The sequence below is a fragment of the Bizionia paragorgiae genome (assembly GCF_900107625.1).
Classification (GTDB): Bacteria; Bacteroidota; Bacteroidia; order Flavobacteriales; family Flavobacteriaceae; genus Bizionia; species Bizionia paragorgiae.
Genome location: NZ_FNQK01000008.1, coordinates 115,344 through 173,014, shown reverse-complemented (window position 1 = coordinate 173,014; position 57,671 = coordinate 115,344). Strand labels below are relative to the sequence as shown.

Genomic DNA, 57,671 nt, shown 5'->3' with positions numbered 1-57,671 from the left:
TATTGGTTTACATACCAAGAGTTAGGTGTTTCTTCTCCTAAGCGTTTTGAAACCGAATAGTAAGAACGCGGATCGTCTGGCTCTACAGCTGTCGGACAAACAACGACTTCTGCTCCTACTGCTTTTAGCATATCTACTTTTTCTTTAGATTGCTTATCGGCCATTACAAAAATACATTTATAACCTTTAACTATAGCGGCTAGGGCTAGACCCATTCCGGTATTTCCAGAAGTCCCTTCGATAATAGTTCCTCCGGGTTTTAAACGTCCATCGGCTTCAGCATCCTCGATCATTTGTAAAGCCATACGGTCTTTTACAGAGTTTCCAGGATTAAAAGTTTCGTATTTTGATAGTACCAAACACGGTAAGTCTTTGGTTAAAGCATTAATTTTAACTAACGGTGTATTACCTATAGTTTCAAGTATATTTTTTGCGTATTTCATAGTCTTTTTTTACTGCGGCAAAAGTAAAGAATTCTTAGCTGTTTTACTAAACATCGACTAATAAATGCGTTAGGGATGGAGCTATTGTTGGAGCTCTCCCGATTTGTTTCGGGAAGCGACTAGCGAGAGCCCGACCTTTAGGTAACGCCCAAAAACTACTATTCGAAGCGAATGGCCTTTACCGGAGATATTTTTGTTATAATATACGACGGAATTAACAACATGGCCATACAGAGCACAAAAGCCCCCAAGTTTAAGGCTAAAATATACCCCAAATTAAGATAAACCGGAACGGTAGACACGTAATATGATTCGGGATCTAATGGGAATAAATTAAAATATTTTTGCGCAAACAACAGGCTTAAACCAATTAAGTTCCCCCAGAATAAGCCTACAATAATTAAATAGGTGGCATTGTAAAGAAAGATTTTTCTTATACTCACATTACTGCTTCCCAAGGCTTTTAAAATCCCAATTACTTGGGTGCGCTCGAGAATTAAAACCAGTAGGGCTGTAATCATATTAATACCGGCTACGAGGATCATTATACCAATAATACCGTATATATTTTTATCGAAAATACTTATCCATTCGAAAATGGTATAAAAACGATCGGATACTTTTTCTGTTTTTAAGGTGGATGGAATAGCACGGTAAATTTCTTCGTCTTTGGCGTCTAATTGATTATAATCGTCTATAAAAACCTCGAAATTTCCAACCTCATCGTCTTCCCATTTGTTAAGACGTTGAAGGTGTTTGATATCGCCAACCACAAATAACTGGTCAAAATCTTTAAAACCGGAATTATAAATACCGACCACATTGTAACTAATAATACTTGGCGGTTTATTTTCGTCATCTTTTAAAAAGTAAGTACTTATTTTATCCCCGACACTTAAATGCAATCGGTCTGCCAAATAGCGAGACACTAATAAATCTTCATTTCTTTTGCCTGTAAAATCGGGTAATTCACCTTCTACTAAATACTCCTTAAAATAGGTCCAATCATAATCGGCACCCACGCCTTTAACCATTACATATTCGTAAGCATCTTCCTTACGGATAACACCCGATTTTGTAGCAACACCTTGTATATGCTTAATACCATTTACGGTAGAAAATTGAGGATAAAACTCTTGTTTCGTAGTAATAGGCCGGATGCTTTCTTGGGAGTTATTGGCATCGAAATTAGAAATAATAGTATGTCCGTTAAACGCAATTACTTTTTCTCTAATTTTCTGTTCCAAACCAATCCCTGTCGCAATGGCGATTAGCATAACAATAATACCTAAGGCAATGGCAACAATTCCAATTTTTATTATTGGTGCCGATATACTACTTTTATACGTTTTAGAGTCTATAAAACGTTTAGCTATAAAATATTCGAAATTCAAATTATTCTTATGAAATTAACTTTGTTCAAAAATACAGTTTTATTCTTTCTTTTTTTAGGGTTTTCTTGCGGAAGTGAATCTACTGCAAGCACTACCACTAAAAACAAGCCTATTACTAACACTAAACCTACACCCCCGACTCATACCCCCCCTCAACTTAGTGTTGGTGCGAATCAAACTGAAAGCTACCTCTCTTTATTAAACGGCAAGCGCGTGGCTATTGTTGCCAACCAAACTTCGGTTATTTTTAAAAACAAGACACAAACAGCTTACACACATATTGTAGACTCTTTACTTCAGCGTCATGTTGATGTAAAAAAAGTTTTTGCTCCAGAACACGGTTTTCGAGGTACTGCTGATGCTGGTGAGCTTGTAAAAGACGGTATAGACACAAAAACAGGCTTGCCTATCGTTTCCTTATATGGGAAAAACAAAAAACCTAGTGCCGAGCAATTAGAAGGAATTGATATGGTAATTTTTGACATTCAAGATGTAGGTGCTCGTTTTTACACTTATATCTCATCGTTACACTATGTCATGGAAGCCTGTGCCGAACACAATATTCCCGTACTTATATTAGACCGACCTAATCCTAACGGACATTATATTGACGGGCCAATTTTAGAACCTCAACACCAAAGTTTTGTGGGTATGCACCCTATTCCTGTGGTACACGGTCTTACTATTGGAGAATATTCAAAAATGATTAATGGTGAGCAGTGGTTAAACAACAATCTACAATGTGAGCTTACCGTAATCCCTGTGAAACATTACAAGCGTGACATGGCCTATAGTCTACCTATTAAACCTTCTCCAAACTTACCTAACGATAGTTCTATAAACCTTTACCCGAGTTTATGTTTCTTTGAGGGGACGAATGTAAGTGCTGGTCGTGGTACGGATTTACAATTTCAAATTTATGGCTCTCCTTATTTATCGAATACTAATTTTGAGTTTACGCCAAAACCTAATGAAGGCGCTAAATACCCTAAATATAAAAACCAATTGTGCTATGGCTTTAATTTAAGTTCAGAAAAGCCCTTGGAGGAATTAAATTTAAGCTACCTGATTAACGCTTACAACAACACGAAAGACAAGTCGGCATTTTTTATTAGCAATGGTTTTTTTACCAAGTTAGCGGGTACAAAAAAACTACAGGAACAAATTGAAGCAGGATTAACTGAGGCACAAATAAAAGCCACTTGGAAAAATGGCTTAGAGGCGTTTGAAAAATTAAGACAACAGTATTTTATCTATAATTAATCATATTTTTTTCCATTAGGTCTTAAGTTACGTTGGCGGTACTCTTCGCGAGTTTCCATTTCCTTCCCTGTACCTTTAAGACCTCTCCTTCCGGAAATGCTATATTTAATTTTTTCTTGAGCTTTTTGATCCTCTGTCGATTTCGTAGAAACCTGAGAAACGGACTGATTTGATTCTTTATCGGTCTTTGGTTCTACTTGAGTTTCAAACTCATGATCTTTCGAGTTTGAAGTTATCAATGCGCGCTTAGGTTTCCATTGATTTTGAAAAGGTTCTTCTTGAATTTCGGTTAGTCCTGAGGTTCTTGACTTACTAAAAGGCTCGATTCCTCTTATTTTTAAATCGGTATCCGAAAGACTTGACCGCAGAATACTTTTTTCTAAATCAAAATCTAAATCTGAAGAAATAGGTAATGGTAACAAACGATTAAACCCTAACACGACAATCTTAGGGCCATTATAAACGGCAACGGTATAGCGCCCTTCTCCAAAATGATATAACGGAATACGTACGGTATGAGATACCACATCTACACTCAAGGTTTCTTGATTTTTATGACTTAAGAAATTAACACGTAAAATTTGCTCCTTACTTTTAAGAATTAATGTGTCGCCATTGCGACTTAGTCTTTGCTCTAAGCCTAAATTATTATCATTAATATTTTTGTCTAGTTTGGTATAATCTCCGTTTTGAGAATACCCCACTACACTTAGCACGCAGGCCAAGACAATAAACAGTATTCTTTGATGTGTCTTCATGGTTAAGAAAAACAATTACTAATTATTAAGCGATAATAACAGGATACTCTAGTATAGCAACCTGCTATTTTAAAGTAAAATTACAGTGAATTGTAATAAACACACAATAAACTCGGCAAAGCACCTATAAAATTGATTAATGTATGTTAAACCACAAAAAAAGGAAGATTTAGGCTTAAAAGTAGACGCTATTTATAAAAGAATTACGACGTCACCAAAGAGACTAACAGACTAACAGCTAACGATTAACATCTTTTTATAAAGATGAATCGGGATGACGGTATTTATGAAAAGGTTGTTTTAGCAAATGTTTTAAACTTGCATTTTCCTCAGCATTTGGAAAGGTATCTACACCATACACAATAGACTCCCGATCGAGCGACCTATAGGTCCCAAAAAGGCGATCCCATATCGAAAAAATATTACCATAATTAGAATCTGTATATGGTAATTTATAGTGGTGATGTACTTTATGCATATCTGGAGAAACAAAAATATAACTTAGCACTCGGTCTAATGTTCTCGGCATTTTAATATTTGCATGGGTTACCTGTGTGGCAATAAGTGATAAGGATTGATACAAAAACACTATGGCGATGGGGGTTCCGATAATAAATACGCCAAGCAAAGTAAACCCAAAACGGATTACACTTTCTAAGGGGTGGTGTCTATTAGCTGTTGTTGTATCGACATTATGATCGGAATGGTGCACGAGGTGAATCATCCACAATGGTTTTACCTTGTGTTCTATATAATGCGCTAAATAAGCACCTATAAAATCTAAAAGCAACACACCTAACAGCACATAAAGCCCCAGTGGCATTTCTGGAAACCAATTAATCAATCCGAAATTATTTAGCGTTACCCAATCGGCTGTTTTTAATAATAAAAAAGCGAGAGCAAAATTGATAATAACTGTGGTTAATGTAAAAAACAGATTAGGCCAAGCATGTTTCCATTTTTTATAGTTAAATCGAAACAGTGGGAATGCACCTTCTAAAAGCCAAAATAGGGTGATACCTCCAACAAGCAGCAAGCTACGATGTGCAGTAGGTATGGTTTCAAAATAATTAATTAGGGATTCCATAATACGATTTATTATTTAAAGAATATTTCGGCTTTTTTTAAATCATTTGCAGATAGCTCTTTACCCAATGCTGTAGCTTCCTCACTATTATCATTATCTTTTTGCGCAATATACTTTAGTAGATTATAGAATTTCTTATTCGTTTCCACAACACCTTCATCAGCTATTTTTTCAAGTTGTTTTAAAGCTTTTTTGGAACGATCTAAGAGCAGATTTTTTTGAATGTCGTGTAATTCAATTTTCTGTTTAAACGCCTGTTTGCTTTTTAACTTACTCTTCTTTAATCCTTGCTCAGCTTCTTTAAAATAAGTATCTGAAACTTCCAAAAATTCGGTTCGTAAATGGGGTTCCAAAAACATGGCGTAATCTTGATATTTATTTGCTAATCTATATGTATTAGCAAAATTTTCTTTAGTGTGGTAGTTGATAAGATCTCGGGTTAAAAACGACGTATTTAGAGCATATTTGTTTAACAAGTCGACCACTTCACTCTTCCGTTTATAGCCCATTTGTTGATGGATCACCTTGCCATTCCCATCCATTATAAAAATATAAGGAATGCCTCTAACACCGTATTTTGCTGCTAAACTTTTATTATTATCCAAATCTATTTTTACAGGAATGTAATTACTCATTAAGGATCTGACATCCTCTTGATTCCAAGATTCTGAATCCATACGCTTACAGGGTCCGCACCAGGATGCCCAAAAATCAACTAAAACAAGTTTATTAGTTGCTAAAGCCATTTTTTTAGCATCTTCAAAAGAGCTAAGCCAATTGTCGGCTTTTATAGTCGATGACGAAAGAAAAACAATAAGTAATAGGATGAGTGATTTTTTCATGGGTAGTTTGTTGGTTATTCAATAAATATAATGATTTTCTGAATAAAATATCACTCAGCAATTAATCACACCCTAACTTTATCTAGCTTTTACAACTTAATCCGTTCCTTCATGGCTTCTACAATATTATAAGCTGCGGGACAAATCGCTACATTTTTAAGGGTAATATTAGAGATTTGCTGAAACTTTTTGCGATCGGTATGTGGAAATTCGCGACAAGCTTTTGGACGCACCTCATAGATAGAGCAATAATTATCAGCACCCAAAAATGTACAAGGCACCGACTGAAGCACGTAATCATTATCTTCATCGACACGTAAAAATTGTTCTATAAACTGCTGGGTTTTCATTTTAAAATGCTTAGCAATTCTATCCACATCTTTATCGGTAAACAAAGGACCTGTAGTTTTACAGCAGTTAGCACAGGTTAAACAATCGGTACGCTCAAACTCTTTCTCGTGGAGTTCCTGCATAATATAGTCCAATTGTTTAGGCGGCTTTTTTTTTAGCTTTGTAAAAAACGTTTTGTTTTCCTTATGCTTATCTTTGGCCAACTTTGGCAGATTATTTATTTCGTCTTGCATAGTACAAAAGTATAAAAGAGATCTCCGATTTTCACGGAAATAAAACACATTTTTAAAATGAAAGACCTTTTTGGCAACGCTTTATTAGATTATCAGAATAATAATTACACTGAAGATATTATTACCGCTACAAGTATTTCTGAAGAAGACACGTTACCCCTGCCCTATTTATTTCGCAGTTATGAAGACATGCCTCCTATTGAACAAAAAGCCTTAAGCTTGGCTAAAGGCCGCATTTTAGATGTTGGCGCTGGTGCTGGGAGTCATAGTTTATATTTACAAAACCAAGGTTTTAAAGTCAAGGCTATAGACACCTCTAAAGGAGCCGTTCGTGTATGCCAATTGCGAGGGGTTGAACAGGTTGAACATTTAGCTTTGTTAGAGGAGACAGAAACTTTCGATACTATTTTATTATTAATGAACGGTACTGGAATTTTTCAAACGTTTCAAAATATCCCTAGCTACCTAAAACATTTAAAAAGCCTCCTAAATCCTGGCGGACAGATTCTAATCGATTCTAGTGATATTACTTATATGTTTGAAGATGAAGATGGCGGTTTCTGGCAAGATTTACATAACGGCTATCACGGGGAAGTCGATTATTATTTAAGTTATAAAGATGAAGACGAAGTCCCTTTAAAATGGCTGTATCTCGATTTCCAATCGCTACATATAGCAGCAGCATCCTCTGGATTACACTGTGAAATGGTTTTCGAAGGTGAGCACTTTGATTATTTAGCGAAATTATGGATTTAAAACCGGCTTTTTAAAGCGAGTACCCTTGCTCTGAAAGTAACGTAACCATTTTATTAGATGTATTGTTGATCCATATTTTTGCTAATCGGCGTAATGATGCACTCATGTCACTTTGAGTCGCTTGGATTTTCTGACCTACCGCACTATTATAAAAAGCATCTAAGGTTTTGACCTCCTCTTTAGACAATGTTTTTTTTTGCAGCATATTTCTTCCGGCTTTAGAAGTATACAAGCCATTCATTTGCTCTATATCTTCAAGAGTAAAATACGTTTTATAAGCTTGAGACAACATTATTGCCAATCCGTTTTTCGCAAACTCTTTTTCTCTAGCCACACTTTCCCAAACATTATCGGGAATGGTATGAGAGGAAAACTCGGTTTTAATATCTTCAACCATAGCCTCCAAAACAGTGTCGTAATATGCCATAGTACCGTTACTTACTATACACTCTTTAACCGCAATAACATAGTCATCATCCTGAGCGTGAACTGAAGTTATTAAGGCAAGACTCAACATTAGGGCATATACTATTTTCATAACTATTTTTTATTTTATTGGCATGATAATGCAAGGCATTACTGTTTTATTCCGTTAATAAACGTTTTTACAACTTTAACCCATGGTATTCGCTGTTCGGGAATGGTCATTATATCGCTATCTAAGATAACAAAATCTGCCAACTTTCCGACTTCAATGCTCCCTTTTTCAAGTTCCTCAAAATTAGCATAGGCAGCCCAAATGGTCATCCCTTTTAAGGTTTCTTCTCGCGATAATGCATTTTCCATTTGAAAACCATTTTCAGGAAAATTATCCGTATCCTTTCTAGCCACTGCCGCATAAAAAGTTAATAAGGGATTTACCTGCTCTATAGGAAAGTCTGTTCCCAGTGCTATTTTCCCGCTAGCATCTAGCAAGTCTTTAAAGGCATAAGCTCCGCGAATACGATCGGGTCCTAAGCGATCTTCGGCCCAATACATATCGCTTGTCGCATGAGTAGGTTGCACCGAAGGGATGATATTCTCATTTTTAAAGTATTCAAAATCATTATCCGTAATAATTTGCGCATGCTCTACTCGCCATCGTTTATTAGATGAATTTTTCAGCGTTTTATTATAGGTATTCAATACAAACCGATTTGCAGAGTCTCCAATCGCATGCGTGTTCATCTGATAGTCTGCTGCCTCAATTTTCTTTGCTAATGCTTCAAATTCTGAAGTACCTATCACCATATTACCATAATGATTATGCTGGTCGCTATACGGTTGTTTTAAGGTCGCCCCACGAGATCCCAATGCGCCATCGGCATATACTTTTACTGACCGCACCTGTAGTCGCGATGTTTTAACAACCCCTTTATTTAGGTAATAGTCCAAGTTGCTTTTGGTATTACTCACCATAGCATACACACGCATTTGTAACTCTCCCGCTTGCTGTAAACTATCTATTAGTTCAATAACCGAACGATCTAAACCAGCATCAGAAACAGTGGTTAGCCCTAAGTCTGTGCAATATTTTTGCGCATCCAATAGCGCTTCAATTTGTTTTTGTTTGGTAGGTTTTGGAAAGGTAGCATATACCTTTTCCATGGGGTTATCGATTAACACACCGGTAAGCGCTCCATCCGTTATTAAAATCTCTCCGCCATTTGCGGGTGTATCTACTGTTATACCTGCTAAATCCAAGGCTACTTGATTACACAACATGGCATGACCGTCGATACGTGTTAACGCAACTGGTGTGTTTGGAAACAAGCTATCCAACTCTTTTTTAGTGGGGTACTCTTTGACGTTCCAATCGTTTTGATCCCATCCGCGACCAGATATATATTGCACATTATTTTCCTTTTGAAACCCTTTAACACGCTCTAGAACCTCAGCAAAACTTTTGGTACCCACCAAATTTACAGTTTGCAAATTCATACCTAAGCCGTAAAAATGACAATGCGCATCGATAAAACCAGGCACTATCGTTTGGTGGTTAGCATCAATAATCGCTTTAGAAGTATACTTGGATGTAATCGCTTCTGTAGATCCCACAGCTACAAACTTACCATCCGTAACCGCAAAAGCCTCTTGAGAATCGAAGGTATCATTAACCGTATAGACTTTGGCGTTTAGTACTATAGAATCGACTTCTATTTTATTTTTCTGACAAGATGAAAGTGCGAAAAGGGCAATAAGAAAGAGATAGTTTTTCATGGATAACGGACTATTTTATGATATAAAATATAATAATTCAGGTAAATATACGCATAAAAAAAGCCTCATATCGAGGCTTTTTTTATTTATGTAAGATTGTAGAAAGTCATTAAAAATCAAATTTATAAGTCGCTCCTGCCAATACTTGCAGTCCTTGAACCGGTGTGTTTTGCCATTTCTCATAAGCGCCCCCCACCAGATTATTACCTTTTGCAAACACCGATAAACGATCGTTTACATGATATCCAACGTGTGCGTTTAAATCAAAATAACTCTCTAAATCTACTACTTGAGATACCGATAAACTAGCATCTGTAAAGTTAGGCACACTAAACATATCTTTACGTTCGCCAACAAAAAACATATTAGCTCCTGCAAACCACTGCTCCGTGATTTGATAATCGGTTAAAATCGACACTTTAATTTCCGGTAAATTCCACGCTTCCGCTTCATTATCGGTATTATAAGCAAAATACTCTCCTTTAAGTCCCATGGTGAAATTGCGATTTAAATCGACATTCAATTCACCAGTAAAGCCAAACGTATTCACATTGTCGTACACTACACCAAAAGAGTTACCATAAGTATAATCTTCTTGCGATGCTGTAAGGTCATTATTAACGATTAGACCCTTGTTTCTTTCAGCTTTATAACTACCACTTACCACATAGCTCATTGTGTTTGTAAGCATCCCTTTCACCCCTAAAAAAGCATCATATTGCTTATCTGTTGGTGCAATAAAAAGTGTTGGAGATACAAACGGATTCAGGTTAGCATACTCATAGTATGAGTTCTGAACCAATCCCCCTTTAATTCCTCCAAAAGCAATTACAACATCATCAACAACACGGTAAGAGGCTTCTATATTTGGGTAAATATAGAATTTACTTTCACTAGCTTCAGTATTATTTAACAGTGTTGCCGTTACTCCAATATCCACAGTTAAATCATCTTGTTTTAACTGAAAGGTTGGTGTAAGTCCCACTAAAAAATTACTGTAATCAATAGAAGTATCGGTATAGTAGTTTCGCTCAAAGCTTCCGCTTAAATAATCAAAATTAATTACGGTTGAAATGAGTTCATCAGCTACTGGGAATGCGCCTCCTATTTTTGCTGTTAAACGGTTTTCACCCGACCCTCGATCATCTCCAAAGCGTCTAAAAAGCACAGAAACATCATCAACATAAGAATCTTCAAAACGGATATCTCCTGTAATATGAGCGTTCGTATAATTATGGGAAACGTCTAAAGAATCGGCAGTTGTTTGCGTGTATAAATCTTGCTGAATACCGTACCAGTTATAATTTTGAAATTGAAACCCTCCGCCAACGTTCCAGTTAAAATCACGTCCTCTATTGGCATAGTTTAGACGCAGTTTAGAATCCATAAAATTATCATCTAACAACACATCTTCGATACCACCACCAGAAGAATGGTGCCCCACATAAGCGCTAATATTTTCATCGCGACTTAGCTCATGGTTTAAATACACTTCACCTAGCAACGTGGTATAGGACCCTGCTCCTAAGGTCGCATAATTATTAAATAATTTTACACGCTTTGCCTTGTCAACCACTGCTGCTTTACCTTTAGCCGGTGTAAAGGTAGACGCCACTGGAAAAGAAAATATATTGTATTCTATTTCTTTTTTTGAGGTCGTCTCGTCGTCATCCAAAACGGGTGATTCTTTTACTTTAAAAGCATCAGAAATTGTTGGAGTATATGGTTTTACAACGTTAATTACGCCAGGGCGCAACGTATCTTGTTCGCGTTCTTGTGCAAATGCAAGCGTTGCCATTAAGGATAACGCGATGCTTAAAATTTGCTGTTTTTTACTAAACATATAATTGTGTTTATTTTTTTGTGATGATAATTGAGTTAACACGTCAGCTGTTTTTTTTAATCTTCAGGCTGAACGGAAGCATTTGTTTTCGCTTGCTCTGTTTTAATTTTGCTTAATTCCTCTTGTGCTTCGGCAACAACCTCCTTGTAGTCGGCGAAATTTTTAATCACACTTTCCAAGATGTAAGTCGCTTGAAAGGCATCGCCTAAAGCATTAAAGTTTTTAGCCATAATCACTAAGCCTTTTGCTCCGTAGTATTTGTAGCCAGAATAGTCTTTTGCTAAGCGCTGAATAACCACATTACTCGCTTCATGCTTTCCTGCTTTATTTTTAAAATACGCATTGTAGTATAGAGCTTCTGCAGCAGTTTCCCCTGTCGCTGTAAGCTCTACTTTCTCGTAGGCCTCTTTTGCTTTGGTTTCATTTCCTGTTTGCATTGCCGAGCGTGCAATAATAACCTGTGCATCACTCTTTACTTTATTATCAAGATTGGTATTACTCAGTACTTTTTCTGCATAATTTACAGCCTCGTTGTACTTTTTAAGCTGATAATTTGCTTGCATTAAATTAGACTGGGCAAACAAGCTGTTCTGAGGGAAATTAGCTTCTACATCCAATCGTTGCAAAACAGGGATCGCTTCACTCCATTTTTTAGTCTCCAAAATGATCTGAGACAAACGCAGTAAGGCTTCCTCTGTGAATTCACTTTGAGAGCTGTTAACCACATACTCAAAATGCGGCTTTGCCGTTTCTTTTAGATCCTTCTTAAAGTACAATTGCGCTAAATAAAAATGTGCTTGTTTAGCGTGAAGTCCTTGCGGAAATTGGTTGATATACACATTAAACTGCTTAATCGCATTATTAATATTGTTATCTAAGAACTGCTTTTCGGCGGCTTCGTAAGTTGCATTATCTAAATCGGCATCGGTAACCTCTACATAATCTAAGGTTTGTACCCACGCGGCATATTCATTTACCTGACCTAAATCGATGTAAATTAAACGCGCTGTAGATACTGCTTGATTCGCTTCTGGCGAATTAGGGAATGACCCAGCCACCTTTTTAAACTTTGTTAAGGCTTGCTGATTATTATTTCCATTATAATAGACTAAACCTTGACGCAATAAGGCTTTAGACACAAACGTGCTCGTTTTATAATCGGCAATTAGTCGGTCGTAAATAGCCAATGCTTTGTCTGTTTGATTATTTTTCACATAGGCATTACCTAGCGCGTACATGGCGTCATCTCGTAGTTTAGAATCTGTATATTTAGAAATAAATCGTACTAATTCTGTGATTTTTTTATCCTCTTCACCAATATAGCCGTAACTAATTGCTTGTTGAAAAAAGGCGTAATCCGCTTCTATTTTACCTACTTGGATTGCTTTTTCATAAGTCGCAATTGCTTTATTATATTGGCTTGATACGAAATAAGCATCCGCCAATCTTAAATAAGCATCGTTTAAACGCACATTGTCCTTACTTTTTGAATTCACAAATTGATTAAAGGTGTTTATCGCTTGCGGATAATTCTTCAATTTAAAATAGGTATAGGCTAAGTTATAATCTAAATTTTTAAACTCTTCCGTTGTTGATGCTGATGGCTGCTGCTGAAATTGTTTAAACCCAATTAAAGCATTGTCATAATTAGAAAGATTATACTCGGTTTCTGCTTTCCAAAAAGTAGCTCTCGCCGTAAACATTTCGTTTTGCTGCTCTCTTAAAGAAGCTTCAAATAAACCTTGTGCTTCCTGATAGTTATTTTCATTATACAATTCTAATCCTCTATAAAAAGCTACTTTCTGGTAGGCCACTTTATGTTCAAAACTGTTTTTTCCTTTTAATAAGATTAAGGCTTCTTTGTAGTTTTTTGATGTGATATACGAATCGATTAATAAGGTTTCGATTTCGGTCGTGTACTTAGATTTTGGATACGCTTCTAAATAAGAAGTTAATACTTGGGGTACGGATTGGTAAGGGTTACCTATTTCGTAACTGATTTTCGCGTAGTTTAACCAAGCATCCTCTTGAATTTTTAAATCATAATCCATTTGTGAAGCATTGCGAAAAGCGTTTAAAGCTTCCTGCTTTTTATCCACGCTAACATAACTTTCCCCTAAATGGTAGTAGGCATTTTGTGCAACGCTATTATCACCACCCACAATTTTATTAAATTCTGAAATGGCTTTATCATACTCCTTTTGTTTGTAGTACGCGTAACCGAGTTGGTAATAGTCGGTATTATTCCATTTTCCTTTTTTACCTCTGTATTCATTTAAATACGGAATAGCTTCGTCGTATTGTTCTAAATTAAAGTAGCTCTCACCAATAATTTTAGACAATTCTGAAACCTCATTGCGATCTCCTGATTTTAATTGGGCTTTTGCCAATTCAATAGCTTTTTCAAACTTCCCTAATTTAAAATTTAAATCGGCTTGATAATACGATAGCTTTTCTTTGTATTCTTCCTTATCGCTAACTTGATCAAAGTACGCATTCGCTTCATTATAATCGTCACCCTCATAGGCCATAAAACCAATATAGTACTTCGCTTGCGATCCATATTTTTGAGACGTTTGCACTTTGTTTAAATACTTCTTAGCGTCTTTATAATTTTTAGTTGTAAACGAGGCATAACCATTATTAAAGTAGTAGGTTTCACGATCGTTTCTGCCTAAGGCTCTCTCATCAACTTTAGCATACCATTTTTGAGCATGTGCATATTTCCCATTTTGAAAATAGTAATCCGCTACATCCACAAACGCCGTGTTACGCTTGGTGCTCGTAGGATAATCTTCAACAAACTCCTCGATTAATTTATCGGCATTCTGCTGATTTAGTCGCACAGCACAATTGGCAATATAAAAAGCACAGTCGGATTTTATATTTAACTCATCCGTATCCTTTTGAATACTATTAAAAACAGCTTGGGCTGCTAAGTATTGCTGGTTATTATATAATGTTAGGGCGCGTTGGTAATCGACCAAGTCGTTAGTATAGGCGGCAGACTCCTGGGCAGAAACCTGAATACTAAACCCGATGGCCAATAGGCTGTAGAAAATATGTTTTTTAGTCATTGACTATGTCGTTTTAAAATTTAATCTCAAAGATAATTATATCTTAAAATGTTAACGTTAGAATTTTGTTATAATTATATCTTTAATAACATAATCTTTCGCTTCCCATAGAATCTTTATCCCAAAGCAATACCATCCTGTTTAATTTAATCGTATACTTTTTATTGAAAATGACCGCTATATGTTTAACAGTATTAAGTATCAAATAATGGATTTACTTTTCATTTTTAAGCATTAATTGTTTACTTTGTGCTCTTAATTTACGCTGATTAAAGCACAGCTTTTTTCAGCCTAATCCATTAAATTGAAACTATGCCAAATCCAGTTCTAGAGTTTAAAGACGCTTCTATTTTTCAAGGTGACAGTCTTGTATTATCTGATGTTAACGTAAAAATTAACAAAGGTGATTTTGTGTACCTCATTGGTAAAACGGGCTCTGGGAAAAGTAGTTTTATGAAAACACTGTATGCCGATTTACCTTTAAAATCTGGTGAAGGACATATTGTAGATTTCGATTTAAAAACGCTTAAAGAAAAGGACATTCCGTTTTTGAGACGTAAATTAGGTGTTGTTTTTCAAGATTTTAAATTACTGACTGACCGCACGGTAAATGACAATTTACATTTTGTTTTAAAAGCGACGGGTTGGAAAGACAAGGCAGAAATGTCTAAAAAAATTGAAAGCGTACTCACCAAGGTCGGGATGAAAACTAGTGGCTTTAAATTCCCTCACGAATTGTCTGGTGGTGAGCAGCAACGTATCGCTATTGCCCGTGCCCTATTAAATGACCCAGAACTTATTTTAGCCGATGAGCCTACAGGTAATTTAGACCCTCAAACAAGTGTCGAAATTATGGAAGTACTTCAAGAGATTAATAAAAATGGAAATACTATTTTAATGGCCACTCACGACTATGCGCTGCTTTTAAAATACCCTAGTAAGACTTTAAAGTGCGATGAAAATCAAGTGTTTGAAGTCGTACAGCGAAAAGCTCAAGTGTAATTCAGCTGGTTTGTTACCTACGATTTTAGCAGCATCTTATGGGGATAAAGAAATCACCGTGTCTTTACCCAGATTAAGCACAGGCTTAAGCTTTTAATTTTCCTTTTTGTAAACATGTGGATTTTTACGAATCCCTTTTTTGAATACTTTTCGGATAAGCATTCGCAAGCTGGCATCGACATCTAAAATAAGATTGACGAAGGTTTGATTTGGACGCCCTCTAAATTTTGTAATATGAAAGCGATCGGATGTTTTTAATGGGTAATCACTAAAATAGTAATTAGAAATACAGCAGCGATTAGCATCGACCGTTACTTTGTTTACCGAATGCCATGACGTTTGATGTGTTGCCATGACTGCCAATCGGTTAAATTTACTCGCCACCACTACAGGTTCTTTTTTAGGTCCTTCAGGCCAAAGTTCTAAGTGACCACCATTCTCTAGTTTCCAATTTGGGGTAACGTAATACAACAAATTAAGCACACGCCATTTTTTACGTTCGGCATCATGGGAATTATCTAAATGGGGATTTAAAAAATTATCTTTAGCCATTAGCGATAAACCTCCTGCGTATAAGGAGTCGTCTGGATACAAGTTTTCGATATCACAAATCTCTCCTATAAGGCTTACAATTTTCGGATCTTGAAAGGCGTAAATTACCTGCTCTAAAAAAGGATCATGTTTATCCATTTGAGCTGAAACGTGTTTATACTCTTTCATAGATTTTAAAATACGCATTTCAGACGGTTCAGGAAAGCGTTTAAAACAGGCTTCGGCTAGTGCTTCAGGCAGAAGATCGTCGATATAAAAATAACCTATCTCCCCTTTCGACGCATTAAACTGCGCTGTTAACTCCTCCTTCTTATTAAGGATTTTGTTATAAATTAAGTCCGATATTTCTTGAATGTCCACTGCGAAACGCTTTAAATTCTACTCTGCAATTTAACATTTTATCTTGTAACTAAAGAGATAAAATAACCCCTATTTATATTCTAAAACACAGTTAAAATCAGTATTTTTATCACCTATACGAATCTATGCTATCCCTATTAATCCCGACATATAATTATAACATCTCCGAGCTTCTAACTAGCGTGCACAAGCAACTAGAGCTCGCCCATATTCCTTTCGAAATTATAGTGTTCGAGGATGGTAGCACATCGCCCAACCCCAGCTACACACATTTAAAGTATACTAAAGTAATAACTAGTAAAAATAATGTTGGTCGCGTTAAAGCCCGAAAGTTTTTAGCAGAACAAGCAACCTACAACTGGCTTTTATTTTTAGATGCCGATGTGATGCCTAAAAACCCCACGTTTATAACGGATTATCTCGCACAGCTTTCAAAGGGTTACGATGCTATTTTTGGCGGCTTTTATTATAAAAACACGCCTCCTAACGAGACACTTATGTTGCGTTGGAAATATGGAAAAACCAAAGAACAGGTTCCTGCTCGAATTAGAAATAAAACACCATATAAAATTATAATCTCAGCAAACTGCCTAATTAAAAAAGATCTTTTTTTAGAAATTAATAAGGCTATGAATCATAGTAAAGGCTATGGTTTTGACAATCTTTTTGCTGCGCTTTTAAAAGAAAATGACTGCAAGGTTTTACATATAGACAATGAAGTACATCATTTAGGAATTGAGAACAGTCTTAGGTATTTAAAGAAAAAAGAAGAAGCTGCATTAACACTTTTAAAACTAGAAAAAGGGGGACTAATAACAGCTCATGATAATGATTTACTAAACCTTTACACCACACTTAAAACCTATTACTTAACTGGTGTGGGGCGCTTATTTTTTAAAATCTTCGGGCCCGTTTTAAAAAAACAACTTACAGGTAAAAACCCTAATATTAATTTACTTCAGGTGTATCGGATTAGTTTTATGTGTTATCATAGTTAATCGGACAAAGGCCTACCTAATTTTATGTTCTAAAAACACCTCATAATCACGTATATAATCTGATTCGTCATAGACTTCGGATGCTAAAACCAAGCAAATTGCTCCCGAAGAGAAGTTTTCTAATTCCCTCCAAATACCAGGAACAATCAACAATCCTTTATTAGGTTTATTTAAGGTAATTGTACGTGTAGCTTGACCATCTTTTATAACCACATCAAAACTACCACTAATAGGAATAAGAAATTGTCTGAGGTTTTTATGCGCATGTCCCCCACGAAAAGCATCACTAGGCACATCATACAAATAATAAACACGCTCTATAGAAAAAGGCAATATCTCTTTCTCGATAACCGATAAATTACCTCTGCTGTTTTCATCTATTATTTTTGGAATCTCTATTATAGAAACGGAATGAACCGTGTTATTTTTCATATTCATATTTTGCATTTATCAACTATTTTCAATCAATTCACTCCATTGTTTAGCGGTGTTTTCTATTGAAAACTTTTCGACACTCTTTTTAGCGTTTTGTTTACATCTGGTGTATAATTCGTCATCTTGAACCATCCTATTTAAAGCTTTAGAAAAAGAGCTTACACTATTATTTTCGACTAGCAATCCGTTATACTCATCTACAATAATCTCTTTCGGACCAGACTTACAATCCACAGAAACAACAGGTGTCCCCAGTGCTAAAGACTCTAATAGCACCATAGGAAACCCTTCATAACGACTCGTTAAGCACACCATTTTTGCATTAACTACATACTGCAACGGGTTATTTACAAAAGGAACAAATCTAATATATTCATTTAAATTGTATTTAGAAACTAAATCCTTTAGATAGTCGGCATCTTTTCCAGATCCTAATATAACTAGGTGAACACCCTGATGTGCTAAAATAGAAGCTTTATAAGACGCTATGAGTAAGGTGAAGTTTTTAACACGATCGACTAACCTACCGTAAGCCAAAATATATGGTGGATGGGTGGTGTTAGTCTGCAGGGTAGCATCGATTTCCGGGAAGGCATTATAGATGTGTTCTACATTATTAAGATTATAGACTTTTTCTATTCGCTCTTTTATTTCTTTGGATACCGCAACTAGTTTAAAAGCGTTACGATAGAGCAGTTTTGACAAAAGTTGCGATGAAGGGAAATAGGTCTCTAAGTTATAACTCCCAACAATGTATATGACTTTATTGTTTTTATAAATAAAATTAGAAATAAGACATTGCTTAAATCCTGATGGTCGCGACCGACTGTCGATAATAATATCAAATGCGTGATCGCGGAGGTAATTTCTAAAAACACACCAGCGGTTCCAACGACCGCGAAGAGAATCGTCTTTATCTTTTAAGGCCCCCAAATTTAATAAGCTGCCTTTATAATCGTAATCAATATGATTTAAAACACTAATAATATGAACGTTGTAACCAAGATTAAACAGCATTTGCGATAAGGTTGCAGAAGCTTTCTGAGCACCGCCTTTCCCCAAGGAAGAAACAATGATGCAAATCTTTTTTTTATTACTACAATTCATTTATTTTTATTGAAGTTTCAACAAATATAGTGAATGAAAATCTTATTAATTGGAGAATATAATTCTTCGCATTATACATTAAAAGAAGGCTTAGAAGCTTTGGGACATTCTGCGGTAGTTGTTGGAAACGGCGATGGCTTTAAAAAAATTAAAGTAGACATTAAATTCAATTTGAGATTTAATTCTGGCATCTCCTTTTATATCAAACGTTTTATTTATAAACTCACAGGTCTTGATATTACCTCTTTAGATATTGAACGCCAATTTAACAAGCACAAAAAACACTTTACTAATTACGATGTCGTTCAGCTCATTAATGAAAGCCCGTTTAAAGCACAGCCTAAAACAGAACGCAAACTGCTAAAATTCGTTTTCGACAACAATAAAAATGTCTTTTTACTTTCTTGTGGTACCGATTATATAAGTGTTAAATATGCTGAAGAAAAAAAATTCAGGTATTCCATTTTAACCCCTTATTTTGAGAATAAAGGAACAAAAAAAATGTTTTGGCATGCCTTAATGTATACGACTGCTCCGTATAAAGCCATGCATCAATTTATATATAAAAATATTAAAGGGGTAATTGCATCGGACCTTGATTATGACATTCCGTTAAAGGGACACGATAAATATTTAGGGTTAATCCCCAACCCTATTCACACCGACAGACTTAAATTTAAACCACTAGATGTCTCTGGTAAGATTGTTATTTTTCATGGGATAAATGACAATAATTACTACAAAAAAGGGAATGATATTTTTGAAGACGCCTTAAGCATACTTCAACAAAAGTATAGCGATAGGATTAAAATAGTCACCGTAAGAAGTCTTCCTTATAAAGACTATATAAACGCATTTAACGACGCACATATTCTTCTAGATCAAGTGTATGCTTACGACCAAGGTTTTAATGCCTTAGAAGCCATGGCCAAAGGTAAAGTTGTTTTTACTGGTGCTGAAAAAGAGTGGTTAGAGCGTTACAATTTGGAAGAAGATACGGTAGCCATAAACGCATTACCTAATGCGGAGCATATTGCTTCTAAGTTAGAATGGCTTATTCTGAATCCTGAAAAAATTAAAGACATCTCAAAAAATGCTAGAGCATTTATAGAAAAAGAACACGATTATAAACAAATTGCTAAACAGTACCTAGACTACTGGACGGCAAACTTTTAATGTTTTGCTTTGGGAAATCTAAGTTCTAGCGATACTCTTGTAATATCTGTATTTTTATTAACGGCGGCACCATGAATTAAAAACGGTGTAAATAATAAGGCCTCGCCCTCCATCGGGTTGGGTCTAAGCATAGAAATAGGCCCCGACTTCGTTTCTAAAATACAAGGTACATAATACAGATTACCATTAATTTCGGCCCCTTTACTCTCTGTTCGTAATATTTCGTTTTCTGGAATTAGATGACTACCAGAAAACACCGGTAATGAAGAGCGTTCATTACAACCTTCGATAGGCACCCACACATTAATAATATCTTCCCAGTAGCTTAAATAACCATCGCGATGAGGCGGGTTAATATCTAGAGAATTGGGTCTGCTGATTCTAATTTGAATATGTGATTTCTGCAACTCTTCAATCCACGAGGTGAGATCGTAACCTAAAATAGCACCAAATCTTTGGGCCAACACTTCGATATCAAAATCTAAGTCTTTATTTTCTAAATTCTTAGTAATCTCTATCACCTTGCCATGTAATGCATTAGTAGTAACCACCTCATGGTATTTTGCTAAACAAAAGGTATCGGGATCACAAGGGATATTATTCGCCTGAATAGCCTTAATAATTTGATTGGTAGTTGCTTTTTTTAATCTAGAAAACTCATCGTTATAAAAGGCTTGAACCACTTTATACCCTTCTTTTTTCCAATCCATTTTAGAAATGATATTGTCATCTTCTTTAAACAACAACTCCTCCTCGCCCCAAAAAAAGTCTCCTTTAACATCGAATGCATACGACTCGTTGTCTAAAAATAATTTACATTGTTTTTGGTGTGAAGTAATCATTATCCTTTCTCGGTTTTTCTTTTATAAAGCTCGGTTCTCCTCCTGTTTTGTACCAAACAGCGCCGTGCTAAAAATAAGTAATATCACGCTATAATACATAACATAAGTGATAAAATAGGCAATCGTGGCACCTTTAACACCATAACGATCTATACAATAAAGACTTAAAAAATATAATAAACTCAGAGAGAAAATCTCTGTTAGAATATAATGCCAAAACATTTTCTTCGCTAAAAACTGAATGGAGATTACTAGAGATAACACTTTTACAAAATCGCCAAGGAGTTGCCATAAAAACAAATCGGTTACCGGCATAAAGTCTTTAGTAAATAGTATCTGAACTATAAAATCCCTTAAAAAATAAATCACAATTAACCCCAAAGCAAATAGAGGCATTATCGTTTTATAGAAGTGAAACACCTCTTTTCTAAACCCCTTATCGGTAGTAATTTCAGAAAACCTGGGCAACACATAAAGGGTTAAAAGCGACCCTATAAACATTAAATAATACTTTGAGATCCTAGTAATTGCCTCCCACATACCGGCATCTTCTAGACTTACCGTCTCTATAATATAGGTCCGAATACCAATAGCCACAAAGGGAATTAACAGCGCCGAAAACAAAGCCATTCCCGAATAGGAACTCAGTGTTTTAACCATCTTAAAACTGAATTGACTAAAATTAAAAGCGGTAGCTAGGCGACGTTGTTTAAATACAGTAATTAAAGTTATAAAAAACAGAACGGACTCTGCAATAACCACTGCAATTAAAGCACCTTGCAATTGCTTCTGCCAAATAAGCAGCATGGTGATTATTGCTCCAACCACTTGAGCCACACTATTAATTAGAATTAGTTTTTTAAACTGAGAGTAACCATTTAAAATGGCTAAAACGAACATATTTAAGGCATAGAACGGAAGCGCTACAGCAAATATTTTTATTATATACGTAAAATCATAATAGTCTTTAAAAATATAATGACTTAGTGCCTCGGCATTAAAAAAGCAAACCAATGATACGATACAAGTAGAAATAAGTCCTAAATAATAGGTTGTGGATAGGACTTTTGAAAGTTCTGAACTATTCTTTTTAAATTCAGAAACGTATTTTATCACCCCATTATACAGTCCTAAAACCGAAAAGCTTTGAGCGGCGGTGACAAAATTCCTCAAGTTTCCCACCAATGCTAATCCTTCGGCCCCCACAAAAACTGCAATAAATTTAGAAGTTAAAAAGCCTGCGATAATGCGTAGCAATACAGCGATAGAATTAAGCGAGGCTACCTTAATTAACACATTATCTCTAAAATAATTTATTAGTGTTTTCAATTAGTAAGCGTTTACAAGGTCAATAATTTTATCGACATCAGCCGCATCCATTACGGGGCTTATAGGTAAACTCACACAGCGTTCGTGAATCTTTTCGGTAATAGGTAAATCTAAATGACTGAATGTTTTTAAAGCCTGCTGCTGGTGTGGTGGTATAGGATAATGCACGCCGGTTTCTACGCCGTTATCATTTAAATAGCGGACAAACTTCTTTCGTTCTTCGACCAACACCACAAACAAATGAAAAACATGATCTTTAGCCCCATCGTAGTAAGGTAGAGTGACCTTAGGGTTTGCAATACCTTGTAAATAGTGTTTTGCCACTTGGCGTCTTGCTGAATTATCGGCATCTAAAGCCTTGAGCTTAATCGATAAAAAACGGGCTTGAATCTCGTCTAATCGCGCGTTTACACCAATACGATCATTTACATATTTAGACGAGGTTCCATAATTTCTTAATTGTTTAATCACTTGTGCTAGCGCCTCATTATTCGTAGTAATAGCACCTGCATCTCCTAGGGCCCCTAAATTTTTACTGGGATAGAAACTAAACGCTGCGGCATCTCCTAAATTCCCCGCTTTAACCCCTAGATCATCTTCGGCACCATGGGCTTGAGCCGCGTCTTCAATACACAATAAACTATGCGTCTTACACAGATAGTCAATCGCTTTCATATTGCACAACTGCCCATACAAGTGCACCACTAAAACAGCCTTGGTTTTAGTAGTAATATGCTCCTCCATAGCGAGAGGTTCTATATTATAAGTCGAACTATTAGGCTCCACAAACACAGGCTTTAAACCCGAATTTACTAGCGCTATAATAGAGGCTATATAAGTGTTTGCGGGTACTAAGACCTCATCGCCTTTTTTTAGAACACCCAATTCTAAATACCCCTTAAAAATGAGAGACAAGGCGTCCAAACCATTACTTACTCCAATAGCATATTTTGTTCCGCAGTACACTAAAAAATCGGCTTCAAACTGCGTGACTCCCTTGCCTAAAATATAGTGACCTGAATCTAGAAAGTCCTTAAACTCATCTTGAAATGGCGTGTCGAATCGTGCGTTGATTTTATGTAAGTCTAAAAATTTAATCATAATAACACAGCATCTAAAAGCGTGTATTTGTTTGTTTGTATGCTATAAAAATCTTGGGTAACTGTTCTCGCCCCAAAGCCTTCTTTCCAATAAAGTAATCCCGAATTTATATTTTTACCTGCATTTTCATTCGAAATCCCAAAATCGAAATACTTTTTATCTTTAAAAACCGTATCAATAAGGTAGCTGTGTAAAAAGTCTAGGCTTCCCAAAGTATTATTTTCATTATTCCCCGATATGTATTGGGAGTGTGCCACGTGTTCCGTTTCAAAAATGGTTGTCCCTGCCACCAATCGGTTTTTATAATACACATTAAACTGCCGGATATTTTTCGGGAACCGCGATTTAAGTAATTGGATTTCCTCTAAGCTATGAACCGGTTTAGTCTTATATTTTTGCTGTAAATTCACTTCCAATAGCGACTTCCAAAAGCCTTCCATTTGGGTTTCTTCTTTTACTACGAGTCCGTTTTTAACCCCTCGTTTTGTCCCCTCTTTTCTATCTTTAGATCGCTTTACCACTTCAGAAAGCGGGATAACCGATAAGACATCGCGGCGTTCAAGTTTCGCCTGGAGAATAAACATAAGGTACTTAAGCTCATCGTTAGGGAAGCTCGCATAAATATCAGGCAATACTTTTAAGCCTAAAGTAGTAATTTTCGACTCGGAGAGGTGTTTTAAAACCGCTCTAAAAATAGCGAGCACATGATTAAATTTCACATTGGTCCCGAATAACAAACCACCATAGGTTAAGCCTTGATGGGAGATTACGGTATTACCGACAGCGTTCATAGGAAAAACAGCCACTAATTTATCGTTTCTAAAAATCAATAATGAGGCCTCCTTAAAACGGTCGCTATGGTACTCCATAAAATCGCGATGAAACAAGAACGTACTGTTCTTAGCTTCAGCAATAAAGCTATTCCAAAGAGCTTTGTGTTCGGCTTGGTATGTGTGTACTGAAAAAATGACGTTTAGAAATTTAGCTTTAAAGGTTGAAAGTACTAATTAAATTAGAATTAATGGAGTTAATCTAATTAGAAAGTTTTTGATAACTCACATTTCCGTTTGTATCAATACACTCATAATAATGCGTGCTCCCATCTTCATGTAAAGGCAAATAACTAGAATCGGGTTCTAAGTCGTCTAAAAAGGCTTGATTATCTGTCAATCCATAAAAGACTGTTTTAAAAAGGTTTACAGTACTTTTAAAGCTTAGCTGCTCCGGATCCATTTCTTTTGGATATTTAATACTTAATAAGGTACTAAAAGCAGATTGAGCTTCTTGATTGGTTAGCCTGCGTTTAACAGCTTCCATAGTATATTCCAAACCGACAAAACCTCCATGATCGGCAACTAGTATTACCAATGCATTTTCGTCATAAGCATTTATCCTTGTTATTAAATCCTCTAACCACACATTAGCCTGTTCTAATTTATCCAAATAACGCTTTCGCTCTCCTTCCACACCACGTGAAGCACTTTGCTTGTAAATAACATGTCCAGGAATGGTCTTTTCGATAAAGAAAAAATTGTGCTTTTTTGGTAAAGTATCTAACACCTGTTTAAAGTCTGATACGATATCAATTCCTTTAATCACGCCATTTTTATATAAGGAAACACTCGCTTTTGGCACATTGCAATACGTATAAGCTAAAGGGATACGATCGAAAAGAAAATAAGAATTATCGGTAAACAAATACGAATTGTAACCGTTATTCTGTAATATTTTAAGCACCGTGTTTTGCTCTCCAACAATAACATCTGTGGCATTATGCGTTTTTAAAGTCCTTTTATTTGTATTGCTATAATAATGATGCTTCATTCCAAAAAGTGATGCGTTGGAAGTTAAAGTCGAGTAGTAATTGCTTCTAAAATTAGAGTAATTTATAAAGTTATTTTTATCGAGAAAAGACTCAAAGGCCGAATTGTCATAATTATAAAACCCTTTGTTTATAACATCTTTACCCACATAACCATCGGGTTGAATAACAAAAATATTAGGTTTATGTTTTAGTTTAGCATTTAGAATGGCATCTGAACTTTGCAACCAACCTGCATTATTTTGAGTCATAGCGAAATGCAGTTTCGGAATTAAGGTCAACAGACTTATTAGAGCCAATAGGCATTGTAACACTATTATTTTTTTAAGATGCTTGTAGAGTACAAACCCTAATCCTCCCGAAACAATAAGCGCTGTCAACATTTCTTTTTTATTAAAATGAAATATTAAAACACCCAACAACGCTGTAAATAGCGATAAACTAAGTACGGATAAGTTGTACTTTTCTAAGGCACTTAACGGTCTAAAACGCATTAAAAGCGTACTAAGCCCTATAATAATTTGAGGCAAAATAAAACAAAGAAATACTAAAAATAGAACTTGCTCCCAAGACCCCACCATGTAAACATTACTACTGTAATAATGCAAAAACGGGTAAAGCCCTAAAGCGAAAGCCGTAAGCTTAGGAAACTGCGCTGTAGAACTGAGGACGTTTTTTATATGTTGAATCATTTATTTGATACTTAGCAATGTATAAAAGCTATTTCACTTTAAATAAATACATTACGCGTTCCGACTTTTCAATGGATTGCTTTTCGATTAACTCAAAATACAAAGAAAAAGCCGATTCAAAATTAACTTGGTTATAAAAATCAAAATAGGATTCAAACTCGCCTTTAGATTTTAATAGTCGTTGTACCCATGAATCTTCACGTTTAGGAAATTCAATAATTAAATAATTAGAGAAAGCCCTAAAAAATTTAGCCGACGCACTAAAGGGAACATTTCCAGATAATGACATATGATGTATAACTGCTAAGGCCAAGGTAACATCCGGATGAAAAGCCGACACACGCTCGATAAATGATTGGCGCTCCTGATTATTAAAACCAATTGTTGCCGAAGGATTTAAAACATCCAAAACAAAAGGTGTGATAAAGCGCTCTTTATTCTGCTTGATTTGTTTATAGTTATAGTCAACAGCATTATTATCTATATCACACACCAAAGCTTGCTGCAAGGGCGCTGTAATACGTCTAACAAACGTGCCATCGTTACCCCCAACATCAATTACAGTTTTGGTATTAAGCGTGTTAATCCATTTATTAATGATAGCCGACTTTAGCTGAAAAGCGGTATCAGAATAATTGGTTTTCTCGTAATACTTCCCCCATTCAGAAGCTTCTTTAAGCTCTAGCTTTTTAATGTAGCTATAAAGGCTTTCAATAATATTTAGCTGCCCTTTTTTAGACAGGCTAGCCACTTTTGTTTCCCCCTTATAATCGGTGCTATGTTTCTCTTCAAATTTAGCTAGTAAGTGAATATTAGAATATAAAAAGGGGTTGAGTTTAGTTTTAAAAGGCAATAAGGACGCGATGGTTTTCACCGGAATACCATCAATAAAATTGCTAGATAACTTCAACATTTCAGAACCGTGAAAATGAGCTAATACCAACGGCCCTAGAAAATGAGTTATAAACTGTTTATAAGCGCGCCACGGCGTATTTTCTTGATAAAACTCAAAGGACAAGGTGTCAATAAAAATTGCTTTACCATTATGAAACACAATATTAAAAGCAGAGGCATCTTTTAAAGAAAACCCGTTTTCTAAACAAAATTTCTGTAGTTTTAAAGTGAGTAATGCCGCTTCTTTATACTGATTAAAACACCACTCATAAGGGTAAGTAATAAAGGGAATAAACTCTGGCTGTATAATAATTTCATCGTCTGAAGCAGACAACTCTTCATGCTTTACTAAAAGTTCGTTTTTAAAAAGTGTATTAAAAAATCCTGAAGATTTTAAACGGTAATAGTGCTCAAAATAAATCGGATTAATAACGCGCTTAATAACCCCGTTATCAGTAAACACATACCCCGAAGGATCCCTAAAAGAAGATGAATGAATGGCTTTAGTGGTCACTGTCTGTTTTATTTTCGCTCTTCGAATCGTTAACATTAATATCGTCAAACAACTCCTGGTCATCGTGTTTTATTAACCCTAAAAGCGTTTTTATTTTATACATCACGTTTTTAGAAAACAAGATTACACCTGCAACAGCAGCTATAATAGCTTGTAGAATCATAGCTCCCAACCCGGGATCGAAATAAAGGCTGTACATAGTAGTCTCTTTTTTTTTGTAAATATAGAAAATCTTGGCAGACTTTATCTCAAAGAAGACGAAGAAGGCAAGTCGCGTAATGACTTTAATCGCTAAGGCTTTAAATGTTTAGTTTTTAGCTGGGTCCGAAGATGGGCGTTTTAAAACAGCAAAGTAAAAATTCACTAAAAATATAGCCCCATTAGCAATTATAATTGGTAGCCCTACACGAAGCGATGGTATTAGAAACCCATAGAGAACAAAAAGGAAACACCCCATCATATTTACTAGTCGAAGTTTTACAACATCTTTCATAGTAAATGATAGTAACACCATAAAAGAGGCCAAGTAACCAATATATTCAGCACCTGTAATTCCAAATAGTTCCATAAGCTCTCAAATTAAGTTTATTTCTATGTTAGCACATAACATCAATTCAATATATAAAAAAAGAGGAACTCTACAGTAGAGTTCCTCTTTTTAAATCTATTACAGAATCTGTAAATTAAACAATCTTGTTACGTTTACGATCTGTTTCCTTTAACCAAATTTTACGAATACGTAAGTGGTTTGGTGTTACTTCAACATACTCATCCTTTTGGATGTATTCTAAAGCTTCCTCTAAAGAGAATTTAATTGCTGGTACAATTTTCGCTTTATCATCTGCTCCCGAAGAACGTACATTACTCTGTTTTTTAGCTTTTGTAATATTTACAGTCATATCATCTTGACGCGAATTCTCACCAATAACCTGACCTTCGTAAATACTTTCTCCTGGCTCTACAAAGAACTTACCTCTATCTTGTAATTTATCGATAGAATAAGGAATCGCTGTTCCGTTTTCCATAGACACTAAAGATCCTGAAATACGTCCAGGAATACTTCCTTTTAAAGGTTGGTATTCTTTGTAACGGTGTGCCATAATAGCCTCACCCGCTGTTGCTGTTAGCAATTGGTTACGTAAACCAATAATACCACGAGATGGAATTAAGAATTCGCATACCATACGATCTCCTTTAGCCTCCATACTTAGCATTTCACCACGACGCATGGTTACAAACTCTACCGCTTTACCAGATACATTTTCTGGAAGGTCGATAGTTAATTCCTCGATAGGCTCACATTTAACCCCATCAATTTCTTTTATAATTACTTGTGGTTGCCCAATTTGTAATTCGTAGCCTTCACGACGCATGGTTTCGATTAATACCGATAAGTGTAATACCCCACGGCCAAACACCATAAATTTATCGGCACTACCTGTTTCACCAAGTCTAAGTGCTAAGTTTTTCTCTAATTCTTTTTCTAGACGCTCTTTAATATGTCTAGACGTTACATACTTTCCGTCTTTTCCAAAGAAAGGCGAATCGTTAATAGTAAACAACATACTCATTGTAGGCTCATCGATAGCAATCGATTTTAAACCTTCTGGGTTTTCAAAATCAGCAACTGTATCCCCAATTTCAAATCCTTCAATTCCTACAATAGCACAGATATCTCCTGTTTGAACACTTTGTACTTTTTTACGACCTAATCCTTCAAAAACAAAAAGTTCTTTAATTTTAGTTTTCGTAACAGTACCATCGCGTTTAACTAATGATATTTGTTGTCCTTCTTCTAATTTCCCACGTTGTAATCTACCAATCGCAATACGACCTGTAAAAGAAGAGAAATCTAAAGATGTAATTAATAATTGTGTTGTTCCTTCATCAAATTTTGGAGTTGGTACATGCTCAACAACCATATCTAATAACGGCTCAATATTGTCAGTTTCATTTCTCCAGTCTGTACTCATCCAGTTGTTTTTCGCTGAACCGTAAACTGCAGGAAAATCTAACTGCCACTCTTCTGCTCCTAATTCGAACATTAAGTCAAACACTTTTTCATGTACCTCATCAGGAGTACAGTTTTCCTTATCTACCTTGTTAATAACCACACAAGGTTTTAATCCTAAGTCAATTGCTTTTTGTAGTACAAAACGCGTTTGAGGCATTGGACCTTCAAAAGCATCTACTAATAATACTACACCATCGGCCATATTTAAAACACGTTCAACTTCACCACCAAAATCGGCGTGACCAGGAGTATCGATAATATTAATTTTTGTATCCTTATAAATAACAGATACGTTTTTAGAAGTAATAGTAATACCACGCTCACGCTCGATATCGTTATTATCAAGTATTAAATCTCCCGTATTTTCGTTCTCACGAAACAGTTGACAATGGTACATAATCTTGTCTACCACTGTTGTTTTTCCGTGATCTACGTGTGCAATAATTGCGATGTTTTTAATTTTAGCCATATATTGGTGCCTTTTTTTTAAGGCTGCAAAGTTAATTATAAAAAATGGATAATTAATACAATTTTTTTTTTAATAGCATTCCCTCTTTTTTTATCAAAAAAAAGGACCGCGCTTTTCGCTATATCTTTTTAATGCTTAATGACTTATCGCATAAAAAAGGATGCCGCTACTATCGCTAATGCGCCCTCAAAAGAGACTCCTTTTTCAATCGGAAAAAAAGTTTTCTATACCATAACAAATACTATCTTTGTAATATTATAAAAATATTCATATGACACTTCAACATATTCCTAAAATAAAACATACCGATAGCAATAATTTCTTTTTATTATGTGGTCCTTGCGCCATAGAAGGTGAAGATATGGCTTTCCGAATTGCCGAGCGTGTATTAAACATTACCAATACATTAAAAATCCCTTTTATCTTTAAAGGCAGCTTTAAAAAAGCCAACCGAAGCCGTATTGATAGCTTTACCGGAATTGGAGATGAAAAGGCTTTAGAAATACTTAAAAAAGTTTCTGAAAAGTTCGACGTCCCGACCGTTACCGATATTCACGAGGTTAGCGATGCTGCATTTGCCGCTCAGTATGTCGATGTATTACAAATCCCTGCCTTTTTAGTTCGCCAAACAGATTTAGTAGTGGCTGCAGCAAAAACAGGTAAAGTAGTTAATCTTAAAAAAGGACAGTTTATGAGTCCGGAAGCCATGAAACACGCCGTACAAAAAGTAAAAGATGCCGGTAATGAAAAAGCATGGATTACCGATCGTGGGACCATGTTTGGCTACCAAGATATGATTGTCGATTTTAGAGGCATACCAACCATGAGACACTATGCACCTACCGTTTTAGATGTTACCCACTCACTTCAGCAACCTAATCAAAGTGCTGGTGTTACCGGTGGTAGACCAGATATGATAGAAACGATTGCACGTGCCGGTATTGTAAATAATGTGGACGGACTCTTTATAGAAACACATTTTGATCCTGCAAATGCTAAAAGTGATGGGGCTAATATGTTACACTTAGATAACTTAGAACCTTTATTAACGAATTTAGTTGCAATAAGAAAAACCATAAATACGTTTTAAACCCCTTTTCTATTATGAATAAGTCTCTGGTTTACCTACTCACCTGCTCCCTATTAGTTTTCCTATTTAACTGCAAGGACGCAAGCAAAGATCCATCCAAAAACGCGATGCCTTCAGAATCATCAGTAAGTACAACTGGAGGTTCTTTAAAGAGCAGTACCGCGCCTATTTCAACCTTTTTTATAGGGTTTGGATCAGATAGTATTTGGACCTTAGAACTTTCTAATGAGTTTATAACATTCACTTCTGAAGACAGTCGTTTTAAGCATTTCAAAATTAAAACACCAGAAGTCACTAGAGTTGCCGATGCCAATATTAAACATTATAAAGGCGATACACCCTTAGGCGAAGTTGTAATTACCATAGCTCAAGAAGACAGCGAAAACGAACAGGAACAACCGCAGTATAAAACAACCTTGGTATTTAACAAAACGAAAACTGAGGCATCAAAAACCTTTGAAGGTTTTGGGAACTATATTTTAGATTACAGATTAAACGGCACTTGGGTATTAGAATCCATAAAAAATGAACCGGTATCGGTTGCCAATTTCAACAAAAAACTGCCGACGTTAATTATCAACGCCGAAGAAAAAACCTATTCTGGATTTAGTGGATGCAATGGTCTAGGCGGTAATTTGTTTACCGAAAACGATCTTATACGTTTTAACCATGGTATTAGCACACTTATGGCCTGCCCTGACAATAAGGAAAATGAATACCGTAAGCAACTACAAAAAACAACACAGTATAACATCTCCGAAACACATTTGGAGTTTTCAAATCCTAACGGACCAACAGTGCGTTATAAAAAGGGCTAGTGATTTTTTAGAGAACTTCTCATGCTGCTCTCACTATGAAATCTTGAAAATGTAATTATTTAATACCTCCATATTTAATCACATCTTTGTTTGTTTTAATTCTTTTAAAACGAGTGTACGCGCTTCGTTTAAAATATCTATTAGCACTTCATTCTTTATCTTTTCTAGGGAGGTATAACGAAGAGACATCATTTTTTTTCGGTTTTCTGTGATATGATACTCTTTATGACTTTGTAATTGAGTTCCTAGTACAAAGCCCAAATCCACATACTTCTTTTTTAAATTGAGATTAAAATAGCAAAGCGCTTTCTTTTTATACTAATAAAAAGGCAGTTTCCATTTATACTTCATTTCCGCTTCCGGAAGCGTCGTCGCCACCAACAGTTGTAAGTGTAATAATATAGACCGATAAGGTTCTGAAGCTTCAATTAAATACGTTTCCGCGGGATTCATAAACTTGCAAATGATTAATAAGAAGGCATAAAATAATAATTTAAAACAATTTACTTGTGTGACTCATAAAAAACACTTTACTTTGTTTTTCAAAGTACTTTTAATATGAAGCAAAAAGATTATTTAAAAGATATAAGCGAAATCAAAAATTTAATGAATAAGTCTTCGCGATTTATTTCGCTTAGTGGTTTGTCTGGCATTCTCGCTGGTATCTACGCTTTAATTGGTGCCGCAATTGCCTATTACTTGGTCGACACCTACAGTTCCGGAACGCTTTTATTAGACGGTTGGATTTTTAGAACCGTAATGTTAGTCTTGTTTCTGGTTGCCCTTTTTAGTATTATTACAGGTATACTACTCACCACAAAGAAGGCTAAAAAAAATGGAGAACAAATATGGGACAGCTCTTCGAAACGTTTAATATCCAACTTTTTAATTCCTTTAGTTGCCGGAGGTATATACATTTTAATTATATTAACTCAAGGTAAATATGGGCAAACAGGAGGATTAATGCTTATTTTTTATGGATTAGCCTTAGTTAGCGCATCGAAGTATAGTATTGGTGACATAAAATACTTGGGGTTTATTGAAATAACTTTAGGTCTTATTGCAGCACTGTTTCCTGGTTATGGATTTTGGTTATGGGTTATAGGATTTGGTATCATGCACATCATTTACGGAACTATTATGCACTTTAAATACGATATTAAATGAAAAAAGCACTTAAAATAGGCGTACTTGTTATGGTTTTAGTTTATATCAGCGGACTCGGATATACCTACTACTCTAACAATAAATTTGATCAACAATTTGAGTTTTACGACAGTGACAAAAATGGTGTTATAGACGGTGATGAGATTACTCGAGAATCAAAATTATTCTTGAACCAAACGGCCAGTAGAAAAACAACAAATCAAGCTGTAATCATACTTATTCCAATTGCTGTTTTTTTCGGTGTTGTGTCTTTCGGTATGACCATACTTTTTAGTAAAATGAAGAACATTAATGATAATGAAATTCATTACGGCCAATAAATAGGATGTAAGAGAATTATAGAAAGGGCAGAGTGAATATATGAGCATAATTACAAACATAAATAAACTATTCGATCACAGAATTAGATTGGGCATCATGTCTATTTTAATGGTGAATGAGTACGCAGATTTTAATATGCTTAAAGAGCTTTTAGGAGCTACCGATGGAAATTTGGCGAGCCATACCAAAGCTTTAGAAAAAGCGGAATACATAAAGGTTGAAAAGCAATTTATCGGTAAAAAACCGAACACTAGATATAGCACTACCGCTTTAGGTAAAGCTGAATTTAACAAGCATATAAACGCTTTAGAAAAACTAATACATATTAAATAATATTTTTTTATTCACACACTTTGAATTTCAAAGTACTTTAAAACTTTAATTTATGAACTATTCAAACGACAATAACGGTACTTCTTCGTCTGCAATACCACAAAAAACATCAAGTAAATTTGGGCAATGGTTAAAAACATCTCTAACGGCCCGCTTAGTCATGGTAGGTTTTTTAACCTTGGTTTTATTAATCCCCCTATCTTACATAAATAGTTTAATTCGTGAACGCGCCGCGCGGCAGACAAATGTTATACATGAAATAAACTCCAAATGGGGAGAGCATGTTATGGTTTATGGACCACTATTAAAGCTTCCCTATAAAAGCTATTCTGAGAAAAGAACGTATAATGAAAAAACAAAAACGCATACTACCGAAATTGAAACCAAACTAAAACACGCCTACATTTTTCCAGAAACTTTAGATGTTCAAGCAGATGTAGCTTCAAAAACACTAAAACGAGGTAATTACGAGTCGGTAGTTTATAGTGCTAACTTAGATTTTAATGGCTTTTTTTCATCACCAAATCTAGAATTAAAAGGCATAAAACAAGAGGACATCCTGTGGGATAAAGCTACATTTATCGTCAAAACAAGCAACTTAAAAGGAATAAAAGGAGCAATAAAAATTAATGTAGCTGCGACAGATTATGCATTTGAAACCAATTACAATACTTTCGACCGCGGTACTAATCATGACTTGGATATACTAGAATCTTCATTTTTAAATACAGCAGATTTACCCATAGCTAGCGACAATACTATGTCATATAGTTTTAAAATGGCTTACAACGGAAGTGAAGGTCTACAAATTATACCCATAGGAAAAACAACAACATTAGGCATGACCTCTAATTGGGCAAACCCAAGTTTTAACGGTGAATTCTTACCTAATGACCAAACCAAAACAATCACCAAGGATGGTTTTAGTGCCGACTGGAAGGTAACACATTTAAACCGCGCCTTTTCTCAGCAACATATAGACCTTATCCCTGCTCTAGATCAGTATGCTTTTGGAACAAAATTCCTTATTATGGTTAATGAGTTTCAGCAAAGTGAACGCTCGGCAAAATATGGATTCCTTGTTATAGGTCTTACTTTTTTATTGTTTTTCTTAATCCAAACCTTAAGCAAAATTAACATCCATCCTTTTCAATATTTAATGATTGGTATAGCCTTAACCATGTTTTACACCTTATTAATATCTATAAGTGAACACAGTAATTTTTTAAAAGCATATATTATTGCAGGAGGATCGGTGATAACCCTTATAACCTTATATTCAAAATCAGTTTTAAAAAACCGGAAATTCCCTTTATTTATCGGCGCCTCACTAACCGCTTTGTACAGTTTTATCTTTGTGATTATTCAATTAGAGAACTATGCGTTATTGGTAGGGAGTATAGGACTTTTTACAATATTAGCTATCGTTATGTTCGTTTCTAGAAAAATAGATTGGAATAACGGATAGTATCATCTTCTTAATACATGTGCGGTCTACACCTCAACCCTTAAAGATCGTGCACATTAGGTTTCCAGTATTATAAATCAACATTCTTGCACTATCAGTACATATTTAGTACAAATTACAATTCCGTTAAATGCCTATTAAAACCGTATTACCAGATTAACCAACTTACTCTTAACACATTATGCGTTAACCACATTTCATCTATTTACTAGTAAACCTCATTATCTATGAAACTCCGATTCCACTTATTATTTTTCAGCGTATTTATAGCGTTATTTATTATCGAGCTGCTCATTGCTATCTTGCTGAAATCAGGATTTATCAGGCACACTTTTGGTGATTTCTTAGTAGTAATTATGTTGTTTTATGGCATAAAAAGCATCACTACATTTAAAACACTACCTATAGCCATCACTGTTTTATCAATTGCCTTTACAATCGAAATTCTTCAGCTTTTTAATGTCTTGACTATTTTAGGACTTCAAGACAACCATCTAGAAGTACTTGTATTAGGAAGCCACTTTAGCTACCAAGATTTACTTGCCTACACCTTAGGCATTGCTACCGCATTACTTATAGACAATAAAATATTAAGAAAATGAAAACATATAGTTCCCTAATTATTAACCGCCAAAAAGTAAGTCCGCTATTAATTTCATCAACTCTATGTTGTATACTACTACTCTCGTTTAGGATTAAATACACAAACACCTCTTACTTTTTATTTTTAGTTTGGAATCTATTTTTAGCAGGCATTCCTTTTCTATTGTCGACTTATTTATTGAGTATCTCTAATATATCAAAAACTAAAGTTGCTTTTACAAGCATACTTTGGCTCCTCTTTTTACCCAATGCCCCTTATATTGTAACCGACCTCTATCACTTAAGACTGAGTGCTGCGCATTTGGTCTGGTTAGACGCTTTAGTTATTTTTAGTTTTGCTGGTGTAGGGGTCTTGTTATTTTATATTTCCCTATGTGATATGTACAGTGTTTGGTGTAAATTAATAACTAAACAATTCGCAGTATCCCTAATATACTGCACGTGTTTTTTATCTGGCTTTGGCATTTATCTAGGCCGTTTCTTACGGTATAATTCTTGGGAAATACTAAGTAATCCAATCCCACTACTCCAAGACTGTTTAGCTTTCTTTTTAGCCCCAAAAACACATTCCGATTTTTGGGCATTTACATTAGTCACAGGATGTGTTTTAAGCGTCGGGTTTTACGCCTTTAAAAAGATAATGATCACCACAAAATAAAAACAAAAAACCACGTGAATGATCACGTGGTTTTTTGTTTTATACTAGTATCAGACTAGACTTTACCGTCTACATAATCTTGCAAATACGCAAAGCGGCGGGTTAATTTCCCATCTGCAGTGGTTATACGTGCACGTTTTAAAATGCCGCGCTCGTCATCATTAAAAAAGGCAGGAATAACATGTTCTAAAAACAGTTCTCCAAAACCTTCACTGGCATCTTTAGGCAATTCGCAAGGTAAATTATCTACCGCCATCACTGTTATGGCATTCTTAGCATTGTAAGCCACTTCTTTTTCTGTTATTGGATCGTAGCCATAAAAAGGATCTGCAATGGTCGATGGGCGAATGGTACATGCCACGGGACCATCGATATCACAAGAAATATCAGCTACCAAATTAATACGAAAATCTGGGTGTCTTGCATCTTCACGGGTGAATAAATACGGAGAGCCATCACCATAAAAATGGCCTGCAATAAACATATCGGTTTCTTTAGCGTAAGGCATGAAGTTACTGACATACCCTGAAGGATCTTTATAAAATTCATACTTCTCTCCTACCTTACCATCGGCGCGTTTGTTGTATTCCATAACATCGGCCATACAATAAACAGGCTCTGAAAACTGAGAGGTTAGATACAAAGCATCACTAACTTGTTTAATTTTTAAATGATCTAAAATTTCACGAGCCCCTTTAGCCACTTTTCCTGTTCCTGAAAGTGCAATTTTAATATTTGGAAGGGTAATTTTATCTAATTCTGCTTTTACGGCATCAAGATCTTTAAGTGTTTCTACTTTTGGTAGATTAAACAGCTTATCTCTTAAACCCAAAGCTCTAAACCCGTTATAAGCACCGACAAGTCCTGCATAACGACCAAAACCAATTAATCGTGATCCTGTTTGTCTTACAATGGTTTCATGATCGTATAACTCTATATTTTTTTCTAAAATAGCTTTTAAAAGCTTGCGGTTATACGGTTGCTTTTTTATGGTATGACTAAAGAAAAAGTATTTTTTATTAGGAATTAGTGCTTCGACAGGAACTTCTTTAACACCAAATAAAATATCGGCATCTGTAATATCTTCGGTAACTGAAAACCCTAATGTTTTATAGTCGTTATCTGGAAAAACACGAATATCTGAAGCTTCGACAACCACTTCGGCTTCCGGATATTTATTATTTAAAATAGCTAATGCTTGAGGGGAAAACACCACCCGACGATCTGGCGGGTTTTTACGCTCTTTAATAATAGCAAACTTCATAGGCTGTTCTTGGTTTTTATAGTTATACCTGGTTTAAGGCCTTGCTAAAATACTGTTAAAAATAATTGTTGCCAACAAATATTTTTATTTAACAGGGTATATCACTTCGCCCTAGCTGGATAAACACGGTGCTAATCTGTAACCGCGTTACAACATGAACAAACACTAAACAATTGATATTAAGACCTATATCATCTTAAGAATTCTAATTCTCATGACAAACAGCTTGTTTATGGGACGATAACTCCCTTAAAACAGGAGTTAAAAAGGTTTCATTAATATTTTTATAAAAGGGCACGGTTTTGGTGTTAACTATATAAATTTTATTAATTTTGTATTCCTTGAAACAGGTTATCGTGTTTCTAGGTGAAGCGCGTTAGGGATTGCAGCGACATCCTTTTGCTTTTTAGCAAAAGATACAGCGAAAAGCCCGACACTACAAAGCGACAGCGCCGTAGGGAAACGCACTAAAAAAATTATCTTTAATTGGGGTCGACTGGTTTTGACAGCGAGATTAATTAAACGGTAAGCACGTCGTGTAATGATTTTGAAACACGTAAAAGGCTAAGTCAACTTTTTAAACGGCGAGAATAACTACGCTTTAGCTGCCTAATCCGAATTATAGTAGGATTAAGCCTCGGTACACAAGGTGTACAAGCTTTATGTCTCCGGAAAGCCTTGATTGACGGCGTTCCATTTTGAGGCATCGTAAATGTCAAGATAGATTAGGTGGCGCTTTGACGCCTAATTGAAACTAAAGAAGATAAGTTGTAAGTAGGTTGTCTTTAACCAGCTTACAATCGAAAACCTAAGAAAAGAATAAACGTGTAGAAAGCTCTTTGGTTACTTGTTTGGACGAGAGTTCGATTCTCTCCGACTCCACTATCAAAAAACCCTTTTAACTAACTAGTTATCAGGGTTTTACTTTTTACAAGTGCTATATAGGCGTCAACCTTGTTCACTTCTTTTGAGAAAACTATTCTCATATAAAATCAAATTTTGTTTTATTTAAAAACAGCTTGTTTGTCCTTTTTACAATGTATTTTTTTCCACACCATACTCTATTGAATAGTCTTCTTAAAATCTACACGTATTTTCTACCGATAAAATAATACAGTATCAAAGGCAAATTCAAAAAGCAATTAAGCCTATTGTCCAAACTATTTTTTGATTAGAGCTTAACTTAGTTGATTTATTAATTTCCATAACCCTAAGGATTAAAAAAACAACAGTGAAAACCACTCCAATTAATAAAAGTAAATTAGCACTATTAACGTGGTTGTTAATCATTAGTAGCATTCCTGTAATGAAAAAATTAATGAACCAATAACACTAGTATGGATGAATGAATTGTTTTTCATGTCTCAAAGATTACTTTATAAATTTAATTAATGTTGGGTAGGGCGCCTCTATCTTGTTTTTCTTCAAATTAATGACAGAAACAATAGGTATGATTATATTTAAAAGATATAAGCCGATAAACACATAACCTAAGAAACTAAAATTATCAAAATGCATAATTTTCAATAACGCATAGCCAATTACAATTGTAAAGGTTACGAATGTTCATACAATTTGAAAATTTAAAACATTCGCCCCCATTTTTTTTAATCCAATAACCTTATCCTTTTTGGTTACCCATAAAATTAAGGGTATGATAATATTCCCTATTGGAATAGCTAAAAAGGAAAGAACAGAAAGGTGAAAAAGTACCAAATAAGAATTATCACTCTGTTTACCATAATCCAGAATATCTTCGGCATTGATTTGTAATGCTTCACAAATTAAATGCAGTGTTTTTCCACGAGGTTCATTTTGATTATTTTCTATTCTTTGAAGGGTTCTCAGATTAATGGTTGCTAAATCTGCTAATTCTTCTTGCGAAAATCCTTTTTTCTTTCGTGCTTCTTTAATTTTTTTTCCTAATTCGTTCATAGTCTATCGTAATTAATTATGACACAAGTTTACGGCTTAAAACCTATAATTGATAGCGGTTTAATGACGACATTTTTATGACATTTGCGTCCAAACCTTGATTTTACTAGTTTAAATTGAGCACTCTACTAATTACTCAATTTAAATTTAAGGCACTATTAACAAAATAGAAAATAAATTACGAAAAATAAGTGGACTCATTTAAACATCATACAGATAAAGTAATTTGTAAATGTCAATGAAATTAAACCGCGCCATTGAACATTTTTAATTAAAGCAACAAATACGGATTTAATTCATTCTTTTTAGGTGCGTAAAGTCTTTTAATTCGGTGCCATCATAACGGTATAAGAGTCCATATCGTCCTCCAAACCAAACATTGCCGTCTTTATCGCCTGCGATAAACCGTAATTCGACAAGTTTTTGATCCTTATCAAAAGGAACTACAGAAAAGGCCTCTCCATCAAACCAGGTCACAGTACTTTCTCTAAAACTACCTATCCATAACGTCCCTGATTGGTCTTGATAGAAACAGGACACCATATTATTATTTAGTCCGTCGGTTTCATCATAAAACTTAAAACCACCATCTTTATAAAGCATAAGACCATTGTCGAGGGTACCAAACCAAAGGGTTCCATCGCGGTCGTTAAAACTTGAAAAAACCATGTCATCGGTAAGGCCATCTTTTAATGAATAGTTTGTAAAGCCATTACCGTCATAACGTGTAATCCCTCCGTGAGTTTGTGAGGTCAGCCATGTATTACCAAAATCATCCTCAACTATACTTTGAATCACATTGTTATACACCTTGTCATCTGGGTGAATACGCCCCTTAAATCGCAGGTATGAGGTGAACGTTTCCCCGTCAAAATAGTAAGCTCCACTTGCTAGGGTTCCTAACCAGAAGCCGCCTTTACTATCCTGAATTAACGAAAGTACTTCTTGAGTTGTTCTACTTCGCAACCCGGTTATTGGGGACACTTTAAGCGCATCTTCCTGTGGTAGCGGTATTGTGGCAAAGGTTTCACCATTAAATCGGCACAAGCCTTTGGAAGTAGCAAACCATAAAACACCAGCTTTATCTTCGATAACCGCATTAACTTTATTAGAGCAAAGCCCATCTTGTGTTGTGAAGTTTACAAACGAAGAGCCATCGTATTTATAAACACCTTCGGTTAAAGTAGTAAACCACATGTCTCCATTTTTATCTAATAACCCATTGGTTACAACGTCCCTATCGTCACGATGTACTTGATTTGTTGTTTTGTTAGCCTCAAAAACCGTAGGCAATCCTGACTCCTTTTGACCATTACAAGAAGACATAAATATAAGAATGAATAATAACACAATACTCTTTAGCTGGGTAATCATAGGCTTGGCGTTGTCAGCTAACACACCATAAGTGTCCTAAAGCTGAATTAAAAGATTACGCACGTTGCGTTTCTATTCATAGCTTAAGGTAACATTTTTTTATAAAAACCGTTTTTGCAACAGTATAAGAGGATACCAACTAAAATGAAATTTACACTCTTATAATGCGTCCTCTATTCAAAAAAAGACACTTGATTATTACACCTATTTGTAAGCAGTGTAAATCACTACCAAACCGTCAGAAAAATTATCTATTTTAAAGTAAAACCATCTGCATTAAAAGACGTGATAAAAGCTGTCGTTAGCCCTAAAGAATCGCCGTTTTGGTTCGCATACCGAACACCAATACAATGGCCGTTAGACGCGTATCGCGAATGGTCATTTACAGAATTAGCACTTGCACCCCCTGCGATTACTTGTTGTGCGATACTGCCATCATCCTCTTGAGCATACCCCTGCATATAACCAAAATAGTTTGGAATTCCCGTATTATTATTACCCGTACCATTGTCGCTATTTAAATTATAGTCTTCAACATTAGCATAGGCTTTAAACGCTATGCTTTGAGGTTTAAAAGGCAACCCTGAAATCGTACTGTTCCCAGAAGCTGTTATTCTAAATTTTCCCATATAAACACGCTTTTCGGTTGTTGCCATTTGCAACCATGAACTACCATCCCAATAATAAAAACCAGCCGGTTGTAAACCGCCGGTTGCATCATTATAAACCAGTGTGCTGACTTCAATACCAGCTCCTGAAGGAATGCTAACCGTTATATTATCATTCACTCCTGTAAGTGCTACTCGAGGAATTAACAAACCAGAGTTTTCTGAATCAATATCTAGTGCAGCCTGAGGATTTAATGTGCCAACTCCTACTTGCGCGATTAACAAATTAGAAAAGACACTAAAAAACAAATAGAAATAAGAACGTTTTCATCGTGATTAAGGGATTAGGTTATTGGTTTTAGATGTTTTATTAATCTGTTATAACATCAAATAGTACATACAAAGCCTTCGGAATACCATAGGAAAACTCATATTATTTCTTATAATCCGCAAAGCACTACTCCCCTAATTCAACAAATAAAACCGAGTTATAAGTTCATTAATTTTGTGTTTATTCTGAGTAACTCATTAAAAACAAGACTTATTCCGATTTTTCTAATTGCCCTACTTTTTCGGAATTAGGATCAATCTCTAGACTTACTTTTATAAATAAATTACCCCCTTTAGTTTTGTAGGTTGTGCCGCTTTTTAGATTACCGTTTATCTCTTCAGGCTTCAGTTTATGGATTGCTCCTGTTATCGGGTCTATTATAATTCCGATTAGTCCGCCAATAGAAATATTACCAAGATACCAAGCATTAAATTTTCGCTCTAATTTAGTTTCGTAGGTTTTATAGCCATCAAGTTTTAAAGTTAATTGATAGTCTTGATTTCTTTTAAGGTTTTTCTGAACAGGGGCGTTTCCTATTTCAATTTCGTTGATAAATACTGTTGCAGCACTCGGTTCTGAAGTTATTTCAACATTTTGTCTTGACCCCGAAACAATTGTTGCACAGCTTGAAAGAAATAAAACTGATACTAATAGAAATGATTTGATAATAATTTTCATGGATTGGTTTTTATAGTTTAGTCTAATTGTAGTTTGTATTGAGGTAAAGCGGACACCTCGCCGTTGTACTTATAAAGCTCTATACGCAATCGATAACAACTGCTCCATAAATCTGGCTTCTTTTTATCTACAACCTTTACAATATTAGCTCCGTTTTCCCTAGCTTCATCCCTTGCCTGAGCCATTAAACTATTAAAACTACAATCTGTAGAAAATCCTGAATCTTGAAATCGCAACTCTCCAACCTTTACAGTATTTTCCGGTAGGGTGTGTTCGATATCTAAAAGTGCTATTTTATCATCTACAGTTAATTCCGGCTGTCGGTTGGTAAAATTTGAAGTGATTTTCGGACTACAACTTGTAATCCCTATTACTGTTATTATAAACAATAATCTCGTAAAGTTTTTCATAGGTTAGTGGGTTGGTAAATAATTCCACCTATGATAAAGTCGCTAGGTCGATAAGCGGGCAATTTAGGAAATAAATAACACAAGTAGGTAGAAATAGTATTATTTAATCGACCTCAATCACGCGCTATCGTTTGGGTCGATAGATACTTACCTAATGTTTACAAATACACTTTACAAGCACAACTAGCTAACTTTGGTAAGTGATAAAACTCGTTAGCTCGAATAATTCATATCAAAACCAATCACAGCCCCTTTAAGCTTAGTCCCAAACCCCACTGTATCAAACACCGTGATAAATAGTGAACGGCATATAAAATCAATAAATTAGCTTATTTTTTTAGCAATTGTTTTTACCTTGTGGTTTTATCACATTAAATAAGAATAAGTGACTTCATTTTCCGAGTTACTCACCGTATAAAAGAACATAAGTAGTAATTAACAACCATCTACAACACATCAGATTAAAGTTTATATTACCCCATACCAACCACCATGAATAAAACAACCTCATCTTCTATTATTTACCTGTTTTCATTATTTTTCGCGCTTAGTTTTTTAAGCTGTGAATCAAAACAGGTTAAAGAAATAAATATTGGGTATATCGGTCCCCTATCAGTTAGAGCTACAGACTTAGGAATTGATCCATCAAACGCAATGCAAATGGCGGTAGACGAATACAACGCCAATCGCTTAGAGAGTGAGCCTAAAGTCAACCTCTTTATTGAAGACGGAAAATGGAATCCCGAGAATGCTGTTCGGGCATACAACAACTTACGCGATACGCATAAAATCAACGTTCTTTTTGTAAGTAATACCGATGCTACGGTAAGCGTTCAAGACCTCATTCTACAAGACCACGTTATTCTTGTAAACCCTTTAAATAATGACGAGCTGCTCTCCTCTTTAAATAAAAACACATTTAAAATTGCTAAATCCACAGAACAGGCCAACGGACTTATTGCTGGACGTATTAAAGAACTAGGGCTTAAAAAAGTAGCTTTGTTTCAATATCCTAATGATTATATGACTCGGGCGAGTAACGAAGTAAAAAATCGGTTAGACAGCTATGAGATTGCGTCCAAAACCATTCCAATTGCGGTAGACCAAACCTCTTTTACTGAGCATTTAACTCAACTCAAAGCAGAACAATATGATGCCTATGCGTTTTTTGGTTACAAAGAGTTGGGTTTTGCAATGAAAGAAGCTAGAGACTTAGATATTACGGCTCCATTTTTCGGATCTACAGTTCTATTAGATCCTGCATTTTACAAGAATTCTGAAGGCGCAATTCAAGGCACTGAATTTCCTTTCTTTACTCCTACCGATGGCAATTATATTTTAGCTCATGAATTCCTAACGCGATTTGAAAACACATTTTCTAAAAAGCCGGCTTCGTACTGGCCAACTATGCAAGCTTACGATGCGATGAATCTTATTCTAAGTAAAGTAAAAACAATTAACGCTAAAAAGGATAAGGATACCGCCTTTGATGATTGGTTAAGAGAAGCGCTTTACAGTGTAAATTACTACCAGGGTATTTGTGGTAATATTGCCATTAATAAAAACGGAGCCTCAAAAGGCATTTACTTTTCTCTCTACCAATACGGCACGCAAGACGACCCTGTTGTAAAAACAAAAAGATAAAATACTGACCTATGAAAATAAGCCATAAATTAATCCTTGCTTTTGGAGTCTTAATTCTTGTGTTATTAGTAGAGATTGTGTTAAACCAAGTTATTTCTAACCGAGCGACACAAACCTACCAAACACTACAGTCTGAAATTAACCCTGCAGTAACGATCTTAAATAAATACGAAGGTATTAATAAGGAGTTAAACCTTTTAATTAGCAATAGAGTTAATGGTGATGATAGAATTAGTTCTATTAACAGAATAAAGGGGATTGTAGAAGTTGAACTTACATATATCGTTACAGAACTAACAACACTTCATGACGCGCTTGCCGAAGACCACGCCAACCGAAATCACCTAGCAACACTTATTGCTAATACAGACGACTTAATACATACGACCATAAAATTTAAGGACTTACTAAATATAAAAGAACAAGAGAATAAAACGGATTTAGCGAGAGGTTTATACAATACTGATTTTTCCAATTTAACCTATTCGATAGATAAAAGCATTAAGCAACTCGATATTAACTATAATCGTGCATTTGAATCTTATAATAATGAACTCGCAGATAATTTAAAGTCTGTCTCCAGAATAATACTTTTTACAGGAGCTTTTGGAGTGATTTTAGCTATTATTATCACGTTTCAAATTACATTTTCTATTTCTAGATCCATCCATAAATTAAAGGTGGCCGCTTTAAAAATGAGTAAGGGTAATTTAGATGAACGCATAAAAGTAAAAGGTCAAAACGAGTTAGCAGAATTAGGAAGCGCTTTTAATAAAATGGCCAATGCGCTTAAAAAAAGCTTTACAGCTCAAGAAAAACAAATTGAAGAAATACAGTCCGTAAACAAAGAGTTAGAACAATTTGTATACGTGGCTTCTCATGATTTACAAGAGCCACTAAGAACAATGACAAGTTACATTAATCTTATTAGTGAATTGTATATCGATCAACTCGATAATAATGCACTAAAATACATGACTCATGTGGAGGATGCTTCTGCAAGAATGAAAACCTTAATTAAAGACTTACTAGATTATTCTAAAATTGGAAAAGAAAAAACGGTTACAACGGTAGATTTAAATGCAATTATAAATGAAATCCTATTAGATCATGAGCTCATTATTAAAGACAGTAATGCAACTGTGGTTTTCGATCCCTTACCAACCCTTAACGGGTTGCAAATGGAATTAAAACAACTGTTTCAGAATCTAATTAATAACGGTTTAAAATTTAGAAAAGAAGGTACCGATCCCTATATAGAAATTACTGTTGAAGAACAATCAGATTTTTGGCTCTTTAAAGTTAAAGACAATGGGATTGGTATGGATGAAAAGTATTTTGAACGCGTCTTTGTTATTTTCCAAAGACTACACAACAGAAATGATTATCAAGGTACAGGTATCGGACTCTCGATATGCAAGAAAATTGTAGACATGCATAAAGGAGAAATCTGGATAGAGTCAGAATTAAATAAAGGCTGTACTTTTTATTTTACTATATTTAAAAAATTAAAAACAATATGAAAAAATTCAATACTATTTTACTTATTGATGACGATCAGGCGACCAACGAGTATCATGAAATAATTATTAACCTTGCTGGAGTTGCTAATAATATCCACTCGGTAACTAGTGGACAAGAAGGTTTAGATTATCTCACGTCTAAAGGGAACTATAACGGACAAGAAGATTCTTACCCACAGCCTGATTTAATTTTTCTGGACATTAATATGCCTGCTATGAATGGTTTTGAATTTATGATAGAATACGACAAGCTAGACGCTTCACAAAAAGGTAGACATATTGTGGTTATGCTTACCTCATCACTAAACCCTGACGATAAAGCGCGTGCTGCGGATAATAACAATATTAAAGATTTTATGGACAAGCCTTTATCTAAAGCTATGGTTTTAGAATTAAGAGAAAAGTTTCTGCCTTAAATAAATTTCATTTATAAATTAAGCCTAATTTGAAATACCATAATCGCTCACCGTTTAGTACGGTGTTGACTGTTTATATTATCTTAAATTAGGCTTTATTATTCTTAGTCCCACCGAACTGTTCCGAGGTCATTAGGTGTCACAACAACCTCCATCCATTTACATTTATCCCAATGCTTATTTATCTCTAAATTTCATATTCCAAGATAGAGAGATGGAATAGATCCAAAAATAAGAACCTGGATCGAAGCTAATTTCTTGATGAGACACCCCAGCTTGAACACCCCATGAGTGCTTGTTGTTTGACGATGCAAAATAATAGCCTAAATTAAATTTTTGAGATTTCAGGTTGACAATAGCATTCTCATTACCATCAAAGCTAAACCTATATATTTCAGGAGAAAACCCCATCCCCACAGCAGCACTAAAATACGTATTCGCAGTAGACCTGTACTTGCGGTAATTAAGTGTTCCTGAGACGCTAGTTTTAGGTTCTCCTGGTGTAACGTACGATCGCAACGACCAATAACTATTACCTGTATACCAACCTACAGACCCCGTATAAATAGTGGTATAGGAGCTATACTTAAGTGTTCTAAAACCTAAAGAGGCTTCTAAACTGTAGGGTAGTGATTTATAAAGCTCCCCACCAAACCTCACTTTTGGAAATAAAAAGGAGTTAGACACCCCCACATTAACATAGGCATACAAGCCTTTGGTGATTTTAGGATACATATCTACCTCAAATTGTGCACCTGTAGACTCAAAACGACTATTGATGTTTACTTTTCCATGAATACTACCGTATTTTGTTTGTCTTGCGTATTTTAATAAATAGTACTGCATAGGATCGAACACTTCAGAATATAAGTCTACAGAAGACTTGACGCCAATAACATTTACGCTTAATTTATCGATTAAAGCAGCTCTAAAACGCAGTGCTTTTTCATGCTCTGGCTCTATAACCAACAATTCATTAAGCGTTGCTAATGCCACTTCAGTTTCTTTTAAATCGTCTTCTGCACTCGCTTTTAAATACAGTAAGTCAGCATTCTTAGGGAAAAGTGACAACGCCTTGGCAGACATATCTAAAGCGCTTTGTGGAGAATCACTACGCAACGTGTTAGTAATAGCCAACTCCCAGTCGTTTTGTCTATCGGGACTCGCATTTAAAATGTATTCAAATTCTTTTTTCGCTTTGTCATAATCGCCATCCCAAGAATATGTATTAGCTAAAAACGATCGAATATCGTGGTAATTAGGATACTTGGTTAATATAAGTCGCAGACTGTCTTGCGCCTGTTTTCTTTGATCGTTAAATGCCAATGCTCTTGCGTTTTCGAAAGCCGTATCAGGGTCTCCTGTAAACACCTCTTTTTGCCCAAAAGAATGATAACTAGTTAATATAATAATGATAAATAAGAATGTTCTCATAATAGTATGCGGTTTATGGCAAGCTGTTTTTTAAAGTTTTAAATCTCGTAGAATCCGGATAGGTTTGAATAAGACTATCTAATATAATAGCTGACTTTTGAATATTGTTGATACGCTGATACGCCTTTGCCATTTTAAGGGCTATCTCTGGATTTTTAAGCTCGTTTTTTAAGGCCTGCTTAAAAACAGATTCTGATTTTTGATCTTGATCAGACCACCAATACAAATCTAAAAGCGCCAAATAGACATTATCGGCAAATGGAGATCTATTTCGAGCATCTTTTAATATGCGCTCCGCTTTGGTATAATCCCCTTGCCATGCCTGCATACGCCCTTTTAAGGTTCGTACTTCCGAGTAATTAGGTAATTCATTTAAAATATAATCACAGAGCAATACAGCCGTATCATATTCTTTTTCGAAAGCTAGATCTCGGGCCGTAACAAAAAGTTCATCGAAATTTTTCCCTTCGGCATGCTTAGTAATTATAGCTAATTGTTCTGAAGTAAAGGCAACCGGAGCTTCCGAATACACATTAAGTGCTTCTGGATAAATTTTATTTTGCTGTGTCACATATGCATTTAGCCTTTTAAACGCTCTAAGTGAATCTGTTATTGTTTTATTCAGAGCGTCATCATCTACTTTAGACGTTTGAAATCGCTCGTTAATGGAATACAATTCATCACCAGACAACAAATACTCCTTATAAATAACATCACTTATATCCCCTTTATAGCGCATTAAAGGAATTGTATTTACGTTTCTAAAAGCCTTAACAGTATCCAATCCTTTACCTAACCAAGCCGTTTCATTTATTGGGTTAATCTTATAGTTACTTACTAGGTAGCTCAGTACACTAGGAGCAACATCCCAATGTGAGGACACCGATTTAAACTGCATAGGCTTTTTTAACATGGGACTATAGATTAAAAAAGGGACATGATACCTGCAAAGCTTATCTTTCATGGCGATAGGAATCAAGCGGTGATCCCCCGTGATCATAAAAATAGTATTCTTATAATCAGGTCGCTTTGAATAGGCTTCCATATACTCTTTAAGGCTCGCATCCATATACAAGAGGCTTCCAAAAATATCGCGATGACTTAGCAGTTTGGATTTTAAAGCTTCCGTTTTCTGAGACGCTTTAACTAGGTCATCTACCTCTGACATATACCGCTCTTTGCTTGGGTACTCAAAAGGCTCGTGATTTGTTAATGTCATTACAATATCTAATCGCGGCTGCTTTTCTAAACTTTGTGTTTGAAGGGTTTTCTTAAAGATTTCTCCGTCTGGGTAGCCCCAAGAAAATCCGCCATCATTAGCTTTTGTTTTACTAAATTCTGACCCGTATTTACTTTCGTCGATAAGGTTATCGATACCATTATACTCTAGAAAGTTAATTTTCCTGTCAAAACTAGAAGCGTCTCCAGAATAGAAGGACGTGTAATAGCCATTAGCTTTCAAAATGTTTATTAATGACAAATGAGATGGCGTATCTTTTAGTTCTAAAAACCCCGTCTCTCCAAAAGGCAAGGATCCAAATAAGGAAGGTAAAAGACCAAAAGAGCGCCCTGTGGTACTCACAAAATTCTCCCAGTATAACGACTTACTAATCAATTCATCTAAATAAGGAGTAAAACCACCGTATTGGTTATTTGCAACAAACTCACTACCTAAACCTTCTACAACAATCACAACAATATTAGGTTTCTCCTCATTACTATTTAGAAATGGAGATAACACATCGGGGCTATTAAAAGGTTTTAATAAAGGGTAATCTGTTCTTTCCTCAAAATTTAAGGCACTAATTTCACTAGCATTTCTTTGGAATTTTAAGATATCGCTGACAAAAAACGCTGTTTTGTTTTGAAATGAATCTGACGTTGCTTCTGGCACTGAAAAACCTAGGATTCCAAAACCGACAAAAAGTACCAATGTGGTGCCTGCTACAATACGCCAGTCGGCATAGGCGTTAAGCAGATAACGGAATACCAAAAGTAAAGCAGGGAAAACAATAAAGGGCAGAAAGTAAACCAGTGAAATCGACTCAGAACTCCCTACTGTATTAACAGCATCATCAAACGAATAACCTAAAATATCAGCTCCTAAAAATAGTAAAGTTGTAAGACTGTATTTTACTAAAGCAAACTGTATTATAATGCCTAAAGAAAATAGAATGAGTACAACTACATTTGCTAACTTTTTGCGCCATAGCACTATAATTAAAAATAGAGGCAGTACGACAAGCCCTAGAAAAAGGCCTGTCCAAAAATCATTTAAGAATTTATATAAAAGAATACTAACTATCGAGACATCGGTAGACACGCTAGTCTTAGATAGCACAACCTCATAGACAGTCATTACCCAATAGACAAAAACAAGTGCTAAGGTGAGGTTGAGATAATTTAAAAGTGTTTCCTTTTTTATGTTAAACGTCATATAATATAATTAAATTCAAAACTATTAATTTGTTTCTCCACTACTCATTCCCTTTCGCTCCATGGCACCCCATTTTTTGGTCTTGTTAAAGTAATAATCGATATTCCCTCTAATCGCCGCATATAATATTACGGGATGCAAAATAATTGGTTCTATAATACAAAGGAGGATTAATTTTATTCCCACACCTTTTTTCTTGTATTGATTATACGTTAATTCTTCAGAAAACAAAGCAACAAGAGAAAACAGAACTGAAAACAGGTAGGCTAAAGCAATAAATAATACGGCATACTCCCAATGCACAAGATTAAAAGCTATTAGAATACCGAAATATAAAAGACCTACCAGTTCAATAATGGGTGCCAAGCGCTCAAAAATTAACCAGTAGGGGTAACTAATAAGTCCAAATTTCCCATAGTTTTTATTAAACGCTATTTTTCGATGTTTTCGTAGGGTTTCAATCGTACCACGTGTCCATCGGTTACGTTGAGAAATTAAAGTTTTATAGTTATCCGGAGCTTCCGTCCAACATAAAGGATCCGGAATATAAGCCACCTTATATTTTTCATTTTTTTCTTCCATATGCCTTCTCATTCTCACAATAATCTCCATATCCTCTCCAACAGTATTAGTATCATACCCCCCTACTTCTAAAGCTATATATTTATCAAAGATTCCAAAGGCACCAGAAATTACTAGCAAACCATTTAATCTACTCCACGCCATTCGTCCTAATAAAAAAGCTCTTAGATATTCCAAAATCTGAGCTTGAACCAACAGGTTTTTAGGTAAGTTAACCTCTATTAATTTCCCGCCTTTAATCACACAAGAATTTGCTATTCTTATCACCCCCCCTGCAGCAATCACCTTATGGTCTGTCGCTTCCAAGAAGGGCTTAATCATTTTTTGAAGTGCATCTTCTAATAATAAACAATCTACATCAATACAAGCCACATATTTACTATCGCTAATATTAAGTCCCATATTTAAGGCATCCGCTTTACCCCCATTTTCTTTATCAACAACTATCAGTTTTTCGAAGGCTGGATTTTTTGACTTAAAAACACCTTTTCGAAAAGGCTGTGTTTTAACCTTTTCATCCACTTCATAGTCTACATACTCCAAATCGTAAGCTTCAATTAATTTTTCTAAACTATCATCCGAACTACCATCATTTACAATAATAACATTATAGTTAGGGTAATGATTAGATAATAAAGACCGAACATTTTCGACAACATTTAAGCTCTCGTTATATGCTGGTGCGATTATAGTTATTGAAGGCGATATAGGAGAAGATAGAATGTGTTTATAATTAACAAAACTATTTTTCTTTACATACTCTATGGTTTCTCTTGCTGATATTATAGACAATAAAATATAAGAAAGAATAGCCAAAAAAGAACAGATAAAAAACAAGTAATGAAATACTTCTAATATTATTTTAATGGTACTCGATTCCATTTATGGGGTAACTTTTTTTTGGGGTTGGGTGTACTATTTTTTAGGGTTACTTTGCGATAAGAAGTGCCTCCTACAACTCCGCAGTTCGTACGTGGACCTCCTCATAACTAAAGGCATCTTTAGATAGTTGTAATAATTCTTCGGTTTCATAGCCAAACAAATCATTTAAAACTGAAATGGCAGCACTCCTAACCTCTTTGTTAGGATGCGCTAATAATGAAATAAGCTCTTCTTTAACTTCAAATTGATTGTAAATTTTTGCTAATTTAATCGCAAACAATATCACGCTCACATTAGGCGAACGCAACCATGGTTTAATATCACAAATTTTTGGATTACCTTCTGTCATCAATGCTTCGAGTAATTGAAGCTGATGCCATTCAGATAGAGGCAATTCTAAATCATCTAAAAATGAAAGCCCTTCAAACTTAAACAAATCTACAGTATACAACTGAGCTTCTTTTCTAACTTCTCGCTTGTGATGGGTAATAAACTTAGACACCTCCTCTTGTCCTTCATAAACTCCAAACTGACGTAACTCCCAGATGGCCTTGGTAACAATATGCCATTTTTTACTTTTTAATCGGTGTCTTGCATGACCTGCAAGTCCCGTTTTACGGTAAAGTGATTTTATATCATCAGACATTTCTCCAGAGACCTCATCCATCAAACTACTTAAAATGGTAATGATACTTTTTTGCCGTGAAGGGATTCGAACACCAGATTTTAATTTTATAATTATCGAGCGTTGGCTTTTACTCATTTCATCAGAATCATCACCAGAATATAGAAAGTCTACAATTAAGGCTTCATATTGCGTTTTGTAATTTGCAATCTCCTTATCCTTGATTTTTAACAAGCTACGGGTGGCTCTTAATCCTATGATAAGAATAACAATGGTTATTATCATAGCCACCACTACAACCAAAGAAATCTGAATTAAAAAGGGAGCTTCCTGAAAAGCACCTACTATGTAATCATAGATATGCACTAACCTATCGTTTTAAATTCACTAAACAATCGTTTTATACGAATGACTAATTCATTTGGACTAAAAGGTTTTGTCATAAAATCGCTAGCCCCTAAACTAAACGCTTTAAGAACCATATCTTCCTGACCAGCAGACGAAAAAACAACAATCGGTGTTTTTTTCTTAAGCTTATTTCTTACATGACTAATAACTTCCAATCCGCTAAAATAAGGCATCATTATATCTGTTAGTATTAAGTCGGGATTATAACTTTCAACTAAATCTATAGCTTGCTTTCCATCTGCAGCTATTAACAGTTCATAACCTTCTTTTTCTAATTTATATTTTAAAAGTAGAGAAAGCGTTGAATTATCTTCAGCCAAAACTATTTTATGTCGCTTCATCATCTATTCGTGTTATTTCATTTTGTAATTCAACTTTAACCTGAGTAAAAACTGTCAGACTAAAATATATTTTTGTTTTTACCTCTTCCAAATCAGCTAAACCTCTTAGCTCTCTCTCTAATTCAAGCATAATTGGTTCTAATTTTTCAACCCTAAATATTCTTAAACTGGGTATTATTTTATGAGCCGCATGATATAATCCTTCTAAATTATCAGCTTGTAATTCTTTTGTCATTTTACTAACAAAGTCATCAATATCTTTAATAAAAGAATTTATAAGCAGTTTACAAATCATCATATTCCCTTCTACCTCTTCTTGTAAAGGTCCCAGATCTACATAACTAGTATTTGATATTTTCATTATTAATTTATATTCTTAAAACAAGGCTTAAAATGTAGGCCACTATCTTCACCATCCGATGATCTTATCGAGATCATATTATTTGATTCTATTTTAATCAGGCCGAAATATAGTGATTATCATCGACAAACAACACATATCAACGTTATAATACATTAATTAAAAGGTTTTTATCTTTTAACACCTACAATTTATTCCATTTTAATATTAAAATCAAATAACAAACAACTAATACAAATGAAGACCAAATTCACTTGAAAATAGGCCGGCGAATATATTTGAAAAAATGAATTATTATATACTAATCTATTAAAAATAATTAGATAGTATTTTAACCTTAAATAAATCATTAAGCCGATTAAAAAATTAAGAGATGTAATCTTAATTTACATTATTAGAGGAGTCATGTAAGACTTCGAGTGAGAAATACGATGGACATATTTTTAATAATAAATATAATAATATCTTAGATGTATTATAGCAAACAAAAACACTTAACTCATGTAATAAATCACTGACAAACAATCGTTTACACTTACATTCCCTCATGTTTTATAGTCTATTTAGGGTATTTATAACTATCTTAAAGAGAATCAATACTATAGAAAGTCATGAAAAAAGTTTTACTAACATTCGCTCTGTTGGTTTTCTGCTTCGTTGCCATTGGGCAGACAGACAAAAAACCAACATTAATTTCTGAGACCGTGTACATCCTTCCAAAAACAGGAATGAGCACACAATTTGAAAACGCCATAGCGCAACATAACAACAAATTTCACCCTGTGGGCTCCCACCACGCCGTACTTAGACGTGTAGAATACGGCGATCGTGCTGGATGGTATGTTTGGGTGATGAGAGGCACCTATGCATCACTAGACTCACGTCCGACTTCAGATAGAGGACATGATGATGATTGGAATAAAACCGTAGATCCTACTGTAGAAAGATATGGCAATATCGGACTTTGGGCTTACGACGAAAAACTATCGACAGGTGTTGATATTTTTAAGAAATCTAACAAATATATTGTCTGGGCAGTAGACGTTAAGCGTGGAAAAAGTAAAGAGTTTAAAGCGCTAATAGAGAAGCTAAGAGCCACATACGAAACCATGAACAATCGCGCCTTTTTAGTCTATACCAATCAAATACATACCGCAAAATCTTTTGATGTAGCGCTACTTTGGAATTTAGATAAGTATGCAGATCTCGATGTCGATTGGAAAACTAAAGAGGCTCACGAAAAACTAAACGGCGTTGGTAGCTGGGAGAAAATGGTGGAAGAATGGATGACTATTACCGAAGACCATACAGTAGAAATTAGAACAAAACTGTAGCTAATTATTTTAAACACAATTCTTAATACATTAGCACAACGATTATAATAAAGGTTCTTATTCACGGGTGAATAAGAACCTTATTGTGATAAAAAACCCCGTACTGAATTCACCTCATTGGCTCTATACACCCCTGCCGCTGATATATTATCATTTTTTAAAGTATTAAAAATATCGTAACTTCATTCGCAATACGTATTCACTTTAAAAACATTCAAAAATGGACGATAAAAAACCAAAATTAACACGGCAAACCGGTGCTCCGGTTGGAGATAATCAAAACGTACAAACGGCAGGACCTCGTGGACCACTCTTAATGCAAGATGCTTGGTTTCTTGAAAAAATGGCAAACTTTGATAGAGAGGTCATTCCTGAAAGACGAATGCACGCCAAAGGCTCTGGAGCATTCGGAACTTTTACGGTGACACATGATATTTCAAAATATTCAAAAGCCGATATCTTTAGCGAAGTCGGAAAGCAAACAAAAATGTTTAGCCGATTTTCTACGGTGGCCGGAGAACGTGGTGCCGCAGATGCGGAAAGGGACATTCGCGGATTTGCATTAAAATTTTATACCGATGAAGGCATTTGGGATTTAGTAGGAAATAATACACCTGTATTTTTCTTCCGTGACCCGATGAAATTCCCAGATTTAAACCGTGCTGTTAAACGCGACCCTAAAACAAACTTACGTAGCGCAAATAATAATTGGGATTTCTGGACCCTACTTCCTGAGTCCTTGCACCAAGTGACTATAACAATGAGTGATCGCGGTATTCCAAAAGGTTACCGTCACATGCACGGATTTGGAAGTCATACCTACAGCCTTATTAATAAAGACAATGTAAGGCATTGGGTAAAATTTCACTTCGTGACACAACAAGGTATTGAAAACTTATCTGATGAAGAAGCAATGAAAGTTGTGGGAATGGACAGAGAATCATCGCAACGCGATTTGTTTGATGCCATCGAAAGAAAAGATTTCCCTAAGTGGAAAATGTACATTCAAGTCATGACGGAAGAACAGGCAAAAACCTACCGCTTCCACCCTTTCGACTTAACAAAAGTATGGTCTAAAAAAGACTTCCCACTAATTCCTGTTGGTGAGTTCGAATTGAATAAAAATCCCGAGAACTATTTTCAAGATGTAGAGCAAGCTGCCTTTAATCCAACCAATATTGTTCCTGGAATCGGGTTCTCGCCAGACAAAATGCTTCAAGGTCGATTATTCTCGTATGGCGATGCACAACGTTACCGATTAGGTGTCAACCATTATCAGATTCCGGTAAATAAACCAACCTGCCCGTACCACTCTAATCATAGAGATGGAACTATGCGTGTAGATGGTAACCATGGTGGTACCAAACATTACAACCCGAATAGCTATGGCCTATGGCAAGAACAGCCAGACGCTAAAGAACCGCCTTTAGAATTAGAAGGTAATGCTTACGCTCATAACTTTAGAGATGATGATGAAGATTACTACACACAGCCTGGTGATTTATTCCGCATTATTAAAGCCGATGGCAAAGCAGAAGTCCTATTTAAAAACACTGCAGCTCAAGTTGGTGGTGCAGAAAAGTTTATTCAGATACGCCATATAAGAAACTGTTATAAAGCCGATGCTGAATATGGAGAAGGTGTTGCAAAAGCATTAGGGTTAACTATGGATGAAGTGAATAACTTCGACATGACACCTTATGATAGATGGGCCCCAAAACCTAGCAACGGGTAGTTTTACAAATTCAAATAACAAGTAACCAAAAGCCATAAATATTCAATTTAGAATAATTTATGGCTTTATTTTTACCTCTTACCCCTAAACCGATAAAGAACCAGCGCTTTGACTTAAATACTGGAAACCAATAAGTTAAACTATTCACAATACCAGTATGAATGTCATAATAAAGACTTACATTAGAGGTTGACCTTGAAAAATCAGGTTTTAAACTATTCACATCTACTTACTGTTTTTACAAACAGCCTTTTCGATTTAAACATCGGATAGCTATAAGTATTGTTATGTCTAATATTCACTTAAAATTGATCTCATATGAAGAAGAAGTTTTTTAATGCGAAAATTTATCGCAATGATGCAGCAACAGAAATTAGTGTTGAAAATGGGAAAATCACACAAATCGGAACTAATTTACCTAAATGTGATGAAGAAATCGACCTTGGCGGAAAGTTAGTCCTGCCACCTTATGTAGATCCGCATTTACATTTAGATTACGTCTATACTTTATCAGAATTGGGGCAAGAAGGTGCTGGCTCTGGAACCCTGTTTGAAGCTATCGAATTATGGCCAAAATTCAAAGAAACTCTAACGGTAGAAAGTGTAAAACGTTTAGCAATGAAAGGTATTAAAGATGAAGTCTCACAAGGTGTACAGCACATTCGTACGCATGTAGATGTTACAGACCCAAAATTTACAGCCCTAAAAGCGATGTTGGAGATGAAAGAGGACCTAAAGGACACTGTAGACATTCAGATTGTCGCTTTCCCTCAAGAGGGCATGTATATGTATAAAGGCGGATTAGAACTCGTAGAAGAAGCTCTTAAAATGGGTGCCGATGTTGTAGGCGGCATTCCGCATTACGAGCCAGCGAGAGAGTTTGGAGAAAAATCAATTCACGATATCGTAAAATTGGCTTTAAAATACGATAAAATGATTGATGTGCACTGTGACGAAACCGATGATCCGCACTCACGATTTGTAGAGTTATTAAATGCGCTTGTGTATATGGAAGATTATGGCAGCCGAACAACAGCGAGCCATACCTGTTCATTTGGTTCGGCAGACGATTCGTATGCCTTTAGAATGCTAGACATATTCCAAAAGACAAAGATGAACTTTATTGCTTGTCCAACAGAGAACGCTTATTTACAAGGACGCCAAGATACCTACCCAAAACGTCGCGGCTTAACTAGAGTGAAAGAGTTTTTAGAGTATGGTATTAATGTTGCGTTTGCACAAGATTCTATTAACGATCCATGGTACCCAATGGGGAATGGAAATATGATGAATATTTTAGATAACGGTATCCATTTAGCACAGATTATGTCTGCAGAA

54 protein-coding genes, 1 other RNA gene and 1 pseudogene (2 of these 56 cut by a window edge) are annotated in these 57,671 nt (G+C 35.3%); 20 read left to right on the top strand and 36 right to left on the bottom strand.

Annotated elements, in window-relative coordinates; all coding sequences use genetic code 11:
• A protein-coding gene (locus BLV64_RS07780; protein WP_092133720.1) for a PLP-dependent cysteine synthase family protein crosses the window boundary here: on the bottom strand, positions 1 to 443 show its 5' end (the start). Its footprint begins 538 nt before the window's first position; 443 of the gene's 981 nt are visible here — the first part of the coding sequence; it begins with the start codon at positions 441 to 443; its stop codon lies off the left edge, out of view.
• Positions 444 to 601: 158 nt separating this feature from the next.
• Positions 602 to 1,837, bottom strand: a complete 1,236-nt coding sequence (locus BLV64_RS07775) for an ABC transporter permease (RefSeq protein WP_092133717.1) — start codon at positions 1,835 to 1,837, stop codon at positions 602 to 604.
• 9 nt (positions 1,838 to 1,846) lie between these two features.
• On the opposite strand from BLV64_RS07775, the gene BLV64_RS07770 reads away from it, so the two are divergent.
• Positions 1,847 to 3,100, top strand: a complete 1,254-nt coding sequence (locus tag BLV64_RS07770; protein WP_092133714.1) for an exo-beta-N-acetylmuramidase NamZ family protein — start codon at positions 1,847 to 1,849, stop codon at positions 3,098 to 3,100.
• Here BLV64_RS07770 and BLV64_RS07765 read toward each other — a convergent pair.
• From BLV64_RS07765 to BLV64_RS07750, 4 genes are all read right to left on the bottom strand, one after another.
• A complete protein-coding gene (locus BLV64_RS07765; protein ID WP_092133711.1) occupies positions 3,097 to 3,858 on the bottom strand; it encodes a hypothetical protein in 762 nt (253 codons plus the stop codon). The genes BLV64_RS07770 and BLV64_RS07765 overlap by 4 nt on opposite strands.
• 256 nt (positions 3,859 to 4,114) lie before the next feature.
• Positions 4,115 to 4,945: a sterol desaturase family protein gene (locus tag BLV64_RS07760; RefSeq protein ID WP_092133708.1), complete on the bottom strand. Its 831-nt coding sequence runs from the start codon at positions 4,943 to 4,945 to the stop codon at positions 4,115 to 4,117.
• 11 nt (positions 4,946 to 4,956) lie between these two features.
• The gene (locus BLV64_RS07755; RefSeq protein ID WP_092133705.1) at positions 4,957 to 5,787 is read right to left on the bottom strand and encodes a thioredoxin family protein; all 831 of its coding nucleotides are present in this window, start codon (positions 5,785 to 5,787) and stop codon (positions 4,957 to 4,959) included.
• An 89-nt stretch (positions 5,788 to 5,876) separates the two neighbouring features.
• Positions 5,877 to 6,371: a YkgJ family cysteine cluster protein gene (locus tag BLV64_RS07750; protein ID WP_092133702.1), complete on the bottom strand. Its 495-nt coding sequence runs from the start codon at positions 6,369 to 6,371 to the stop codon at positions 5,877 to 5,879.
• 57 nt (positions 6,372 to 6,428) lie between these two features.
• Between BLV64_RS07750 and BLV64_RS07745 the strand changes: the two genes are divergently transcribed.
• The gene (locus BLV64_RS07745) at positions 6,429 to 7,127 is read left to right on the top strand and encodes a class I SAM-dependent methyltransferase (protein ID WP_092133700.1); all 699 of its coding nucleotides are present in this window, start codon (positions 6,429 to 6,431) and stop codon (positions 7,125 to 7,127) included.
• Between the two features lie 10 nt (positions 7,128 to 7,137).
• Here BLV64_RS07745 and BLV64_RS07740 read toward each other — a convergent pair whose 3' ends face one another.
• The 4 genes from BLV64_RS07740 to BLV64_RS07725 all read right to left on the bottom strand — a co-directional run bounded on the left by BLV64_RS07740 (position 7,138) and on the right by BLV64_RS07725 (position 14,246).
• Positions 7,138 to 7,665: a DUF2059 domain-containing protein gene (locus BLV64_RS07740; RefSeq protein WP_092133697.1), complete on the bottom strand. Its 528-nt coding sequence runs from the start codon at positions 7,663 to 7,665 to the stop codon at positions 7,138 to 7,140.
• 38 nt (positions 7,666 to 7,703) lie between these two features.
• Positions 7,704 to 9,326: an amidohydrolase gene (locus tag BLV64_RS07735; protein WP_092133695.1), complete on the bottom strand. Its 1,623-nt coding sequence runs from the start codon at positions 9,324 to 9,326 to the stop codon at positions 7,704 to 7,706.
• 109 nt (positions 9,327 to 9,435) lie between these two features.
• Positions 9,436 to 11,169 carry a TonB-dependent receptor gene (locus BLV64_RS07730; protein WP_092133693.1) on the bottom strand — a complete coding sequence of 578 codons (1,734 nt, stop codon included), beginning with the start codon at positions 11,167 to 11,169 and terminating at the stop codon, positions 9,436 to 9,438.
• A 56-nt stretch (positions 11,170 to 11,225) separates the two neighbouring features.
• On the bottom strand, positions 11,226 to 14,246 hold the full coding sequence (locus BLV64_RS07725; protein WP_092133690.1) for a tetratricopeptide repeat protein: 3,021 nt from the start codon (positions 14,244 to 14,246) through the stop codon (positions 11,226 to 11,228).
• A gap of 312 nt (positions 14,247 to 14,558) precedes the next feature.
• On the opposite strand from BLV64_RS07725, the gene BLV64_RS07720 reads away from it, so the two are divergent.
• Positions 14,559 to 15,248: a cell division ATP-binding protein FtsE gene (locus tag BLV64_RS07720; RefSeq protein ID WP_092133687.1), complete on the top strand. Its 690-nt coding sequence runs from the start codon at positions 14,559 to 14,561 to the stop codon at positions 15,246 to 15,248.
• A 93-nt stretch (positions 15,249 to 15,341) separates the two neighbouring features.
• On the opposite strand, the gene BLV64_RS07715 is transcribed toward BLV64_RS07720, so the two are convergent.
• Entirely contained in the window at positions 15,342 to 16,160 is an 819-nt protein-coding gene (locus tag BLV64_RS07715) for a 2OG-Fe(II) oxygenase (RefSeq protein WP_092133684.1), read from the bottom strand.
• Positions 16,161 to 16,285: 125 nt separating this feature from the next.
• Here BLV64_RS07715 and BLV64_RS07710 point away from each other — a divergent pair, with 125 nt between their 5' ends.
• Positions 16,286 to 17,158 (top strand): glycosyltransferase family 2 protein, encoded by an 873-nt coding sequence (locus tag BLV64_RS07710; protein ID WP_092133681.1) that lies wholly within the window; start codon positions 16,286 to 16,288, stop codon positions 17,156 to 17,158.
• A 12-nt stretch (positions 17,159 to 17,170) separates the two neighbouring features.
• On the opposite strand, the gene BLV64_RS07705 is transcribed toward BLV64_RS07710, so the two are convergent.
• Together BLV64_RS07705 and BLV64_RS07700 are read right to left on the bottom strand one after the other, a co-directional pair.
• Positions 17,171 to 17,590: a sugar 3,4-ketoisomerase gene (locus tag BLV64_RS07705; protein ID WP_092133755.1), complete on the bottom strand. Its 420-nt coding sequence runs from the start codon at positions 17,588 to 17,590 to the stop codon at positions 17,171 to 17,173.
• An 18-nt stretch (positions 17,591 to 17,608) separates the two neighbouring features.
• Positions 17,609 to 18,700 carry a glycosyltransferase gene (locus BLV64_RS07700; protein WP_092133679.1) on the bottom strand — a complete coding sequence of 364 codons (1,092 nt, stop codon included), beginning with the start codon at positions 18,698 to 18,700 and terminating at the stop codon, positions 17,609 to 17,611.
• Between the two features lie 33 nt (positions 18,701 to 18,733).
• Here BLV64_RS07700 and BLV64_RS07695 point away from each other — a divergent pair, with 33 nt between their 5' ends.
• Positions 18,734 to 19,876, top strand: a complete 1,143-nt coding sequence (locus tag BLV64_RS07695) for a glycosyltransferase (RefSeq protein WP_092133677.1) — start codon at positions 18,734 to 18,736, stop codon at positions 19,874 to 19,876.
• Here BLV64_RS07695 and BLV64_RS07690 read toward each other — a convergent pair.
• From BLV64_RS07690 to typA, 9 genes are all read right to left on the bottom strand, one after another.
• Entirely contained in the window at positions 19,873 to 20,718 is an 846-nt protein-coding gene (locus BLV64_RS07690; RefSeq protein ID WP_092133675.1) for a phytanoyl-CoA dioxygenase family protein, read from the bottom strand. The genes BLV64_RS07695 and BLV64_RS07690 overlap by 4 nt on opposite strands.
• 21 nt (positions 20,719 to 20,739) lie before the next feature.
• Positions 20,740 to 22,047 carry an O-antigen translocase gene (locus BLV64_RS07685; RefSeq protein WP_092133673.1) on the bottom strand — a complete coding sequence of 436 codons (1,308 nt, stop codon included), beginning with the start codon at positions 22,045 to 22,047 and terminating at the stop codon, positions 20,740 to 20,742.
• Positions 22,048 to 23,148, bottom strand: a complete 1,101-nt coding sequence (locus BLV64_RS07680; RefSeq protein WP_092133671.1) for a DegT/DnrJ/EryC1/StrS family aminotransferase — start codon at positions 23,146 to 23,148, stop codon at positions 22,048 to 22,050.
• The gene (locus BLV64_RS07675; RefSeq protein WP_143034138.1) at positions 23,145 to 24,017 is read right to left on the bottom strand and encodes a GNAT family N-acetyltransferase; all 873 of its coding nucleotides are present in this window, start codon (positions 24,015 to 24,017) and stop codon (positions 23,145 to 23,147) included. The genes BLV64_RS07680 and BLV64_RS07675 overlap by 4 nt, the downstream gene beginning before the upstream one ends.
• Before the next feature lie 163 nt (positions 24,018 to 24,180).
• Positions 24,181 to 25,662: a sulfatase-like hydrolase/transferase gene (locus BLV64_RS07670; RefSeq protein ID WP_092133666.1), complete on the bottom strand. Its 1,482-nt coding sequence runs from the start codon at positions 25,660 to 25,662 to the stop codon at positions 24,181 to 24,183.
• A 28-nt stretch (positions 25,663 to 25,690) separates the two neighbouring features.
• Positions 25,691 to 27,070, bottom strand: coding sequence for a class I SAM-dependent methyltransferase (locus BLV64_RS07665; RefSeq protein WP_245705884.1), 1,380 nt, complete (start codon positions 27,068 to 27,070; stop codon positions 25,691 to 25,693).
• Positions 27,060 to 27,269, bottom strand: coding sequence for a hypothetical protein (locus tag BLV64_RS07660; protein WP_092133661.1), 210 nt, complete (start codon positions 27,267 to 27,269; stop codon positions 27,060 to 27,062). The genes BLV64_RS07665 and BLV64_RS07660 overlap by 11 nt, the downstream gene beginning before the upstream one ends.
• Before the next feature lie 108 nt (positions 27,270 to 27,377).
• Positions 27,378 to 27,638, bottom strand: a complete 261-nt coding sequence (locus BLV64_RS07655; RefSeq protein ID WP_092133659.1) for a uroporphyrinogen decarboxylase — start codon at positions 27,636 to 27,638, stop codon at positions 27,378 to 27,380.
• 115 nt (positions 27,639 to 27,753) lie between these two features.
• Complete coding sequence (gene typA / locus BLV64_RS07650; RefSeq protein ID WP_092133657.1) at positions 27,754 to 29,553, bottom strand: translational GTPase TypA; 1,800 nt, start codon at positions 29,551 to 29,553, stop codon at positions 27,754 to 27,756.
• A gap of 271 nt (positions 29,554 to 29,824) precedes the next feature.
• Between typA and kdsA the strand changes: the two genes are divergently transcribed.
• Together kdsA and BLV64_RS07640 are read left to right on the top strand one after the other, a co-directional pair.
• Positions 29,825 to 30,643 carry a 3-deoxy-8-phosphooctulonate synthase gene (kdsA, locus tag BLV64_RS07645; RefSeq protein ID WP_092133655.1) on the top strand — a complete coding sequence of 273 codons (819 nt, stop codon included), beginning with the start codon at positions 29,825 to 29,827 and terminating at the stop codon, positions 30,641 to 30,643.
• 14 nt (positions 30,644 to 30,657) lie between these two features.
• Positions 30,658 to 31,461, top strand: coding sequence for an META domain-containing protein (locus BLV64_RS07640; protein ID WP_092133653.1), 804 nt, complete (start codon positions 30,658 to 30,660; stop codon positions 31,459 to 31,461).
• A gap of 78 nt (positions 31,462 to 31,539) precedes the next feature.
• Here the strand turns inward: BLV64_RS07640 and BLV64_RS14725 are convergent.
• Positions 31,540 to 31,752 (bottom strand): annotated as a pseudogene (locus tag BLV64_RS14725) (DUF1801 domain-containing protein); the annotation flags it as partial.
• A gap of 27 nt (positions 31,753 to 31,779) precedes the next feature.
• Positions 31,780 to 31,914 (bottom strand): DUF1801 domain-containing protein, encoded by a 135-nt coding sequence (locus BLV64_RS14720; RefSeq protein WP_245705882.1) that lies wholly within the window; start codon positions 31,912 to 31,914, stop codon positions 31,780 to 31,782.
• Positions 31,915 to 32,019: 105 nt separating this feature from the next.
• On the opposite strand from BLV64_RS14720, the gene BLV64_RS07630 reads away from it, so the two are divergent.
• The 6 genes from BLV64_RS07630 to BLV64_RS07605 all read left to right on the top strand — a co-directional run bounded on the left by BLV64_RS07630 (position 32,020) and on the right by BLV64_RS07605 (position 36,011).
• Positions 32,020 to 32,628: a hypothetical protein gene (locus tag BLV64_RS07630; RefSeq protein WP_092133651.1), complete on the top strand. Its 609-nt coding sequence runs from the start codon at positions 32,020 to 32,022 to the stop codon at positions 32,626 to 32,628.
• Positions 32,625 to 32,948, top strand: a complete 324-nt coding sequence (locus tag BLV64_RS07625; RefSeq protein ID WP_092133649.1) for a hypothetical protein — start codon at positions 32,625 to 32,627, stop codon at positions 32,946 to 32,948. The genes BLV64_RS07630 and BLV64_RS07625 overlap by 4 nt, the downstream gene beginning before the upstream one ends.
• Before the next feature lie 40 nt (positions 32,949 to 32,988).
• Positions 32,989 to 33,282: a winged helix-turn-helix domain-containing protein gene (locus tag BLV64_RS07620; RefSeq protein ID WP_092133647.1), complete on the top strand. Its 294-nt coding sequence runs from the start codon at positions 32,989 to 32,991 to the stop codon at positions 33,280 to 33,282.
• Between the two features lie 52 nt (positions 33,283 to 33,334).
• Positions 33,335 to 34,750 carry a cell envelope integrity protein CreD gene (gene creD, locus BLV64_RS07615; RefSeq protein ID WP_092133644.1) on the top strand — a complete coding sequence of 472 codons (1,416 nt, stop codon included), beginning with the start codon at positions 33,335 to 33,337 and terminating at the stop codon, positions 34,748 to 34,750.
• 227 nt (positions 34,751 to 34,977) lie between these two features.
• Positions 34,978 to 35,352 carry a ribosomal maturation YjgA family protein gene (locus BLV64_RS07610; protein WP_092133642.1) on the top strand — a complete coding sequence of 125 codons (375 nt, stop codon included), beginning with the start codon at positions 34,978 to 34,980 and terminating at the stop codon, positions 35,350 to 35,352.
• Positions 35,349 to 36,011, top strand: a complete 663-nt coding sequence (locus BLV64_RS07605) for a DUF1361 domain-containing protein (protein ID WP_092133640.1) — start codon at positions 35,349 to 35,351, stop codon at positions 36,009 to 36,011. Before BLV64_RS07610 ends, BLV64_RS07605 begins: the two co-directional genes overlap by 4 nt.
• A gap of 55 nt (positions 36,012 to 36,066) precedes the next feature.
• On the opposite strand, the gene BLV64_RS07600 is transcribed toward BLV64_RS07605, so the two are convergent.
• On the bottom strand, positions 36,067 to 37,275 hold the full coding sequence (locus tag BLV64_RS07600) for an NAD(P)-dependent oxidoreductase (protein ID WP_092133638.1): 1,209 nt from the start codon (positions 37,273 to 37,275) through the stop codon (positions 36,067 to 36,069).
• 488 nt (positions 37,276 to 37,763) lie between these two features.
• On the opposite strand from BLV64_RS07600, the gene ssrA reads away from it, so the two are divergent.
• Positions 37,764 to 38,160, top strand: a transfer-messenger RNA (tmRNA) gene (gene ssrA / locus BLV64_RS07595).
• A gap of 681 nt (positions 38,161 to 38,841) precedes the next feature.
• Here the strand turns inward: ssrA and BLV64_RS07590 are convergent.
• The 5 genes from BLV64_RS07590 to BLV64_RS07570 all read right to left on the bottom strand — a co-directional run bounded on the left by BLV64_RS07590 (position 38,842) and on the right by BLV64_RS07570 (position 42,611).
• Entirely contained in the window at positions 38,842 to 39,210 is a 369-nt protein-coding gene (locus tag BLV64_RS07590) for a helix-turn-helix domain-containing protein (protein WP_245705881.1), read from the bottom strand.
• Positions 39,211 to 39,501: 291 nt separating this feature from the next.
• Positions 39,502 to 40,536 carry a ligand-binding sensor domain-containing protein gene (locus BLV64_RS07585; RefSeq protein WP_177165308.1) on the bottom strand — a complete coding sequence of 345 codons (1,035 nt, stop codon included), beginning with the start codon at positions 40,534 to 40,536 and terminating at the stop codon, positions 39,502 to 39,504.
• 299 nt (positions 40,537 to 40,835) lie between these two features.
• Positions 40,836 to 41,501 carry a hypothetical protein gene (locus BLV64_RS07580; protein WP_092133633.1) on the bottom strand — a complete coding sequence of 222 codons (666 nt, stop codon included), beginning with the start codon at positions 41,499 to 41,501 and terminating at the stop codon, positions 40,836 to 40,838.
• Positions 41,502 to 41,733: 232 nt separating this feature from the next.
• Complete coding sequence (locus BLV64_RS07575) at positions 41,734 to 42,201, bottom strand: PEGA domain-containing protein (protein ID WP_092133631.1); 468 nt, start codon at positions 42,199 to 42,201, stop codon at positions 41,734 to 41,736.
• 17 nt (positions 42,202 to 42,218) lie between these two features.
• On the bottom strand, positions 42,219 to 42,611 hold the full coding sequence (locus BLV64_RS07570) for a hypothetical protein (protein ID WP_092133629.1): 393 nt from the start codon (positions 42,609 to 42,611) through the stop codon (positions 42,219 to 42,221).
• Positions 42,612 to 43,103: 492 nt separating this feature from the next.
• On the opposite strand from BLV64_RS07570, the gene BLV64_RS07565 reads away from it, so the two are divergent.
• From BLV64_RS07565 to BLV64_RS07555, 3 genes are read left to right on the top strand one after another with little or no spacing between them, the layout of a single operon-like run.
• A complete protein-coding gene (locus BLV64_RS07565; RefSeq protein WP_092133626.1) occupies positions 43,104 to 44,255 on the top strand; it encodes an ABC transporter substrate-binding protein in 1,152 nt (383 codons plus the stop codon).
• A gap of 11 nt (positions 44,256 to 44,266) precedes the next feature.
• Complete coding sequence (locus BLV64_RS07560) at positions 44,267 to 45,778, top strand: sensor histidine kinase (protein WP_092133624.1); 1,512 nt, start codon at positions 44,267 to 44,269, stop codon at positions 45,776 to 45,778.
• Positions 45,775 to 46,194 carry a response regulator gene (locus BLV64_RS07555; protein WP_092133622.1) on the top strand — a complete coding sequence of 140 codons (420 nt, stop codon included), beginning with the start codon at positions 45,775 to 45,777 and terminating at the stop codon, positions 46,192 to 46,194. Before BLV64_RS07560 ends, BLV64_RS07555 begins: the two co-directional genes overlap by 4 nt.
• A 177-nt stretch (positions 46,195 to 46,371) precedes the next feature.
• Here BLV64_RS07555 and BLV64_RS07550 read toward each other — a convergent pair whose 3' ends face one another.
• From BLV64_RS07550 to BLV64_RS07525, 6 genes are all read right to left on the bottom strand, one after another.
• Positions 46,372 to 47,628: a YaiO family outer membrane beta-barrel protein gene (locus BLV64_RS07550; protein ID WP_092133620.1), complete on the bottom strand. Its 1,257-nt coding sequence runs from the start codon at positions 47,626 to 47,628 to the stop codon at positions 46,372 to 46,374.
• 13 nt (positions 47,629 to 47,641) lie between these two features.
• Positions 47,642 to 50,065, bottom strand: a complete 2,424-nt coding sequence (locus BLV64_RS07545; protein WP_092133618.1) for an LTA synthase family protein — start codon at positions 50,063 to 50,065, stop codon at positions 47,642 to 47,644.
• A 24-nt stretch (positions 50,066 to 50,089) separates the two neighbouring features.
• A complete protein-coding gene (locus tag BLV64_RS07540; protein ID WP_092133616.1) occupies positions 50,090 to 51,529 on the bottom strand; it encodes a glycosyltransferase family 2 protein in 1,440 nt (479 codons plus the stop codon).
• Positions 51,530 to 51,599: 70 nt separating this feature from the next.
• Positions 51,600 to 52,520: a HEAT repeat domain-containing protein gene (locus tag BLV64_RS07535; protein ID WP_092133614.1), complete on the bottom strand. Its 921-nt coding sequence runs from the start codon at positions 52,518 to 52,520 to the stop codon at positions 51,600 to 51,602.
• Positions 52,520 to 52,906 (bottom strand): response regulator transcription factor, encoded by a 387-nt coding sequence (locus BLV64_RS07530; RefSeq protein WP_092133612.1) that lies wholly within the window; start codon positions 52,904 to 52,906, stop codon positions 52,520 to 52,522. The genes BLV64_RS07535 and BLV64_RS07530 overlap by 1 nt, the downstream gene beginning before the upstream one ends.
• On the bottom strand, positions 52,890 to 53,264 hold the full coding sequence (locus BLV64_RS07525; RefSeq protein WP_092133610.1) for an Hpt domain-containing protein: 375 nt from the start codon (positions 53,262 to 53,264) through the stop codon (positions 52,890 to 52,892). Before BLV64_RS07525 ends, BLV64_RS07530 begins: the two co-directional genes overlap by 17 nt.
• Before the next feature lie 611 nt (positions 53,265 to 53,875).
• On the opposite strand from BLV64_RS07525, the gene BLV64_RS07520 reads away from it, so the two are divergent.
• The 3 genes from BLV64_RS07520 to BLV64_RS07505 all read left to right on the top strand — a co-directional run.
• Complete coding sequence (locus BLV64_RS07520) at positions 53,876 to 54,598, top strand: hypothetical protein (protein WP_092133607.1); 723 nt, start codon at positions 53,876 to 53,878, stop codon at positions 54,596 to 54,598.
• A 220-nt stretch (positions 54,599 to 54,818) separates the two neighbouring features.
• Positions 54,819 to 56,333 (top strand): catalase, encoded by a 1,515-nt coding sequence (locus BLV64_RS07515; protein ID WP_092133605.1) that lies wholly within the window; start codon positions 54,819 to 54,821, stop codon positions 56,331 to 56,333.
• A gap of 318 nt (positions 56,334 to 56,651) precedes the next feature.
• On the top strand, positions 56,652 to 57,671 hold the 5' portion of the coding sequence (locus tag BLV64_RS07505) for an amidohydrolase family protein (protein ID WP_092133601.1). It continues 228 nt past the right edge of the window; only the first 1,020 of its 1,248 coding nucleotides appear in the window; its start codon is at positions 56,652 to 56,654; its stop codon lies off the right edge, out of view.

Excerpts from the sequence above, each read along its gene's own strand:
- BLV64_RS07710 (WP_092133681.1), top strand. The coding sequence starts at position 16,286 with ATGCTATCCCTATTAATCCCGACATATAATTATAACATCTCCGAGCTT.
- BLV64_RS07670 (WP_092133666.1), bottom strand. The coding sequence starts at position 25,662 with ATGATTCAACATATAAAAAACGTCCTCAGTTCTACAGCGCAGTTTCCT.
- BLV64_RS07735 (WP_092133695.1), bottom strand. The coding sequence starts at position 9,326 with ATGAAAAACTATCTCTTTCTTATTGCCCTTTTCGCACTTTCATCTTGT.
- BLV64_RS07695 (WP_092133677.1), top strand. The coding sequence starts at position 18,734 with ATGAAAATCTTATTAATTGGAGAATATAATTCTTCGCATTATACATTA.
- BLV64_RS07585 (WP_177165308.1), bottom strand. The coding sequence starts at position 40,536 with ATGTCTTCTTGTAATGGTCAAAAGGAGTCAGGATTGCCTACGGTTTTT.
- BLV64_RS07700 (WP_092133679.1), bottom strand. The coding sequence starts at position 18,700 with ATGAATTGTAGTAATAAAAAAAAGATTTGCATCATTGTTTCTTCCTTG.
- BLV64_RS07745 (WP_092133700.1), top strand. The coding sequence starts at position 6,429 with ATGAAAGACCTTTTTGGCAACGCTTTATTAGATTATCAGAATAATAAT.
- BLV64_RS07755 (WP_092133705.1), bottom strand. The coding sequence starts at position 5,787 with ATGAAAAAATCACTCATCCTATTACTTATTGTTTTTCTTTCGTCATCG.
- BLV64_RS07630 (WP_092133651.1), top strand. The coding sequence starts at position 32,020 with ATGAAGCAAAAAGATTATTTAAAAGATATAAGCGAAATCAAAAATTTA.
- BLV64_RS07680 (WP_092133671.1), bottom strand. The coding sequence starts at position 23,148 with ATGATTAAATTTTTAGACTTACATAAAATCAACGCACGATTCGACACG.
- BLV64_RS07730 (WP_092133693.1), bottom strand. The coding sequence starts at position 11,169 with ATGTTTAGTAAAAAACAGCAAATTTTAAGCATCGCGTTATCCTTAATG.
- BLV64_RS14720 (WP_245705882.1), bottom strand. The coding sequence starts at position 31,914 with ATGAATCCCGCGGAAACGTATTTAATTGAAGCTTCAGAACCTTATCGG.
- BLV64_RS07725 (WP_092133690.1), bottom strand. The coding sequence starts at position 14,246 with ATGACTAAAAAACATATTTTCTACAGCCTATTGGCCATCGGGTTTAGT.
- BLV64_RS07770 (WP_092133714.1), top strand. The coding sequence starts at position 1,847 with ATGAAATTAACTTTGTTCAAAAATACAGTTTTATTCTTTCTTTTTTTA.
- BLV64_RS07660 (WP_092133661.1), bottom strand. The coding sequence starts at position 27,269 with ATGTACAGCCTTTATTTCGATCCCGGGTTGGGAGCTATGATTCTACAA.
- BLV64_RS07560 (WP_092133624.1), top strand. The coding sequence starts at position 44,267 with ATGAAAATAAGCCATAAATTAATCCTTGCTTTTGGAGTCTTAATTCTT.
- creD (WP_092133644.1), top strand. The coding sequence starts at position 33,335 with ATGAACTATTCAAACGACAATAACGGTACTTCTTCGTCTGCAATACCA.
- BLV64_RS07675 (WP_143034138.1), bottom strand. The coding sequence starts at position 24,017 with ATGGAGTACCATAGCGACCGTTTTAAGGAGGCCTCATTATTGATTTTT.
- BLV64_RS07765 (WP_092133711.1), bottom strand. The coding sequence starts at position 3,858 with ATGAAGACACATCAAAGAATACTGTTTATTGTCTTGGCCTGCGTGCTA.
- BLV64_RS07525 (WP_092133610.1), bottom strand. The coding sequence starts at position 53,264 with ATGAAAATATCAAATACTAGTTATGTAGATCTGGGACCTTTACAAGAA.
- BLV64_RS07760 (WP_092133708.1), bottom strand. The coding sequence starts at position 4,945 with ATGGAATCCCTAATTAATTATTTTGAAACCATACCTACTGCACATCGT.
- BLV64_RS07545 (WP_092133618.1), bottom strand. The coding sequence starts at position 50,065 with ATGACGTTTAACATAAAAAAGGAAACACTTTTAAATTATCTCAACCTC.
- BLV64_RS07565 (WP_092133626.1), top strand. The coding sequence starts at position 43,104 with ATGAATAAAACAACCTCATCTTCTATTATTTACCTGTTTTCATTATTT.
- BLV64_RS07515 (WP_092133605.1), top strand. The coding sequence starts at position 54,819 with ATGGACGATAAAAAACCAAAATTAACACGGCAAACCGGTGCTCCGGTT.
- BLV64_RS07720 (WP_092133687.1), top strand. The coding sequence starts at position 14,559 with ATGCCAAATCCAGTTCTAGAGTTTAAAGACGCTTCTATTTTTCAAGGT.
- BLV64_RS07740 (WP_092133697.1), bottom strand. The coding sequence starts at position 7,665 with ATGAAAATAGTATATGCCCTAATGTTGAGTCTTGCCTTAATAACTTCA.
- BLV64_RS07705 (WP_092133755.1), bottom strand. The coding sequence starts at position 17,590 with ATGAAAAATAACACGGTTCATTCCGTTTCTATAATAGAGATTCCAAAA.
- typA (WP_092133657.1), bottom strand. The coding sequence starts at position 29,553 with ATGGCTAAAATTAAAAACATCGCAATTATTGCACACGTAGATCACGGA.
- BLV64_RS07570 (WP_092133629.1), bottom strand. The coding sequence starts at position 42,611 with ATGAAAAACTTTACGAGATTATTGTTTATAATAACAGTAATAGGGATT.
- BLV64_RS07690 (WP_092133675.1), bottom strand. The coding sequence starts at position 20,718 with ATGATTACTTCACACCAAAAACAATGTAAATTATTTTTAGACAACGAG.
- BLV64_RS07600 (WP_092133638.1), bottom strand. The coding sequence starts at position 37,275 with ATGAAGTTTGCTATTATTAAAGAGCGTAAAAACCCGCCAGATCGTCGG.
- BLV64_RS07575 (WP_092133631.1), bottom strand. The coding sequence starts at position 42,201 with ATGAAAATTATTATCAAATCATTTCTATTAGTATCAGTTTTATTTCTT.
- BLV64_RS07540 (WP_092133616.1), bottom strand. The coding sequence starts at position 51,529 with ATGGAATCGAGTACCATTAAAATAATATTAGAAGTATTTCATTACTTG.
- BLV64_RS07655 (WP_092133659.1), bottom strand. The coding sequence starts at position 27,638 with ATGGAACTATTTGGAATTACAGGTGCTGAATATATTGGTTACTTGGCC.
- BLV64_RS07520 (WP_092133607.1), top strand. The coding sequence starts at position 53,876 with ATGAAAAAAGTTTTACTAACATTCGCTCTGTTGGTTTTCTGCTTCGTT.
- BLV64_RS07605 (WP_092133640.1), top strand. The coding sequence starts at position 35,349 with ATGAAAACATATAGTTCCCTAATTATTAACCGCCAAAAAGTAAGTCCG.
- BLV64_RS07620 (WP_092133647.1), top strand. The coding sequence starts at position 32,989 with ATGAGCATAATTACAAACATAAATAAACTATTCGATCACAGAATTAGA.
- BLV64_RS07530 (WP_092133612.1), bottom strand. The coding sequence starts at position 52,906 with ATGATGAAGCGACATAAAATAGTTTTGGCTGAAGATAATTCAACGCTT.
- BLV64_RS07550 (WP_092133620.1), bottom strand. The coding sequence starts at position 47,628 with ATGAGAACATTCTTATTTATCATTATTATATTAACTAGTTATCATTCT.
- BLV64_RS07555 (WP_092133622.1), top strand. The coding sequence starts at position 45,775 with ATGAAAAAATTCAATACTATTTTACTTATTGATGACGATCAGGCGACC.
- BLV64_RS07610 (WP_092133642.1), top strand. The coding sequence starts at position 34,978 with ATGAAACTCCGATTCCACTTATTATTTTTCAGCGTATTTATAGCGTTA.
- BLV64_RS07625 (WP_092133649.1), top strand. The coding sequence starts at position 32,625 with ATGAAAAAAGCACTTAAAATAGGCGTACTTGTTATGGTTTTAGTTTAT.
- BLV64_RS07640 (WP_092133653.1), top strand. The coding sequence starts at position 30,658 with ATGAATAAGTCTCTGGTTTACCTACTCACCTGCTCCCTATTAGTTTTC.
- BLV64_RS07750 (WP_092133702.1), bottom strand. The coding sequence starts at position 6,371 with ATGCAAGACGAAATAAATAATCTGCCAAAGTTGGCCAAAGATAAGCAT.
- BLV64_RS07590 (WP_245705881.1), bottom strand. The coding sequence starts at position 39,210 with ATGAACGAATTAGGAAAAAAAATTAAAGAAGCACGAAAGAAAAAAGGA.
- kdsA (WP_092133655.1), top strand. The coding sequence starts at position 29,825 with ATGACACTTCAACATATTCCTAAAATAAAACATACCGATAGCAATAAT.